The organism is Pseudomonas sp. GW821-FHT07G06 (assembly GCF_058986625.1).
In genome coordinates, this window is record NZ_JBYSVW010000007.1 from 56,483 (window position 1) to 114,153 (window position 57,671).

The following is a 57,671-nucleotide window of genomic DNA, read 5'->3' on the forward strand; positions in this document are numbered from 1 at the left end:
CACGAATGCTGTCGGCGCTCACCGTGGCTTCGCCAAGGACGCTGACGATGGCCGCATGGGCTTGCGGTCCGACTCGCCAGACGTGCAAGTCCGTGATGGTGGCATCCCCCGGTTTCTCGACCCGTTCGCGGATTTCCTCGGCAACGTGCGCATCGGTCTGATCGAGCAGCACACCTGCGGTGGTCCCCATCAAAGTCCAGGCCCAACGCGCGATGACGATGGCGCCGACGATGCCCATCACCGGGTCCAGCCATACCCAGCCCAGATACCGGCCGGCGAGCAGTGCAACAATGGCCAGAACCGAAGTCAGCGCGTCTGCGATGACGTGGACGTAGGCGGATTTCAGGTTGTTGTCGTTGCTGTGATGGGCATGGGCATGGCCGTGATCATGATCGTGCCCATGACTGTGCCCATGACCGTGATCGTAGCCCAGCAGCAGGGCACTGACGACGTTGACGATCAGACCGGCAATCGCGATGAGCGTGGCGGTGCCGAACTGAACCTCCGTGGGCTGCAAGAGGCGCATGACAGACTCAACGCCAATACCCAGGGCGACCATGCCGAGGATCAGCGCCGAGGCGAACCCGCCCAGGTCGCCAACCTTTCCGGTACCGAAACTGTAGCGCTGGCTGTAGGCATGGCGTTTTGCGTATCCGTAAGCGGCCGCTGCGATGCCCAATGCGCCAGCATGGGTTGCCATGTGAAAACCATCGGCCAGTAGCGCCATCGAGCCCGTGATGTACCCGGCGGTGATCTCGCCAACCATCATCACAACGGTCAATGCCACAACCCAAAGCGTACGCCTGGCATTTTCGTCGTGCGCCGGGCCAAGGAACACGTGGTCGTGCCTGTAGTTGATGGAGGGGCTGCTCATGATGTCTACCTGGATGCGTTCACTTGGAGTAACGGCGAATGGCTTCAAGCAACTCTTCGACGCCCTTGTTGCGCTCTGCTTCGCTCAGGGCAGGGTTCGCGACATGCTCGCGCGCGTGGTCCTCGATGATTTCTTCCATCAAACCGTTGATGGCGCCGCGAGTGGCGGCCACAAGATGCAGTGTCCTGGCGCAATCGAGATCCGATTCCAATGCGCGCTCAACGGCCTGGATTTGTCCGGCGATACGTTTTACGCGCTTGAGAAGATCGTCTTTGTTTGCTGCGATATGGCCCATTGGATGGATACCCCCCCTACCTATGCTTTGCGCATGATAGGCATACCCCCTATACCTATGCAAACAATAAGCAACCTGTGGCGAGGGAGCTTGCTCCCGCTGGACTGCGCAGCAGTCCCTTGCTCTTTAGGGAATGGGGGGGCGCTTCGCGCCCCAGCGGGAGCAAGCTCCCTCGCCACAGATACGCCGCTTTACGGCTGTAGACTTGACTTTGGCGACCCGGCAGGCGTCAGGCTGCCATATGGGTTGCAGCCCATTCCTTTTTGCAACTGGCTTTCATCGCTTCCATTTGCTCGCCGAGGTCGTCGAGCCTGGATTTTCCCAATAGTTTTTTCGCCTGAGGAAACATTTCGGTTTCCTCCTCTTCAATGTGGTGCTCCAGCAGCTCTTTGACGACCTTCACCCGCCCGGCAAATTCCGGTGTGCCCGGATCAGTCTGTTTCAGATCCGGTAATACCAGCGAGTCGACGGTGCGATGTTCTTCCTTCGCTTCGAAGTACAAGACGTCCTGCTCTTTGGTCCCTGCCTCCTTGAAGGCTGGGTAGAGGATTTCTTCTTCCAGTTTTGTATGGATGGAAATCTCCATCTCCAGCTTGTCCAGGAGGTCGGTGCGTTTCTTGATTGCTTTATCAGTCGACTCGCTCAGTTGAGCAAGAATGGCTTTCACGGTTTGATGATCGGCTTTCAGAAGGTCAATCGCGTTCATGTTGGCTGCCTCAGCTAGCGTGGAATTGAGCCTCAACGGGGTGTGGCATTGAGGCGTCCCGGTAGCTATCGCATTTCCTGTGCCAAGGGCATCGGCCAGTCAATACGCCGGTAAACAAGGACTTGCGGTCCGTGCTCATCAGCTGGGGCGTGCAGTCTGCAAGAAAGGGCGATTTGAGCATTGCAGATAGCAGAGGCGATTCAGGGTCCTACCCGGCAACCGAAGAGGCCGCCGGGTGAACGCTTTGAAGTGTCGAGCGGTATCAAGCCCGAAGCCTTTCATCGGCGGTTGCTGAAGGTTGCAGCAGCGAAAACAGGTTCTTGGGATCCTGCAGCTCTGGTACCAGCTGAATATCGCTGCCAATGTTGAGCGTTTTTGCAACATCCAGCACATAGCGCAAGGCGGAGTAGTCCTCAATGGCGAAGCCGACCGAGTCGAACAGGGTGACTTGCTCGGCATGCTGGCGACCTTGAGTCTGACCATCGATGACCTTCCAGAACTCGATGACCGGAGAGTCGGCGGGCATCTGCTGAATTTCCCCTTCAATGCGGCTTTGCGGTTCGTACTCAACCATGACCCGCGCACGCTCCACGATGTCCCGGTGCAGTTCAGTCTTGCCGGGGCAGTCGCCGCCCACGGCGTTGAGGTGCATCCCGGGCTCGATCATCTCAGGCGTTAATATGGTTGCGTAGGCCTTGTCGGCCGTGACCGTGGTCACGATATCGGCACCACGCACCGCTTCTGCGACGGTTTTGGCAATGCTCACCTGAATGGCAGGGTAGGCCCGCAGGTTGGCGACCAGCTTCGCCGTTGCCGCTGGATCGATGTCGTAGAGACTGATTTCAGTAATGCCGAGCAATGTATGGAACGCCAGGGCCTGGAATTCACTCTGTGAGCCGTTGCCGATCAGCGCCATTCGGCGACTGTCCGGTCGGGCGAGGTAGCGGGCCGCGAGCGCAGAAGTGGCAGCGGTGCGAATAGCGGTCGTCAGCGTCATTTCACTCAGTAACACAGGCTTGCCGGTGTCGACGTCTCCCAGTGCACCGAACGCCATGACCGTCAGCATGCCATTGTGGGTGTTCTTCGGGTGTCCGTTGACATACTTGAAGGCGTAGAGCGCCGCATCAGACACGGGCATCAGCTCGATGACGCCCTCGGGTGAGTGGTTTGCCAGGCGCGCACACTTTTCGAAATCCGGCCAGCGTACGTAGTCTTGACGGATGTATTCGGCCATTTCGATCAGGCAGCGAGGCAAGCCTTTTTCCTGGACGAGACGGCTCAGATCATTGACGTCAATGTAACGGGTCATATTGGGTTCCTTTGGGCGTTTTTTTTGTGTGCCGGTCTGGACTACCTGTGGGTGGTCCATGTAGTTGCAACGGACTTATTGTCGAGGCAATGGCGAGAAGATTTCGGCCAATACCGACCCTGGATACAGCCAGAGAAGTCGAAAAACAGCGCGCGCACAGCGGAATCGGTCAGGCACCCTTTACGACTCATCGTTATGCAGATGAAGCCCGCCTCAAAGGCAATCGCATTGACTGTGGCGCTCCCATCAAGCGGAGAAACAGTCACTGGCAGCAGACGACAGAATCGGCTGTGAAACCCCTTCGTTCAGCACAGGCACGCTGTTTGAACAGGGGGTTACGACACCAGCACCCTCCCGGCAATTGGCATTCTGGCGGTCCGTTTCAAGCACTTGTCGTTCACCGCTTGAGATGGCGTGCAACTCCGACGACTGGCTGCTTCCAGTCGATAACAACAACAAAAACGGCTGCGGTGAAGACCGCATCGACTCTCTGCCCCTGTCAAAAAGTGTGGTCCGACGCAGGCGCCGGATCGCGATAAATCCAAATAATCCGGGACTCAAGAACATGAACATCAAATGGCTGACTTTGCCGGCACTCGCGTTGCTGTGCTGCACCACGGGCGCCAGTGCCAAGGAATGGAAGGAGCTGCGATTTGGCGTCAACCCAAGCTACCCACCCTTTGAATCCACCACGGCCGATGGCGGTGTACAGGGATTCGGCGTGGATCTGGGCAATGCAATCTGTACCGAGCTGAAGCTCACCTGCGTGTGGGTCAGCAATGATTTCGACGGGCTGATTCCGGGGCTCAAGGCCGGCAAGTTCGATGCCATCGAATCTTCGATGACCGTGACCGACGCACGCAAAAAACAGATCGACTTTACCGATCGCCTGTACGCCGGACCGACCGCCATCGTTACCCGCAAGGATTCCGGGCTGCTGCCGACCGCCGAGTCGCTGCGCGGCAAAACCATCGGCTACATGCAGGGCACGATTCAGGAAACCTACGCCAAGGCCAAACTCGCGCCGGGTGGGGTGAAACTGCGGGCCTATCAGAATCAGGATCAGGTCTATGCCGACCTGGTATTTGGCCGTCTCGATGCGTCGATCCAGGACAAGCTGCAAGCGCAGATGAGTTTCCTGACTTCGCCACAAGGGGCGGACTTCCACAACAGTGAAGGCATCAGCGACCCGTTGGTACCGTCGGAAATCGCCATTGGTGTGCGCAAGGACAACGAAGAGCTCAAAGGCATGCTCAATGCCGCCATCAAGGCCCTGCACGACAAGGGCATCTACGCGCAGATCCAGCAGAAACACTTCGGTGACCTGGACCTCTACAACAACTGATCCTCGCGCCCCGGTCGCTGTGTTGCAGCGACCGGGGCGCATCAAGACAGGTGAATGGCGTGAATTCCTTCCTGAATATTCCGGGGCTCGATCTTTCGGCCCTGCAAGGCTATGGCCCTTTGTTGCTGCACGGCACCTGGGTCACCCTCAAACTGTCGGCGCTCGCACTTGTGGTGAGCATGGCGCTGGGACTGCTCGGCGCGGCGGCCAAGCTGTCGCCGCTGAAGCTGTTGAATCTGCCGGCGACCTTTTACACGACACTGATCCGTGGCGTGCCCGACCTGGTATTGATGCTGCTGATTTTCTACAGCCTGCAAGGCTGGCTCAGCGCCCTGACCGAAGCCATGGACTGGCCCTACATGGAAATCGACCCCTTCGTGGCTGGCATCATCACCCTGGGTTTTATCTATGGGGCGTACTTCACCGAGACCTTTCGCGGGGCAATTCTCAGTGTGCCGCGTGGGCAGCAGGAAGCCGCCGCGTGCTTTGGCCTGAACCGTTGGCAGCGTTTTCGTTTCGTGGTGTTCCCGCAAATGATGCGTTTCGCCTTGCCGAGCCTTGGCAACAACTGGCTGGTGCTGCTCAAGGCCACGGCGCTGGTATCGATCATCGGTTTGTCGGACCTGGTCAAAGTCGCGCAGGAAGCCGGCAAAAGTACGTTCAACATGCTTGATTTTCTGCTGTTGGCCGCCGCGCTTTACCTGCTGATCACCAGCGCTTCGAACTACGTATTGCGCGTGCTGGAACGGCGCTACAACCAGGGTGTACGGGGGATCGCGCGATGATCGAGTTGATTGCCGAATACTGGAAACCCTTTCTGTTCAGCGACGGCGAAACCCTCACCGGGTTGGCCATGACCCTGTGGCTGCTGGTGGCGAGTATCGCCATGGGCTTTTTCCTGTCGTTGCCCCTGGCGATCTTGCGCGTCTCGCGCTGGGGCGTCTTGCGTTGGCCGGTTCAGCTGTTTACCTACATTTTTCGCGGCACGCCGTTGTATATCCAGTTGCTGATTTGCTACAGCGGCATCTACGGCATCGCCGTGGTCCGTTCGCAGCCATTGCTCGAAGCGTTTTTCCGCGATGCCATGAACTGCACCTTGCTGGCGTTCACCCTCAACACCTGCGCCTACACCGTGGAAATTTTCGCCGGAGCGATCCGCAGCATTCCCTACGGTGAAATCGAAGCGGCACACGCCTATGGCCTCAGTGGCTGGCGCCTGTATCTGCAGCTGATCCTGCCTTCGGCGCTGCGCCGCGCGCTGCCGTACTACAGCAACGAAGTGATCCTGATGTTGCACGCGACTTCGGTGGCGTTCACCGCGACGATTCCGGACATCCTGAAAATCGCCCGGGACGCCAACGCCGCGACATTCATGACCTTTCAGGCCTTCGGTATCGCCGGTCTGTTGTACCTCGTGCTGTCGTTCGGGCTGGTCGGTGCGTTCCGCCTGGCTGAGAAACGCTGGCTGAGCTTCCTCGGTCCGGCCCACTGACTTCCATTCTTTATCCAGAGCGGCGCCGACAGGTGTGCCGCTCCAGGAGTATTCGCATGTACAAACTCACGGTTGAAAATCTGTATAAACGTTTTGGTGACAACGAAGTACTCAAGGGCGTCTCGTTGAACGCAAGGGCAGGGGACGTGGTGAGCATGATCGGCGCCAGCGGCTCGGGTAAAAGCACCATGCTGCGCTGCATCAACTTTCTGGAACGGGCGGACGAAGGTGCCATTGCACTGGATGGCGAGCGAGTCCTCACCCGCCAGGGTGTCAGTGGCATGCGTGTCGCCAATCCAAAACAGTTGCAGCGTTTGCGCACGCGACTGGCGATGGTGTTCCAGCATTTCAACCTGTGGAGTCACCTGACCGTGCTGGAGAACATCGTGCTGGCGCCGTGTCGCGTCCTGGGCATGAGTCGCAAGGCCGCGGAGGAGAGCGCTCGGGCGTATCTGGACAAGGTCGGCCTGCCGCAACGGGTGGCCGATCAGTACCCGGCGTTTCTGTCGGGCGGGCAGCAACAACGGGTGGCGATCGCCCGGGCCCTGGCGGTGGAACCGGAAATCCTGTTGTTCGACGAGCCAACCTCGGCGCTCGATCCGGAACTGGTGGGTGAAGTGTTGAAGGTGATTCAGGCGCTGGCCGAAGAGGGCCGGACCATGTTGATGGTGACCCACGAAATGGGCTTTGCCCGGCAGGTATCGAGCCAGGTGTTGTTCTTGCATCAGGGGCGGGTCGAGGAGCAGGGGGATGCTACGATACTCGACCGGCCAAACAGTGAACGTTTGCAGCAATTTCTATCGGGTCGTTTGAAGTGAGGCAAGGCGTACATGGCGGATATCCGCGATCTGTCGATCGTGCTTGATCGTATCGATCAGGCAATCATTGAAGTGTTGCGTCACGAAGGGCGCATCACCTATCAAAAGCTGTCCGAGCGCGTGCACCTGACCCCCAGGCCATGTCTGGAACGAGTGCGCAAGCTGGAGCAGCTTGGGGTCATTCGCGGCTATGGTGCGATTCTCGATGAGAAGAAACTGACGCCGGGCTTGTCGCTGCTGGTGCTGGTGGCGTTGTCGAACCAGAGCGGACGCGCGGCGCAAAAGGCCTTCGAAGCCAAAGTCCGCGCCTGCCCGCAGGTGCTGGAGTGTCGCCTGATCAGCGGCGCGTTCGACTACAGCCTGCGCATGCGCTGCCGGGACATGGAACATTACCGGGTGTTGACCGAAGTCTGGTTCGACGACCCGGATTTGCACATCGACAAACTGGTCAGCCACCCGGAGCTGGCGATGGTCAAGACCACCATGGAATAAGATCAAAAGATCGCAGCCTTCGGCAGCTCCTACAGAACGGCGGTGAACACGGTCCATGTAGGAGCTGCCGAAGGCTGCGATCTTTTGCTTTCCGGTCCTCACCAAATCCGCTGAAAAGGGCAGATTCTTCAAAAGCCGTAATCAACCGGTTTTCCCCCCGCTTTTACACATCGACAAACGGGTCAGGCAGATCAAAAGATCGCAGCCTTCGGCAGCTCCTACAGAACGTTCACCGGTAAAACGGCGCTGAACACGACCCATGTAGGAGCTGCCGCAGGCTGCGATCTTTTGCTTTTCGGCCCTCACCAAATCGGCTGAAGAGGGCGTTTTCTTCAGCCGTTTCCATCAGCGCAACAGCCGTAATCAACCGGGTTTTTCCCGCTTTGAAACAGACAATGAGCCTCTCTCGTCCCTCATTGAGCCTGTGCCCATGCAAACCACCAATACGGTTTTAATGATTCGTCCGACACGTTTCTCCTTCAATCACGACACGGCGGCGAACAACCGCTTCCAGCGTCCGGCAACCGTTGCTGAAGACGTACAACTCAAGGCCCTTGCCGAGTTCGACGGCTATGTCGACACGTTGCGCCAGCACGGCGTCGAAGTCCTGGTGCACAACGATCGCGAAGCGCCGCATACCCCGGACTCGATCTTCCCCAACAACTGGTGGAGCAGCCACCCGGATGGCACCTTGGTCCTGTATCCGATGCAGGGCCACAACCGGCGTCTGGAGCGGGACAAGGGTGTACTCGACGGCTTGCTGGGCGAATACCGGGTCGAGCAAGTGCTGGACCTGTCCAGCCTTGAAGAGCAGGAGATTTTCCTGGAAGGCACCGGCAGCATGGTCCTGGATCGGCAACAGCGGATCTGCTACGCCGGGTATTCCACACGCACCCACGCCCGGGCGCTGGATCAGTTGGTCACCCAATTGGGTTATGAACTCTGCGCGTTCAACGCGGTGGACCGCCAAGGCGTGGCGATTTATCACACCAATGTGATGATGAGTGTCGGCACTCGTCTGGCGGTGGTTTGCCTGGAGTCCGTACCCCATCAGGGCGAACGCGAGGCGCTGCGTAACCGACTCGAAACCAGCGGCAAACAGGTCATCGCCTTGAACTTGGCGCAGCTGGAGTCCTTTGCCGGCAACATGCTGGAGGTACACAGCGCAGCAGGCGAGCCACTGCTGGTGATGTCGCGCACCGCCTGGCAATCCCTGGACGCCGATCAGCGTCGCTTGATCGAAACTCACACCACGCCGTTACCGGTGAACATCGACACCATCGAGCGCATCGGTGGCGGCAGCGCGCGCTGCATGCTGGCCGAGGTGTTCCTGCCAAGGCAAATGTCCACCCGGCAACAGCTGCGATGATCGTCCGCCCGGCGACGACCGCCGGGCGAGAGGGGAAGGCGCGTTAGCCGGGGAACTGATCGCCAAACATGGGGTGGCCGCCGGCGGAACCTTCGCGCGTCGCCTCGTCCTGGATCACATCCCAGTGTTCGACCATCACTCCGTCCTCGAGGCGCAGGATATCGACAACGACCCAGTTCGCCGGTTGACCGAGTCCGGTGAAGCGACCGTGCAACATGACGAAGTCGCCTTCAGCGACTGCCAGCTGGCATTCATAACGCATATCGGGCGATCCTGCGGCGACCAGCTCGAACAACCCCTCGCGACCCGGAGGCACATGGGCACTGTGCTGGATATAGGAGGGTGACCAGAAGCGCTCGGCTGCTGCCAGATCCTTGCGATTGAACAGGGTTGCGAAGCCTTCGAGGACGATGGCCCTGTTCTCGGCGGGGGTACGTGAAGTCATGGTCTGATCCTGCTTGCAATGTGAAAGGTCGGCGGCCGCAGGGCCGCCCAATATCGCCTTGTGGTCTCAACCGAAGGCCGGTCCGTTTGCGATCATGTCGTTGAAGCCGTTGACCCAGGCATGCTCGTTCGGGCCAGGATTGGCGCGCATGGCATCGGCCGGAGCGACGAGGATTTCGTCCGCAGCGCTTTCGAACTGTTTCATCGCTTCGGTAATGAACTGGTCGAGGGGAATGGCGCGTTCCTCCTCGCTGCTGTTGAGCAACTCGGTGCGCACCCACGGTGGCGCGATCTCGACCAGTTGGACGCCGTGTTCGCGCAGCAGGTAGCGCTGTGACAAGGTGTAGGAGTGCAACGCTGCCTTGGTTGCCGAATAGACTGCCGTCACGGCCATTGGCACGAAGCCGAGCACCGAGGAGACGTTGACGATCACCGCATCCGGTTTGGCCTTCAGATGCTCGACCAGCGCCGAGGTCATGCGGATCGGCCCCAGCAGGTTTGTGGTGACGGTCAAGCGCGCAAGCTCATCGTCCACCGGACCTTCGGCATGATCGAACAGCATGATGCCGGCATTGTTGATCAACACGTTGAGCTCAGGGTAATGGGCGATGAGGTGCTGCGCGGCTGCCTGGATGCTGGCCGTGTCGTTGATGTCGAGCTCGATGGCTGCCATGCCGGGGTTGGCGTCGAGCGTCTGCTGCAGTCGCTCCTTGCGCCGTCCGGAGATGATCACTTTATTGCCGAGCTTGTGGAAGGCTTCGGCCAGGCCTTGACCGATGCCGGAGCCGCCGCCAGTGATGAAGATCGTGTTGCCAGTCATGCGCATGAGGGATTTCCTTGAACGAAAAAGTCAGGGCGTCCGCCACGCTGCCAGGCCGATCAGCTCGACCGCTGCGTCGCGGGGTATGGCGCTAAACTGGCAGCTTCGGCGGGATCGGAGTAGACGCTGTGGCTGGCTATCTTCTATGCGTCGGGTGCATAAGCACCGCCGGCATCTTCAAGCAGGTTGGCGACAAGATGTTCGATCAGGGCGCGGCCGGCCCTGCGGGTACGCGAGCCGTGGGGGAAGTAGGCATGCACCGGTACGGATTCGGTTTCCCAATCGGTGAGCAGGGTGACCAGTTCACCGCTTTCAAGCTCCCGCCGACAGGCCCAGGCCGTTGTCGATGTAATCCCTAAACCAGCGGTTGCCGCCGCGACAGCACCTTCGTTTTCATCGGTCGAGAAGTGCGCCTCGAGCTGAATCGTCCTGGTCTCGCCGTCGCGTTTGAACATCCACCCGCTGGGAACCGTCGAGGCTGGACCGGCGATGATTCGATGGGATTGCAGGTCCTCAGGCGTAGTCGGCGCCCCCCGGCGGCGCGCAAGTAGGACGGTGAGGCGAGAATGAATCTGGAGATCGTCATGATCTGACGGCTCGTAGCAGTGGAATCCACCAGCCGTCCCAACCTGATTGCTACATCGATATTTTCGCGCACCAGATCCTGCCAATGATCGGCGAGCAGCACCTGGATATGCAGGTTGGGGTGTATCGCTGCGAACGGCGCTATACGCGGAATGATTTCCCGTACGCCGATGCTTGTTGGCATGCTGATCCGCACCACGCCACGCAGCTCCTGGCCGCCGCGAACGCTTTGCTCTGCTTCTTCCACCGCGACGAGGATGGGTTCCAGGCGCGAGAGAAAATCCGCCCCGGCCTCAGTCGGTACGACGGCACGTGTCGATCTCGCCAGCAGCAGGGTGCCAAGATCGGCTTCGAGCTCGGCCACAATCCTGGAGACCTGGGATTGAGAAAGGCCCACTTCGCGTGCCGCGGCCGAAAAGCTGCCCAGTCGCGCCACCCTTGTGAAAAGCCTGTAGGAGAAAAGGTCCTTCATGCGTTGGCACCTTCCATCAGCCAGCATGCACCTTGAGTCCGCTGGAAGAAGCTACGCTGAAACGGGGCAGTCAGCTGGAGCATCGCTGCTGGGGTGATTGATTTTTTTTCGGGGAGGTAGCCGGGGCATGGTGACCCCGGTTACCCGTGGCGAAAATGATCACGCAACTTCAGTGTGGAAAGGATAGTCCGTGTAACCCGCTTCCGTGCCACCGAAGAACGACTCGCGGTCGTACGGGTTCAGTGGCCAGCCGTTGCGCAGGCGCTCCGGCAAGTCAGGGTTGGCGATGAAGTGGCGGCCGAACGCGACCAGGTCTGCATCGCCGGCCTCGAGGATCGCGTTGGCCGACTCACCGGAGAAGCCGCCCGCCGCGATCAGGGTGCCCTTGTAGTGCTGGCGGATGAGTTGGGACGCCACCGGATTCTGGTCGCGGCGCTCATCTTCGACGAGACCCAGGATGCGTGGCTCGATCAGGTGTAGATAGGCGAGGTCGAGCTTGTTCAGTTCGCGCGCGACATAGGTGAACAGACCAATGGGGTCGCTGTCGGACATATCGCCGAAATTGCCGCTCGGCCCCAGACGCACCGCCACCCGATTACTGCCCCAGACGGAGATCACCGCTTCTACCGCTTCCAGCAGGAACCGGCTGCGGTTCTCGAAAGAGCCACCGTAGATATCCGTACGTTTGTTGCTGCCGTCCTGGAGGAATTGATCAAACAGGTAGCCGTTGGCCGAGTGAATCTCCACGCCGTCGAATCCGGCTGCGATACCGCGTTCGGCCGCGGCGCGGAAGCTGTCCACCAGCCCGTGGATGTCAGCGATGGTCAGTTCGCGCGCCGGGCTGGCGGGGGTCCAGCCAGTCTCGGTGAAGGCGAGGCCGCCGTGGTCAACGACGGAGGGGGCCACTGGCTGGCCGCCGTCCGGCTGCAAGAGGCTATTGGACTGGCGCCCCGCATGATAGAGCTGCAGAAAGATTGTACCGCCCTTGGCATGCACGGCGTCAGTCACGAGCTTCCAGCCTGCGATTTGGCTATCGTCATACAAACCGGGAGCACCAAGGTAGCCATTACCATTGGCGGCGGCGATAGTGGCTTCGCCGATCAGCAGGCCACCGGCGGTGGTACGTTGGGCGTAGTACTCGGCCATCAGCGGGCCAGGGATGTCGCCCGGCTCGGCACGCATACGGGTCAGTGGCGCCAGAACGACGCGATGGGAAATCTGGTGTGGGCCTATCTGGATGCTGGTGTGCAGTTTGGACATGACGTCGTTACCTGTCAGTGGTGGGATGGGCGCAATGTAGGCGTAAAATTCGCGGAGAAAAATATCCCGCGAGGCCGAACATTTCGGATGTTTTTTCCGTAATCCCGCCCTGTGGGTGGGGTTCTACCGGAGCAGGCAGGAAAGGTGATGGAAAGTCTGAATGGCATCTCGACGTTCGTGCTGGTTGCCGAAACGCGCAGCTTTACCGAGTCCGCCCGGCAGTTGGGGGTGTCCTCCTCGACCGTGGGCAAAACCATCGCCCGGATGGAGGAGCGCTTGCATGTGCGGCTGTTTCATCGCAGTACACGCAGCATCACGCTGACGGCCGAGGGCACGCTGTTCCTTGAGCGCTGCCGCCGCATCCTCAGTGAGGTCACCGCTGCCGAGTCCGAGCTGTCAGGCCTGGCTGGCAGTCCACGTGGACGGCTTCGGGTGGGCACGCCTCTACTCGGCGACCTGATGATGCCGGCCTTTGACGGGTTCATGGAGCGGTATCCGGAAGTCGAACTGGATATCGATTTTTGCGACCGCATGGTCGATGTGATCGAGGAGGGGTTCGACGCGGTGATTCGCACCGGCGAGCAAACCGATTCTCGCTTGACCTCGCGCCGCCTGGGTTCCTGCGCACATGTGCTGGTGGCGTCGCCGACGTATCTCAAGCAGCATGGCGTACCCACTTATCCGCGTGAACTGGAACGCCATTCATGCCTGCAGCACAAATTCCCCGCAACCGGAAAGCTGGAACGTTGGCCGCTGCGGCTCGAACCCTCCGAGGCTGAACTGGTGCTGCCCGCCACGATGACGTCGAACACCATCGAGCCTCTTGCTTACGCCGCCATTCAGGGCAGGGGGGTTGCCTTTCTGCCGACGTTCCTGGTGCGCGAAGCGCTGGAAAGCGGCCAGCTGGTCACTGTGCTGGACGATTACATCGACCGCGAGGTCGTCTTCTGGATGCTGTGGCCAGCCAGCCGTTATGCCTCGCCCAAGTTGCGCGTGTTCATTGACTACATGAGCGCGCACTTGCGCATCTGATCGCTTACGCCAGCAGTTTCAGGCGCACGCCATCGCGGTTGGAGATTTCGATGGCATCGATCAATTCGTGCATGCGCAGGGCATCCGCCATGGTCGGTGCAACGTGGGTACCGTCGCGAACATCCCTGGCGTAGGCGGCATACAAATTGGCCAGTTCCTGCTGGCTGCCGCCCAGGTCATTCTCCGGCAGCCAGTTGTAGCTCGACGGCACAGTGAGCGTGTGCATGGGTTGCGAGTCGCCCTGGGCCGCTTCAATGGTATTGAAGTGGTCGCCAAAACTGGTGGTGTTCCAGATCTTGAGATCGCCTTGGGTGCCGGTCAGGTCCAGCTGCATGCCATAGTTGTTGCGTTTCCCTGCTTCGATATGGACCGTCAGCACAGCTCCGTTGGAGAAGGTACCGTTGACCAGAATCTGATCGGCCGTTGTGTGTTTCAGTACTTCACCTGTCTCGATCAGCGTCACTTCGGGGAACTGGTTGACGGTCAGTGCGCTGATGCATTCCGGATGGCCCAGCATGCTGAACACTGCATCGAAATAGTGACCGCCATAAATGGAAAGCAGGCTGGAAAAGTTCTCCGGCGGGATGGTGAAGTGCAGGGCGGCCATGCGTTGGCGCTGGAAGTATTCGACGCTGACATGCAGCCGTACTGAACGAAGTTCCCCGATGTAGCCATCCTTTAACAGGTCGCGTACGTAGCGATAGTCCGGATTCAGTCGTCGCTGCAATCCGACGATGTGCCGAACGCCAGCCTTCTCGGCAAGCGCCATCAGTTCCTGCGACACGGCCTTGCTGGGAGTCAGCGGCCATTCGCAGTACACATCTTTGCCAGCTGCGATGGCTGCCCGTACGGTGGCCTCGTGCTGTGGAGCCGTGTTAAGCACGATCACCAGATCCACTTCCGGATGGTTGACCAGTGCCTCCACGGAATCGAGTGCAAAGCGGATGCCGTGGCGATCGGCCAACTCGGCGGCTTTATCCGGATTGCGACTGTGGACTGCCGTCAGCTCATAGTCGGGAAGCAACTGGAGGGCAGGCAAGTGACCGTACTCGGCCCAATTACCGACGCCAATGAGACCCACTCGAATTTTGGATGACATGGTCATGGAAGCTCCTGAAACTGGCTTGAAGGGAAAGGTTGCGGCGGCCGACCGCCCCGGGTTGTTTGTCGGGCGGGATAAAAAGCCCGGTCACGGAGTGTAGGAAGAGATGCAGTCGGGAAAAATGCGCTGGAGATCCGAACACTTCTGACGCTGGTGTCCGGAATACTCTGCATCAGGGCGACTGTGCGCTTCACCCGCGAATCGCTCTTTCGACTCGAGACGGGTTTCAACTACGGACAGGCTGCGCCGTACCTTTCCAACGTTTTTCACCGGGCGGTGACTCGTGAGTTCGTCAAACTGTCCCACCATCAACAGCAATCGATAATGCCCCGAAATTTTCGGCACCTGGCTCGGGTGGGGCATTCATCGCAAGCGGCAAAAACAACTCCAACATGGCCATACAACATGCACCCGTTACGACAAAGCCTGCACAACGAACTGCACGCGCGCCCGTCACTGTATTTCGATGAGCCGGCCCATGTGTTTCATCTGGCCTTCCTCGGCAGCGATCAGGCGTGCAATGCATTCCTTGAACAATGCTGCCCTGGCACCCTCGACCTGAATGCCGCCCAAGGCATTACCCAACTCGATGGCCATGCACTGAAATGGGAGCGCCATGCCGAGTTTTTCACCCTGACACTGGTGGTCACGTCATCCGGTGATGACCTGTCCTGGACAACACTGCCCGAGGTGCTGGCGTCAAAGGTCGAAGTGCATTTGCCGGCCCTGATCAACTCAGTGCAGATTGTCGTGCGTGGTGAAACCGGCCTGGACCTGTCCCGGTACGGCTTCAAGGATCCGAGCGGTTCGTGCGTGGGCGGTGGCGATGCCATGGTCTGGAGTGATTTTCGCCTGAGCGAGGAGGGCAACAACCACATGTTGTTCGTCAACCGGCGCCTGAATGCCTACCGCCAGGGCCGGATGATACGCCGCCTACTGGAAATCGAGACCTACAGGATGATGGCCTCGTTATCCTTGACCATGGCCAAAGACTTGAGCGCGCAGCTCGATGTTTTCGACAAGACCCTGGTCACCCTTTCCGAACGCAACGCCGACCCGCACGGCAGCAATGCGAAAGCCCTGCTGGCGGATATTTCCAACCTGTCTGCGCAAGTGGTGAGCAGCGCTGCGAAAACCCGGCACCGCTTCAGTGCCACGCAAGCCTATGCGCAATTGGTGTTCGAACGTCTGGGTGAGCTGCGAGAAACTCACGTCGGTGATTGCCAACGCCTGGGCGTATTTATCGAGCGCCGCTTCAAACCTACCGTCAGGTACTGCACCGCCACCGAACAGCGCCTGGAGCACCTGGCCGAAAGCGTGGCCAACCTGGGCGATCTGTTACAAGCACGGGTTCAGGTCGAAATGGAGGAACAGAACTCGGAAATCCTGAAAAGCCTGAATGCCCGCGCCGATGCCCAGATCAAGATCCAGCGCGCAGTGGAGGGGCTGTCGATTATTGCCATTACCTACTACCTGCTCAGCTTGCTCAAGCTGGGTTACTCAGGGGTGCACCTGCTTGGCGTTGAGGTCTCCCCGCGAGAGGCCATGCTGGTCATGGCGCCGCTCGCGATCGGTATTCTTGCGTTGATTGTGCTGCGTATCAGGAAGGTTAAAGAGCATTGAGGTGGTGGCCTGCAATGTCCATGAACCGTTGGTCTTGCTCAAGCAACTCGATCAGCCCTTTCGAGCACACGGCCTTGCCGGTGGTGCAATCCAGCCCCTTCGAATCTCTCGACCATCCGAGTGCCTCGATCCACCGCTGGTGCACATCTACGTCAAAGACGGAGTGAGGTACAAGAAGGGCTGCAACAAGCTCGAGGCCGAAGCCATCGTTGAAGAAATCCAGGCACTTATCAAGGACGACAAGCATGCGAGTCGCTCGATTGGTGTGGTGACGCTGCTAGGGGGCATGGAACAAGCAAAATTCATCTTTCGTAGATGACCTGGAGCACGATACGTCCTGCCGGGCATTGAGCGAATCCGTCATCGGAGTCGGTAAAGAGCTTCCTTGCAGGTAGTGGCTGAAGGCATTGAGTACGTCATTCAGCGTAACACTCTCAAGGACCAAGGATACGAGGTTGGACAAGGCAACTTCTTCTCGCCTCCGCTAACGAGCGAAGCGTTCATCCAAGTCTTTGATCAGTCTAATGAAACAAGGTAAGCCCGGCATCGTCTTCTGCCCCGTGACGATACTTTGAGTGAATTGCGGTCCGCATAATCAAGAAGTTTTGCTCAGATGGGGTTAGGAGCATGGCATGCAGCAAACGCCGGAAGGACTCATGTAGAAACACTCGCTTCAAACGGCGAGCGTGAAGTTATGGATATACGTGAAATTTTTCCGACTCCGGATGGGCAGCGCTTTAGGTCATCCTGTTGTGTGTCCACTCCTGGCCGTTCGGTGCTTGCCAGGATGGCCTGCAATCGACGCTTTGCAGACGATTTGAGATATCCAGTATGACGGTTCATGAACGTCAATCGCTTGGCTGCGATTAGTCCTAAAATTTTTAGTGTTCAAGCGCCCGTTCGCCTGAATGTTTTCGAAGTCAATGTGCTAAATCGATGCATTGCATTTTTGTGTGCGGCATCTAATCTGATGGTTGCATTTTGACATCGCCTAGAAAAGGAGCTTCTAATGAGATGGTTTCCTCTGCTTCTAATGATCTTGGCCCTGAGCCCTGGCATGGTTCATGCGGATGATGGTGTGATTACGGACGTGGATGTCGAGCGCGGGGAAAGAGGTTCCGTATTGGTTGTAATGTTGCATGGTTATACTTTGAATAGGGAAAGCTTACGCTCGGTGCAGAGTACAATAAAATCGGCAGAAGGATTTCAAAGGGCCGACTTTTTAATACCAAATCTCCCATTTGATACATTTTCGATGGCGTCCCCGACAAGTATAGTTTCAGAGGTCGTACTTGCAATCGATAAAGCCTGGAACGATCGAGCAAAGGGTGGAAACCCATATAGTCGAATTGTTTTGGTCGGTCATAGTATCGGAGGGCTGTATGCCAGGCTGGTTTATGTCGCGGCATCTGGAGAGAATGCGGGTGCGCCATTCAATAGTGACCTGAGGGGAAAGTTGGGAGCGCAAGAGCGTCCATGGGTGCGTCAGGTGGAACGCATAGTACTCTTGGCCGGAATAAACCGGGGTTGGACGATCTCCCACCACATGTCTGTCTCTCGAGCTGTTTTTATGAAAGTGGGGTCGGGTATAGGTCATGTGCTGGGTTGGGCGTATGGCCGGCCACCGGTTATTTTCACGATACGACGAGGCTCTTCATTAATAACAGATTTAAGATTGCAATGGCTTGAAATGAGAGCTCAAGCGCGAGTAAAAAAAACGGGAGGGGCTACAGTTGTCCAGCTTTTAGGTACTGTGGATGATCTGGTATCGCCGGAAGATAACTTGGATCTTGAGGTCGGCAAGGACTTTGTTTATATAGAGGTGCCGCGATCAGGGCATCGCTCGGTAATAGCGATGGATCAAAAAAACGATGAAGATGGAGGGGCTGTTTTTCGGCAGCGCGCGCTGCTCGAAGCTCTAGGGAACCTTTCCGGGCGAGCGCGAGCAGTGTCCCCTGTAGAGACATCCATGCAAGAGCGAGATGAGGTTACAGATGTAGTTTTCATCATTCATGGAATCCGCGATGAGGGGTATTGGGCAGAAAAGATCGCATATAGAGTAAAGTTGGCAGGGCAGTCTCGAGGGCAGGTTGTAGCTGCAGTAACTTCGAATTACGGATACTTCCCCATGTTGTCTTTTTTGACTCCTGGGGCGCGACAGGAAAAGGTAGAGTGGTTAATGGATCGTTATACCGAGGCTCGCGCAAGATATCCGAATGCTAAAAGGTTTCATTATATTGGGCACAGTCATGGAACTTATCTTCTTGCGAAAGCCTTGCAGGACTATCCTTCAGTACGTTTTGATAACGTCGTATTTGCCGGCAGTGTCGTGCGCCAAGAATATGAATGGAACAAATTGGTTCCGGAGCGCGTAAAATCGGTACACAATTTTGTTGCTACAAGTGACTGGGTAGTTGCATTCTTCCCCAAGGCATTACAGAGCCTTGATATCCAGGATCTTGGAAGTGCGGGGCATGATGGTTTCACAACGGCAACGGAACTAGGCCCAATCCAGGAATTACCAGGAGCCTACATTATTGGAGGGCACAGTGCTGCCCTTCAAGAGGCGCTTTGGGACGGCATGGCAGTTTACACAATGACAGGTAAATTCCAACTGCCGCAAGGGGCTGAAATAGTGGAAAAAGAGCAGTCGTGGTGGGTCGTCTGGCCTGGTAAAGTAGCACCAGTACTATGGTTGATAATTGCGTCTGTTGTCTTGCTGGGATTCAGAGTTATTCTCAAAATGCGGATTAGGGAATGGAAAAAAACGCTGGTCATAGTTGTGTATTTTATGGTGTTGTGGACTATTCTTACAGAAGTTTGATGCGGGTAATTTTAAGTCTAAGGAATATTTATGGCGAGGAGCATGTATGGCGGCTTAACTATGGTCTACTCTTGACCGGGTACTGCCTGTCACGAGGGGGTGACCCAAAGCTGGAGCTGGCGACAAGCAGAAATCGTCCAGAAGCCGACAAGACGAATATCCTTTCGTGTCCTCTTTGACATGGCCAGTCGGCGTCTAAATGGTAGTGCAACACTAAACGGAAGTAACATTCATCATGGCGTCATTAACGCTAACCAATCAATTTACCGCGCGCCACTGGGCTACCCATCCGCCGTGACAGCCTCCATCTTGAGCCTCCCATTTATCGCGAGTCTGCTCCATGCCGTATCCGAGAGCTCACATGCGACGGATAGATTATGACACGGTGAATGATCATGAAGATCCTGCTAATTCTTGGCGTCTGCCTGCTGACCGCCTGTACTGGCAACACCCCGATTCGCGACGACAAAGTGACGACCTGCAAAATTATCGAATCTTGCAGTAACAGCTACTACGAGCAACATCCTAATTACGAGATTGGCTTCGTCGAGTACAGCGAGCGGGGCAACGATTTTGCCCCTGCGAGAACACAACAGCTGCTCGATCGTCTGAGGCAGTATTCCTCCAGTGGCAAACTCGCCATGGTGGTCTTTATCCACGGCTGGAAGCACAACGCCGAGCAGGATGATCCAAACGTCAAGAGTTTCACCAAAGCGCTCGCCAACTTATCCGAATCTGGAGTACTGGGTGATCGCAAGTTGGTCGGCCTCTATGTTGGCTGGCGTGGCTTGTCCCTGCACGGACTCGGGAGCGAGAACATTACCTATTGGGACCGAAAGTCGGTGGCGGAGGAAGTCGGCCGCGGTGGCGTCACCGAATTGCTCACGCAGTTGGAGCAAGTCGACCGTAACCAGGAAGCGAATTATCTAGTAATCGTCGGCCACAGCTTCGGTGGCGCAATCACGTTGAGTGCTCTGCATGATCAGTTACTCGAACGACTCCAAAACCAACAGGCTGGACATCCGGTAAAGGCATTCGGCGACGCTGTGATCATGCTAAATCCAGCGATTGAAGCGAACATGGGGCTGCTACTGAAGGAGAACAGCCTAAAGGTTGGCAGCTCTGGGGTGCGTGCACAGCCACTGCTATACGTCATCAGTTCGGAGGGAGACGAAGCCACCCATTTCGCTTTTCCGGCAGGGCAATGGTTGGGGGTCAATTTGACCTGGAGCCAGGTCGACCTCAAGAGAATCTATAACGGCAAGGCATTTTCGATCAGGGAAGAACAGATGGACACTACAGCCATCGGCAACTACTCCCTGTTTCATACCGCACGGATCAAAGATCCTGATCTCAAGGTGGCACATACCCAACCAACTGGCCTGGACTCCTCGACGGTCGTCAACAAGGTGATGTCCTCCCCCAAGGTACTGGAGGACACGAAGTTCGGCGATTGGGAGCTGGTAAGCTACTGCGCGCCTGATGGCAGCAATGGCGACCCCGAAGTACCGCTCATGCCCTGCTATAGCAATGAACCGGTTAACTTTATCTATACAGCAGACTCTTTCATCGATAACCACAACGACATCTTCAACCCTGCGGTGATCGCGTTCATGTCCACGGCAGTAAGTAAGGCCATTTACGAGCGCACGAACGGAAGGTCTCGCTTCGATGAATGCCTGGATGAATCCAGGGCCCACTTCAGCTTTAGCCTTTGTTACAACCACCACTACATGAAGGCAAAGAGGGCAGAGCAAAAATTGAAGGAACAGATAGAGGCTGACTCCAGCGCGACGCTTCCAACCGCGAGAAAGGAGACTTGACGCCAGCGTGCCGGTTGGGACGGATGACTGACACCAACCGGTGTACTCCCATTAAATAACCGATTGCGGAAAAATACCCATGCCCATCATCAACCTCATCGAAGGCCGTACCGACGAACAGAAGGCGCGACTGATCCACGAAGACGCCGATGTCTGCCACCGGGCCATCGATGTTCGGGAAACCGTGAAGAACATTCTCAGCGATATACGCAAATAGCATTATGGCGTTGCCGGCGTTTCCAAACTCAAATCGGAAAGCTAATAGATGCACCCAACAATGCCTCCGGCCAGTATGGTCATGACAAATTGACCCAAAGGTGGCATCAGGAATACTAAAGACGTGTGGAGATTGTCTGTGCAGTGCGGGGGCTCGATCCGCTGAGCGAGTACTCCTTAAAAAGGCGTGGCACTTCCGTGGGTTGAATGGCTGCTTCTAGCTTAGAGTGTGTGAAAAATGCAGCTTTATGAGTGTTTGACGCTGTCTGCACACTCCCTGTGACCTACTTTGGATCAGTCCAATATGCACCGGCTTGTTGGGACACTTCGGATGCAGAGGGCTTGGCAGCATCTAGGTCTTGTGGGCAACTTAACTCCTGCTTGACAAGCTCTTGCGGTTCATCCGACGTTGCAAACTGGACTATGCTCGAGGAAAACTGGACCTTCTTTTCGGCATCGCAGGTTTTGCACGCATTGAATGCTCTTCGCCAGTCTCCTCTGGCGATGTGGTACATGGCTTCGGCGCGTGCAATGGTGACGATCTCCGGTGAGATGTCTCGCTCGACTGGTGTGATAGCCTCTGCACCATTTGCCAAAACTACCGCGTCGTCCGACTTCCCGGCGAGTTGCAAACAGGTAGCAATTTCGAAGTAGGTTGTTCTTGCAACAAGCTGACCCATGCTATATGACGCGAACAGCTTGCGGACGTCTGCAGCATATCCGTGGCGAAGAAGCCAAAACAAACGCCGCTCCATTCCCATCGGGAAATGACCTTGTTCAAGTCGAGGGAGAACGGTCTCCTTGGCCAACCTGGGGTCGAATCGAGCTACCCAGTCGGCCATGGTCAATGTGAACCATGTTGCAGGTACATTGACGCCTGCACTACCCAAGTCGGATTGGCCATTCCCGCACAAATCCTTGTCGCCGTTAATGATGGAAGTCCATTCGTCAAGGGCAGGTCTGGCCAACGCTTCTTTAGGTGCGAGTTGAAAGACTCTCGAAAGCCGAACTTCGTCGTTGATGTCTGGGCTTCCACGATCGTTCATGGGAAGGCAGAGGTGACTTCTCAACGCCGAAAGGGCAATCTCAAACTCTGTCGACGAGATCGGAGCTGATACGGCAACCGGAGATAGAACAGACAGCGTTCCACCATGTCCCCAGAATCGATTGGCAGCTTTGGCTCGTTCCGCCCTGTTGGCGGGAGGAGAGGAGTTGCAGTCTCCGATGCCGAGATTGTCGCGGCACGATGAGTGACGGAAAACGGACGGCAGATCCTCCGGTAGTGGCAAAAGGTACGCCGGTAAGGAATTTCCGCGCTGCGACAGTTCGCGAGCAACTTGGTTTGCAATGACCCAGGCGCAGGGCGCGCTTTCGCCGCAAGCAGCCTGTAGCGCAGCGTATGAATCCTCGTTAAGCGCTCCCTCGATCACAAGGCCACGTGTCGCTTCGATCAGCGGTGCCAGCGAGGTGATCTGATCATTGTGCCTGATAACGAATTGCGCTTTGTAGTTCCTCAACAGCCACACGATTTGTTTTCCGTTGGCGACGCGTAGGAGAGGCACCAGGCCGTTGCTCTGAAAGATCTGAGCGAGCTGCAGTGGTGATTCTTCCATTGCAATGCGCATCAATAGCGGGATTTGGTCCGCTTGAGCGATGCTTCGCAGATAAGCTAGGCTCGTTGGTGATGCCTCGTCGGGATCTGTTCCCACCAAAGCGTGGAGGATGTTCACGGTGTTGACGGCCGCGCGCAACTGATGGGCTGGCGTGGTCGGCTCGAGCGCTATCGTGTGTATTGATTTCAGCGACAAGGTTGCCAGCGACATCAGACAGATCATCACGGCGGAGCTAAGCGCGATGGCATGGCCCACCTTATTACTGGGCATGACAGGTATGCTTTCGCTAGCAACTTGAACGGAATCATCCGTGAATCTCGACGAGTACCATTCCATGAAAGTTGCCTTGTTCGCATGCCCTGAGGATTCGGCGGGGCGGTACTTTGAAGCGTTTTGAACGTGGTGTTTGATCAGCTCGACGCAGCTCTTACTCTGAAAATAGCTAGTGTGCACCAGCTCCTTGAATGTGAACGCCCCTGCAGCTGCACACTGGAGGTCTTCGAAGCCAGTGACAGGATCGCGTCCTGCAAGCAGCAGTTCGCGTACACGCTTCCCAAGTGAAGCCGCCGCGCAATCGGCGTTGGAAATGATTTCGTTGTCGGCTTCTGCGTGGAGAGGCTTGTGGGCAAGCGCCAGGTTTGGGCAGTTAAGGACGGTCCGCAACTCGAGGTGATTCAGGCTGCTACCTTGTACCTTTCTCGACAGAATGTTGTTCACTAACTGATTGATCGCCGTCGCGATCGGTCTCCTGTGAGATTTGCCACGACTTGAATGATCGACGGCGTTGTTGCTCAAAAACTGGATCGCGAATGATCCACTTGCAGTCAGGCCGATGATGGCTTCGTCTTGTCTGGACCAGATACCAAGATACTTCGCGGCTTCAGTCGCTTCCATCATGCTCGTCGGATCGCTCGTTTGGGTCACGGCGAACCGAATGAAAGGCACGAGCGCTCGAATCGACCAGATGGAAAGAAGGGCGGGGATACTAACGACGAAAAACCACCCGAGAAGGTAAAACGGTTCATCGCGAAAAGCGTAACGAAGGTTGACGCCGTTAAGCGAAGCGATCGCGAAGGCTAAGGCTCCCACAGACGAGATGGCAGAGACCGTCGCGAAGTACAGCGATGTACGTCGCGGGCTGTACTGCATGAAGGGGGAGCCTACCGACACCCAAGAACGAAGCGCGCGCCTTGCTGCTCTCTGGTCTAGGATGGCCAGTTGCATTAGTGCGTGCCAGATGACCGAACCACCGTGGCTATGCCCTATCAGATGGAATCCAGTTCCTGCCTTGTCCAGCTGGCACAATCGGCGGCACAAGGCCTGTCCGGCGGTTCGTCGCGCGGCTTCGTCATTCGCGCCGGACCAAATGAATGCTTCTACGTCGTAGCCAGCACCCTCAGCCCACTTCCAAAGTTCTCCGAGGTTCTGCCACCACGCCGCCCCCTCTGCGGATGGAGCTGTCGCTCCCGTTCCATGCACAAGAATCACCCGTTCCTTCGCCATGGTCACCTCGGTTTCTTTTCGCAAACATCGCTTGTGCAATATAGGCTGTCAGCGCGATGGCTGTGAGCAGTCGCGACCATTGGGGCGGCGCCCGTGAAGCTTGGAGGCCCCCCAGCGACTAGGCAGCATAGAGGGTTAGAAAGCGCGCACCGGCGGCGCTAGACGCCTGTGTTGGCTCTGTTGGGCGGCGCCTCGACTCAAGTCCGAAGCAGCCGCTTGAAACGTCGATATCTCAACGAAGGTAAATGGCCGCAATTGGCCGATCTTTGCTTGTTGCGAGGGGCCGTAAATAGACGTACTGGTCGAGTGCGGTCCTGGACCGATCCTTCTTTTACTCTGAGCCATCAATCTATCGGGATACCCTTCGGACTCAGACCTCGCGCGGAGCTCCATGCTGGTGAGGGGCCACGGGTTTTGCATGCGCGCATGGTGACACCTTGACTTTTCTTTGTCTTGCCCACTGTTTCGTCCTGTCACAGATGCAGCACGCCAATGTTGCCATCGAGCACCCTGCTTACACAGGGTGGGAGGTTCCAAAAGGACAATGCTCTTACCACTGGACACTGTCGGTAAAGCAGGTGAACCAAGCTAGGTGCGCAGTGCGTTTTTGTCAGCTCGGGAACCCCATGCGTTCGGAGCATGGGTGCAAGCCGTGAGCATCAGCAAAACGAGTAATAGGGGCCTGCGCACGTTTAGAATTCCCCGATGTCGCCGTATTGGCGCGCCCGACGTTGGTTCATCTGAAAAATGGCCTCGAGAACAGGTCGAGGGTCTGGGTCAAATGGGTATCGTCACGCAGTGTGGGAGTAGTCTCAGGTACGAACCAGTTGGCCAGACTGAACGATCTGAGCATGTCGATGTAGCGGGTTACTGCATCCAGCTCCAAGGGGTAGTTGCTGAGCAGTGCATCTTCCTGGAACGCTCTAGCTAAAAGGCGCTGGCGGTCATGGGGCAAATTGAGTGCGGTCATCACCTTGGAAGCAATATCGGCATAGCCGAAACCGCTTGGGTGCATGCCGTCCACGCTCAGGTAACCGCCTGCCTTCAGTCGGGACCGCTGGGGTGAAGAAAAGTCCAGCTTGCCATCCAGGTAACGGTTGTCGACGAATTGCTCGGAGTTCGCCTGTATGCGTAGGTTCGAATCCAGGTAATTCTTGTAGTCGATCTGGTCCAGCTGCTTGTAGCTGTCGATAAAGTGCAGTCGGTCTTTGGTGTTAGTAGCGGCCGCCGCCTCGAGGAAGATCTGCTGGATGCGCTGGTTAACCTCCGCGACCTTCCGGTCGGCGCTGGCTACCAGTGTGCCGGCAAGCCTGGCGGAGCCGGGCAGCAACCGGGGAAAATAAGCCTCGGCATAACCCTCTTTGCGGTCGCTGGACATCGGTAGCAGGGCCGCGACTCCACTGACTTTCGGCAGTAGCATGACCACAATCTGACGTGTCGCCGCGGGTAATTTCGCGATGCGCTGCGCCACTACTTTCCATTGTTCGAAGTAATCGCGTCCTTCTCGGTCCTCCCCTTGAGTGATGTCAAGTCCGGGGTTTCCTTTGAAGCCGAACTCGAACAGTCCGTGATTGTGACCTGATTGAATCAGGAGAATTTCCGGTTTCCGGGCCTCGACCCATTTCAGTGGGGAAAAATCATTGAATTCGGGGTGGTTTTGCGGGTTCAGGACGTACTTGCCGTTGATGGCGACGTGCAGATCGGAAATGTTGTCGAGGTGCTCCAGAATATTGCCGCCGGCGCGCTCACTGATGTCGATTTCATAGAGACTGGCGGTACAACTATACAAGTCGTGAACCTCGCTACCGGCAATGGCAAGGTTGTCAAAGGACTGGCTTCTTGATTGCGGCGCTTGCGTGCGCCACTGGTTGAGGTTGTTTTTCAGTCGCGCGGGCAGGCCGGCTGCCAGAGCCAGCGTCTTGGGAGATAGCAGAACGGGATCCAGGCGCCTGAGTTCTTCCTCAAGGTCGAACAATACCGGTCGTGGGTGATCGGGGGATACGAAGTTCCAGCCCTGTTCGGCAGCGATTCTGGCTGGCCAGGATTGCGCACAGTACTCTGCCTTCACGGTCAGGCTTCTGCAGCCTTGGGGAAGCGAGTCGCCGATCGCCATCAGTTTCGGATTGAGTCTGAATATCGTCATGGTGCCAGCCTCGGATGGGGAGATGAGGCACATCCCCACACGGGAAATGCCCGGTCGCTACACAACTTAAGCCATCATTGAACCTGCCTCAGACTTTCCCTTGAGCGCAGGTTTGATCGAACCCTCCGTTGTCCTGAAGATGTTGAATTTCGATGGGCTTTCCGCTGGCGACAGTGATGCTCATGACGTTCGAGTGTGCGCCATAGAAAGTATTTTTCCTGATCGTGGACTTGTACTGAAGTCCCTTCCCGGTCACTGTCTTGGGCGACTCGTAGTAGAACTCCAGAGGAAGACTGGGTGTGAATTGGTTGATAGGGCTGGACATCAGTTCGTGGATTACGGTCTTGTTTCCTGCGCTATCAGATATTTCCATGTCGGCGCAGTATGAGGAGTGTATGTCGCCAGTCAGGAACACAACATCGCTAATGCCATTCTTCAGAATGTGTTCCAGGATTTTTTCTCGTTGAGCCTGAAAGGCCGGATCACACCATTTGTCCTGCTCCGGGTTCTTCACCGCTCCCACGAAGTGCACTCTGGTAACAATGAACTTGGTGTTGTTCTTGTACTGATTCATCCAGGCGAGCAGGCTTTTAAGTTGCTTGTCGTCGATCATCTGCTGCAGCCCGGATATACGCGAAGTGCGTGTATCCAGCGCGAAGAACTGAACGATGCCATAGCTGACAGCGTAGTAGTACTGATCGGGGGTGCCCAGTGTGACCGGGTTGTGCGAATGTTGGAATTCCCAATAGGCTTTAAGCGCTATGCTCGGTAAGGTACTCCCGACTCCCCCGTAACCATTTTCGTAATTATTAATGATCTCGTGGTCATCCAAAATCATGTAATGCGGCAACTCGGTCAGTACTTTCTTGGCCGGGATACAGTCATCCCAAGCGTCCAAATATTTGTCCCGGTAGTGTTCCAGACTGGCCTCAGGCTTGAGTGGAATATCGGCATATATCTGGTCGCCGGCGTGGATCATGAAGCGCGCGCCTGGTTTTTTGCCGCGACTCTGGAGATAGTTGTCCAAGACTGGTCTGGTCGCTCCAGGATGCCGAGTGGGTGCAGGTTGCCGGAACCGAGCAAAAAGGTGAGCGGCTGGTTGTTGGTTTTCGGGAACGTATTGAATCTGCCTGTGGTATAGGCTTCCCTCACATGCGCATCCGCCGGGTCTTGGCGTTTTTTTCCAAAGGAAACCTTGACCGTGTAATCAGTGTCGGTAGCCAATGCTTTGAACTCACGAACAGCGGTAAAGAACTTGGACTCTTGGGTGATTAGAGGGAGTTCAGCCAAGCTCTTGTTGTTGGCAGGATTGATTAACTGAACGAAAGCCACCGGCCATCGAGCTGACGCTCTGATCCACATCTTGGCGGAAGTGTCCGTTGTGTACCCCAGAATAGGTCTTGGCATTCGAATTTACCTTTTGTAGGCGGTCCCTAGGCTTGCCAAGTCGCTACCGTCTAGCCTGATAGGCGCTGAGGATGCTACGAATCGAACAGCTTGTTCTGGTGAGCAAATGGTTTCGTTACATTGTCAAAAGCGCGCGTGAGTGGATTGTAGATTCCCAATTGGACTGTGCCAGTTTTCAACGAAATGTCCTGATTAATGTCCACTGTTGGCCGCTGGGGGCATGTAACGATAGCAGCGAGCACCTTGCCTTTCCGTTCGACGCGTGTGGGGTGTTCATATATCCGATTCTCTAGAACCGATGCTTGATTACGGCAAACCAGTAATGAAACGGATCTACTATGTGGCCATTTTCATCCAGTGACAGTGTCTTCATTGTTACCGAGTCCAAGACATTCGCCCCAATGACGTCTATCTCACCGTCCCGCTTGGCAACCACTAGGTCTGAATGGCTCGAGTAGGAAGACGTTCTGTCGTAGTAGGTTGCAGCTTTTTTTGCCGTTATTCCTTCGCCTCTCGCATAGGCGACCAGATCACCCACTTCGGGGGAAAAGCCTTTCTCTCCAGCGCGGTAGCCCCAAAATGGAGAGGCGCTGTCATTTTCTTTACGCGCGGCGACGAACTTTCGAATGAAGGTGGAGTGGCTTTGCGAGAAGGGAAACTGGTCCTTCTTAAATCCTCCCATTGACATGAAAGCGCACATTCCGACGGCCGACCAAAAGTAGTCGTCATTCTGGATAGCCCAATGAGTCGGATTGCCGCCACCAATGGAGCAATAGCTGTCAATTACATACTGAGCGAAATCGTATTCATCATCCGTGTGTCCAATTTTCTTTTGGCCTTGAGAGACATTCCAGGTTGAGTTTCCCCAGTGATCCCACTCCTTTATCGCAGCAGCGACAATAGATTGGACGGTGACAGACATGGCGTTGCCCTCTAATTGAGCGAAGGATTAGTCAGGAGGCTTACTGGCAGCAATGACACCACTGCGCTGCTCAGTAGCTACAACGGTAGTCCAGAATTCAGATAAAGCAGCGAGGTGCCTACGCACTAGGTGCTTAGGTTGAATCCAAACAAGTTTTTGTTTAACTCCAGTGACTGAGTACGACCCGGTCAGTACAGGCAAAAACCAGCCAGGAGCAACAGCTTATTTGTGAGGTTAAAAAACTGGCAAATAGCCAGCCTTGGATCTACTTTGAATGATGGGTGGCTCTGAAACTTTAGGAAAACCAATCCTCCTAGAGAGCAAATCCTTCGCTTTGGAAGATACTCTGGGTATCAAAGTCATCTCACTCGGGATCTGTTCAGCAGTCGCTAGCCAATCTCGCCTGGTCTGCAACCTCAGGAGATCTGCCGTCACAACTGGCGATTAACTTTAAGCAGCGGCGCACGCCAGCTCCGGTGTCGAGACACCAGTCCTTCGACAATCTCGCCATCGTAGCAGCTGAAATCAGCCTCTGGTTTCCAACTAGCAAAGGGTGCGGTTTCGTAGTGATGGCCTCGTTGCAGGGGCTAGGCTCGCAACTGTTTTATGGACTCTCTGGTGAACGGGCATACGATGGAAAACGATTGCGTTGATGGTGCTCAGAGCGGGAGCGCGAAAAACGATGCGTTAGCGGAGAATCAGTATCAGGCAGAGCGAGATCGCATTCTCTTTCGCAGGCAACAATTAAAGATCGATCTGGGTATAGCGGAAGCTCGCGATACACCAAGCTCGATATGGGGGCTTGCCTTGTCTGGCGGTGGCATCCGCAGCGCTACCTTTGGCCTGGGCGTTCTGCAGGCTATGGCCAGAGCGAAGGTGCCCGAAATTCGTACAAAAAAAGCGGGTGAAGGCACCGCTGAATATCTGCTTCCGCATTTTGACTACCTCTCTACGGTCAGTGGCGGAGGGTACATCGGTGCCTTCTATTGCAGCCTGTTTCAAGGTGGGCGGTTACGGCCGTATCTTGGTCCCCCAGGTCATACCAACGACTCTATCCAGAAACCCAGCGCAAAACCCTCTGAAACGGTAGTTCAGGCTGCTGCGGTGAATGCATTCGAGGTCTTGCGGTTCGAGCCGCCAGGAAGAATCCATAGCAGTGTGCGGTATGACCATACGGGCGGCCGAGATGTAGGCGATGCCCCAACTGCTTGGTTACGTGAGAACGGACGTTATCTAACCCCATCGGGATCGGGCGACCTGTTCTATGGAATCGCATTGGCAGTACGCAACTGGCTGTCTGTTCACTTCGTTATTGGCATGCCAATTCTATTCGTACTGGCCGTGTTGAATGTTTTGCTGATGGCTATCAGAATCTATCTGCCTGAAACAATCGGAGGTTTGCAATTACCCGAACTAGTAATGACGCTTTGGCTGCTGCCTGTGTTGATGCTCCTGTTATGGGTGATGCCCTTGGGGCTTGCCTTCTGGTTGTTTTACTCGACGAAAAGCGTGGAAACGGATTTGTGCCGAGTTGCCAATTGGGCTTTCGGTATTTGTGCGTTTGTAGTGCTTATTTTAGGTGTCGTGGTATGGGGACTTCGCGATTCCTTACCCCCCAATCTATTGCGGACATTCGTCCTGGCAATACCCGTAATGATAGTGGCCATGATGTTTGGTTCGAGGGTGTCTCAGCGGCCCGCCATTGGGCGCAGGACCGTGCGCGCTTTTAGGATCAATGTCACAAAAAGTCTGGCTACATCAATTAACTGGATGTTAGGTGTAGGCTTTCTGGTAGCCGCATTTGAGTCTTCGCGTGCGCTTTACCAATGGTTTGTTTCCACGTCACCCTGGCTATCATTGACTCCTACTGCTGTTTTGGCTGGCATTGTCTGGCTCACTCGGACGGTTCCCCGATTGTTCGGTGAGCGCTCGGAAAGAACGTCGTTGTTAAATCTTCCTCTGCCCTATCTGGCGATGTTTCTCGGTACAGCGATGCTTGGCTTGACCGTCTTGTCTTGGGGTATTCTGTTGCACTGGATGCTGGCAGTCGAATGCTGTTGGATATGCTCTGCAGCTGATCTAAGGGGGGCCTTGATTCTGCTTGGTGCGGTGGCACCACTTGTCGTCCTCACCGGTGTTTTCATCGGCTTCCTCAATCTTTCCTCCTTACAGGCTTTGTATTCAGCACGTCTCACTCGCGCTTACCTGGGAGCCTCCAATGGTTTCCGTTTCGAGTGGTCAGAGAACTTGAAAGAGCGCGAAGAAAAACTAAGCGTCAGCGAAGCTTTACCGGGAGATGACTTGTCGCTGGAGGACTATTTCGGCCGTGATTCTTTGGCACCGCTGCACTTGATCAATGTCACAGTGAATCTCACCGCCGACATGACTGGGCAACTCGTTCAACGCGACCGCAAAGGGTTGCCGTTGTGTATTGCCCCCGGTTCCTACAGTCAAGCCGCGCCAGACGCTAAAAATTCGTTCTCCTACAGTTTCATCATGGACGGAGTTCCCCGTAGTCGTGAAAAGAAAACCGGGAAGTTCAGTGAAGTCGACCAACCTTTGACGCTCGGCCACTGGATCGCCACATCGGGAGCGGCATTCTCTACCGGACTAGGGCGGACAACATCGCTGGGCACCTCCCTAGTATGTGGTCTCGCCAACGTCAGGCTTGGAACCTGGTGGCCAGCCAACTTTATGGATGGTGACAAGCCTGAAGATCAAAAAAATACCCCGAGGGACCCCTTGCTCGCGAGGTATTTACCTACCCCGTACTACCTGTTCAAAGAGTTTACTGCAAAATTTCATGGCCTCCGTGGCGACTATCAGTATCTTTCTGACGGCGGACACTTTGAGAACACGGGTGTTTATGAGCTACTTCGACCAGGGAGGTGCCTGGATCTGATAGTGCTCTGCGATTGCGGGGCTGACCCTGAGTATCGCTTCGAAGACCTGGCTAATCTGATCAGGTTAGCTCGACTGGACCTCAAGCTCGAAATTGAAGCTGACACAGGCTATCTTCAAGAAGACAGCCCGTTCCGATCGTTAAAAAATGTTCTCGGTGTTTATGAGGAATTTCTTACTGGTACCGTAAATGAACAAGTGAGAAAAGGCTCAAAATTGGCAGATGACCAGTGCGGCCTGCTTTTCAACGTATTCAATCGCGATGTGGATTCCGGCCCACGGAGACTGGTCAGTGTATTGTTGGTTATCAAACCAAACATGATCACCCGTTTGAGTGACGATGTTCAGTTTTATTCCGTCACTCACCCTTCGTTTCCGAATGAGCCAACAATTGATCAGTTTTTCAATGAGTCTCAGTTTGAAAGCTATCGACAACTGGGGCTGAACACTGGGCAGCTTCTTTTCGGTTCGGGACGTCCGCAAATAAGAGGAAGCGATGATGAGATGCAGGAAAGTTATGATGCGACTCTTTGGGCTTATCTTGACGAACGGTTTAAAAAAATTGGCAAGAACATCAATCACTAATTCAGAGAGGCATGCTGCTTTTATTGTTCGATTGCCGGTTAGGGATGAAGTTCTCATGAGGGGTCGTTCCGACACGTCATACCGGGAGTTGTGGCGCTGTGAACGAACGGTACCGAACTGTTTGGAGGGCGATATGAAGTAATAGACGTCCGGGCTTTCGCAGGACTGGAACACGCCGACCTTGGGGCCAATGTAATGGGGGGCATCGGAAGAGAACGTGTGGTTTCGCTTGACCTCTACGCACGAGTGCGACCCCCGTGCCACGCGTTACATAGATGGCGTTGTATTTCCACTCGAACAGATTGTTCGCCTCGAGTGCTGTCCGCGTCCAATCACAGCCTTACTCAGCGATCGCCATTGCCGCAATGGCAGCGGCGGGTACCACGTGCTTGTGCTCGGCTTCAATCGCGAGTGCGGATATCAACTTGATGTATTGAGTTTTCTCTGCTGCGGTGGGGTATCTTGGCTGAGGGTCAAAATAGTCTCAAGGTAGGGCAGAGGCGGTACCAGCAACTAGGCCCAGCACGAGAACAAAATAGTTGGCTGCAGGCGTCTGAACATACAGAGTTCAGGCAAATTGCTATCAGGGAAAAGGAATTGCAGTCGTCCAGAGCTGGGCATCAATCCATCGCCGGTGCTATACCCAATGCACCGTCTTCTGCTTACCGTTCATAGAACCTCATCAACGTGGCGCGCACGTAGCTGGAGGGCTCAGAGATGCCTATTACTCGACGTGGAGCACTCATTGGCAGTATGGATATTCCATTGTCCGGTGCTGTGGTTCAGAAACTCCTGAAAGGGGGGAAGTGGAGCGAAACAGCGGATGACAATCTTGTTGGGGAAGTGATCTCGGCAGACGTGGTCAAAGAGTTGGTGCACGCATACCGCGATAACCCTAACGACCGGACAGCACAGGTGGGGTTGGGCCTGCTCGCGTTAACTCTGGGGGTTGCGGAGTGGGGCGTGAGCAAGGGGGAGGACGAGCTCCCGGAGGATCCTGCTGGCACAAAATGGAAAAGCGACACAGGCCCGGACTCCGGAAAGCACCTGATGAGTTACGGCATTGGCGGCGTGGGTGTGTGCCACGCCGATGTCGGCGATCTGTTCGACTTTATTCGATTTACTGCAAAATTGGATATCGTACCCTCAGAGCATAAAGAGGCCCTGCTTCGCCTGGCCGACCCCACAATCTATAAAAAAACAGGTACTTACGACCAGCTACGCGCAGCGGGATTGAGTCGGCACAAGGCAGCTGGACGGGCACGACATTGCCGGACCGCATAGCTGCCGTGGTCCAACGCCTTGCAGATAAACACTTTCCGCTCGATCAAGACCAGTCGTTAGGCTTGCTACGCATACTCGACGCGCTGATTGATCTTGGCGACCGGAGAAGTGCTGCTTTGGAGCAAAGCGAAGCGTTTAGGGAGGTTCGCAAAGTGTGCTGACTCGCGACGTTTCTCAGCTGTCTTTTACCAAGCCGGGTGGCGTCGCAATGTGATAAAAGCGTGTTCGCAGAGCACGCGTTTCGGAACATCAGGGCCTTGTATAGATCTGCTCTAAAATCCGGAAACGCGCGAGCCCGTTTTTGGCGCTCGAGAATGGCCGGAACATTGATGATCAGATGAAACTCTCCTGCCTAGTACCCGAATTACTGTTTCGGGTTCCGTCGTTTTAAAGAATCCAGTGATACCACAACCTTAATCAGCCTCTGGGAAAGGCGGGATTTGCTGGCCCTGCGGATCGGCCGCGGCGTCCCAGCTCCACCATCCTGTGGGAGTGTACTTGGCATCGTACTGCACCGTTTTCGTGGCCTTACTCTGAAGATATTCGAAGGTGCTCATGCCGAAAACTTCCAACGGAAAGTCGTTTTTTTGGTCAAGCAACCAAAAATCAGGCTTGGAAACGAATTCATCGGCGTCGAAGCGTAGTGGCTTTTCAAACTCACGGCCTTGTTCGCTCAGCATTGTTTCAATGGTCGCTTCGTAGCTGGAATCCAACGGAATCCAGCGCTCACTGACGTGCATCAGCCCCAGCTCTAAAACATCTGCTTGGGACACATGATCGCCTGCCCGAACATTCAACTGAGCAACGGCTATGACCCTTCCACCCGCTCGCCAGACGGAGAGTTCGCGCGCAAAACTCTTTGCCACGTACTCTTGGCGGTTTTGCGAGAGGTACATTATCGGCATGCCGAAGGGTGCAGAGAGCGGCAGTCTGGATAGCTGCTGGTGCTTGGCTTCGTCATAGTGCGCTAATGGTGCCACCACGACTAAACGGTAACCCAGCTTGATTGCCCTGTTGACCTTCTCAGTATTGCTGTGCTCGGCGGGGGAGCCCTTGATGGCGGATGTCAGTAAGACCTGATTGAGGCGTATCCGGTTACTGGTGATACGGCTAGCTGTGACCTGGATACGCCAAGCTACTCTTGCAGCATCGCGCCGGTTTTCAAACCAGGGGAACCAGGTATTCAGACCCGACTCGGTCCAGAGTAGATGCAGCAAGCCCAATATTTTGATAGCCGGTTGTTTATCCCCCGGCGCTCTGGGAGGCACTGGGGATGCAGACGTCGTTTCTTTTGTTTCTTGTTGAACGCGCAAGCCTCGAGCCAACTTGATTCGTAGATCATCCCCATCAACCTCAACGACCACGCCAGACTCGTAACACTGTCTCCCAGAACGTTCAGGGGATTGTGCGTGAAAGCGGCAAGTGTGGCGGTGCTGCGGACCAGTATTGCCGTAGCGGGCGAGATGAAACTGATCGGCCCTCGCCTTAATTGCGAGCTTCCGTTCTCCATCGGTACCGCATAGGCAGACCGCGTGTTCCTTTCCATAAACGGACTCAAGTACAGAGCGCCATCCTTCACCTTTCTGGAATTCGGCAGAGTACTCACGCCCTTTGATCCTGAGGCTGTAAATTTCATCCATCACACGGGCCCTTAATCAGTCAGCAGATTTATGGCGACGATAAAATGGATGCCGGGAATATTCGAGTTTATTTTTCAGTCTGTTGGACGCCTGCGAACGCGGATGAGCGCCGGTCAAGGGAAGCTCTTGTGCCGTTAAACGAAAAATAGCCAGACCAGCGCTGACTGGTTGGCGCAATCTCAAAAAATGTGATTAGCAGAAAATTCAATCGCAAGGAGCAGAATTTTTTAGTTTGCCATGCGTTTAAGGATGCCATTGGACGTCGGCGCGGATTCAGAGCCCCCTGGCAACGGGGGCAACGGGGGCAACGGGGGCAACGGGGATCGTCAGTTTTTTCGCTCCATCAGCGCAAGGCCCGAGAGCGCCAGACCATCATTTTTTCGACCTGCATATCCTTCATGGTATGAGGAATGCCACCCACCCCATACCCGGACAGGCTCGCCCCAGCGAACGGCATCCAGTCGACGCGGAAGGTGGTGCTTTCGTTGATCATCACCGCCGTGGCGTTCAGCTCCTGATAGCACTGCATGGCGGTGTCCAGGTCCTGGGTAAAGACGGCGGCCTGGAAGGCGTAGGGCAGGGCATTGGCAAGCTGGATTCTGATGCATCGGTACAACTGGATTCGACCGCACCAGTTCAACGATGGGCTGCCCCCGGCTCAGGCCGAGAAAAAACTTAACGTCGTGTCCGGGATTAGTTGACCACTACAGTTCTGACCTTTTCGAGTCCGTGTTCGGAGAAAAGCATGCGCTGTCTGTGGTCGGTGTGGGCAGCTTGCCCTTTGGAATCACCCTCGAAATCGAAGCAATATTCGAGATTGCGTGAACTCCCATGCTCAAGCCCCGAGCACAAGCTTTAGGCCTAGCCAGGCTTGGGATGCAGCCTCCAATAACTACGCAAGTCTGGGCGACAACAACTCAACTTTGAGAAATGGTTAGCCCCAGAGCCAGATGGGCGCTTAAAAAGCCCTCGCTGTTCAGTGTAAACCTGGAGATGTCGTCTACATAGGAAGCTTTCACGAAAATTCGCTGACGATTTGCCATTCCAATCGTGATGATTTTGCTCGCGACGCCAATTGAGTCATTCGCAGTAGAGTTACTCGAAGGTATGAAAGATCTCCGTGTACCTGTTTTATGGGGTTGGTAGGGCATGCATACCTACCCTTTGTGTAATAGTGGTATCGACAGCAGCCGGTCATTTCAAGGAAGTCACAATGAGCAAAACAACCAATGAGTTACCTCCGTTAGAAGGCTTTGATCCTCGCGTAATCTATGGAAATGGGGTTGGAATCGAATCGGCAGAATTATTTGTCGGGGTGAGCCCGGATACTGTTGTGGGAAGAGTCGCTGCCTGTGCGTTTATCGCATTCAGGAAACAATCCGGAGAGCTTACCTTCCAAGGTGTGACTGTGGTTGCTCCGCCGAAAAATTCGGGCTTGTGGAACAAAACAGATGACGAGATTCTTGCACTCGTTACAGAAGGCATCAGAGCGCTTTCGGGTGTTGAACTAGAAGCGTCTGAGGTTGAGTTAGTTAGGCAGCGCCTAATTATCTTCCGCAGCGACAGCTTGAATGCTGCGGAGGTTATCCAGGAGATGGGTAGACAAGAGAAGCGTCTGATCATCGTCCCGCACGCTGACGTGTACCGTGATACGGAGGCTGTTGAACCACGATATGAAGGTAAGGGGTCTGCGAAACTTCCCGCAGATCAGTGGGTCCCTCATTTGGTCACCTGGGCTGACAGGTACCTGCAGACAATCAAGGATACTGGGAACTACCTTCTCCTAGTCACTGAGCAGTCGTCCATCATAGGCAAGCGACATCAGGACGACTTGGCAGCTGTAGATGGCCTATATCCGGTTTACTTCGGTCAATCGCGGACGGACCTAGAAGCGGTCTTTACGCAAAGCATACCCAAATGGGTAGCATTGGCTGCCGCGAACCGGGCTGACGAAGCGCTCCGTGAAATCGAGAATCTGGATATAGATGATCCAGGATTCAAGCATCAAATGAAAATTCAGACGCTCGCCAGAACCTCTCGTCATGATGAAACCTTGGCTGCTTTACGTCTCTATGCTGAAAGCGGCTTGGAGATTCCAAGAAAAATTTCAGCCAGTTTTGGACGCATCGCTGCGCGCTCAGGAGACAGGGAATTAGCGCGTGATCTCATCAACAGTGGTCTCGATGTGGTAGTGGATCAAACACTGCTGGAGGTGCTACTAATCGAGGTTGGCAAACTCGGTGACGACGACTTGGAATCGAGGGTCTATCAGAGACTGAAAGCGCTGTTTCCGGAGTCGCTTTCCTTGATTTCATATCGAGAGCATTTACTGATTCGTCTAAGCACATCCCCGGACGACCCTACAGTTCTCGCGTCACTTGCATGCGTGGAACTCTCTGAGTTTGAATCAGAAATCTTGCGTCTACTAAGCGCAGAATCAGTTCATGATCTCGACGCTTTTATCTCCTCTATCGCCGATCAGTCGGCTAGAGACCGTGATTTGGCTTTTCTTTGCTGCGCAGCGTACGCGTCCAAGTGGCTCACTGCATGGGACGCAATCAATTTTGCGATTCGCGTTTCCAATCCGGGCCCACTGGACGAGCGAGCTTGTTGGTTGGTAATCGGCTCAATTAGGCAGATTCTCCTGCGCAAGAATCCGCAGGAGCGCGTCAATGACCTTGAAGAGCCGCTGTCTTATGTTCGGCGATTTATCGCGAAGCACCCGGCGCAGCCAGGCATTCGGGAAGCGTTTGTGCATCTGTTCTCTGTAGATTCGAGCGCGAGCCTTGGTTTGCCATTGGTTATTGCGCAAGCATTGACGTTGATTCAGAAGACTCTTCCGCTTGAGCTTGGGGATACACCAGTTCCTCTGGCAACGGTAGACGCGTTGGATGAATTTCTGGCACGTGCCGATGTCTGGCTTGTGGAAAGGGGGTCATTGGACGTTAGCCATACCTTGATTCCGGCAGAGGTCGTATCGGGAAATGCAGAAGAGCTGTTGAACAGCTTGGCACTCAGTGTCGAGAGGATGTCGAACATAGCCGACACTGACGTCCTAGAAGACGCAGAACATCTATCGTTCATTGCTTGTGCCTTGGCGCGTCATGTTCCGGAGACCGAAGCCGACATTGACGCCTTGCGAACGGTTTCCTCATGCTTTGCCTCTTCTGGACAGACACAACGTGCCCGGGATCGAGCCGAGCAGATACTGGAACTCGCGGGGGCTTCCGAATCCAGGCAACGTGCTGCTTGGGTTGCCTTTTCAGACATCTACCAACGTTCGCACAACTCGGTGGTTGCTCTGGTGGGGATTGCTCTTGCATTCGAGTTTCCAGTGAAGCGGACCCCCGAGCAGTTATGGTGGGAGATCTACGTACTCTTCAGAGCGCTAAGGGATGCAGGAATGTACCCAGTCGCATTGAGCCTGCTCGACAACCTGAGAGCGCTGGCTCCGCTACTGAGCGAGCCGGATGGAAATCTTGAAAGAATTAAGACCATGGAGCTCAATCTGCGAGTCATGTATCGCCGCCCCTATGATCGAGAGACACTTATCCAGTTAGTTTCAGAGGCAGAGGAACATTGCCGATCCATGCTGCAGGATAACCTCCAAACGGAGGTCGTACCCGCGATAGCCGCGTTAGCGCAGTCGATCTCTTTACTGGAGCATCACGGTGGAACTCCAAGCGTTGAGGCGTGCCTGCTTTTGAAAGATGCATTGGCGGGGTTGGATTCGCAGCGATCGCAATACATTGCGGCACTGACAACAAGTAAGCCGTCCATTGGCGAGACTTTGCTTCTTAACAGAAATGCAGCCTCAACGCGCAATGCTGACGATATCCCTCGCGACTTAAAGGCCGCTGAGCTTTCGGTCAGGCGTCTATTGAGGGAGGCAAATGGGGAGTTACCGTCGGACATGGCGGCTGTCGCTATCGAAATGTTGGCCGATCACGGGTTGGATTCATTGGAAGGTGCTCGTGACCTAGATAGTGAATGGCCGCTGGAGTATGCGCAGCAGATTGTCCCCGATGATGGTGCAGTGCTGATGTTGGCACTTGATACTGATGGGATGCTGGCGGCGCTCACGGTCGACAAAGACGGTGCGGTTTTGTCTCGACAGGGGGCTATTGAGACTCCTTTCAAAGAGGCGCTGGATAAGTGGAGTGAGCAATACCCTCAGAAATACGGGTACATCGATCGAGATCACGGAAGCAATGAGTTTTACCTCACCATGGGCGACCTGCCCGTACCGCTGCCTGACTGCCGACGGCTCGTTGTAATTGCTGAGCCGGCGCTACAGCAGGTTCCGATGAATTTGGCGCTGATCAACAATGAGTTTGCTGGTCGTAGCTGTGCTATTGGCTATGTTCCGTCGTTGACGTGGCTTGAGGCCGTTCAGAGACAGCCAAAGAACAACGATCCGCGACGAGTCACCTGGATTTCCGGAGCAACGGGACAAGGGAAAGAGGTACTTGGGCAAATCTTCACTCGGACTGAGGAAACGCTTCAAGCGCACGGGTTCGAGATCGATAGATCGCATAGCCTGCCTGCGAGCCTCAAAGGCGCGAAAATGGCTGTAGTTGCCGCGCATGGTGATGTTTCCTCTGATGGAAAGTATTTCCATAGAGTTTCGGATGAGGGAACGTTGATTATTTCCCCGACGAAGTTAGCTCGTGCCCTAGAAGGTACGGAGCTGGCAATTGTTTTCATCTGTAATGGAGGACGAACTGATAGGCATCCGCTGGACAACACGGCGGTAGGACTACCTAAGTATCTGTTGTCTGCCGGATGTCGGACAGTGATCGCCTCTCCTTGGCCCCTGTCTGCGCTTCCAACCGGACCGTGGCTGGAGTCATTTTTGCGAGGCTGGGATGCTGGTCTTTCGGCGATGGATGCCACCTTCGAAGCAAACCATGCGGTTGACCGAATCTACGGATCAGTACCCCAGTACTCATGGGCTATGACCGTTCATGGAGATGTCTCGTTGAAGAAGGAGTGATCTTGATCATGGTTCTCACCCTTTGAGAAGGTGACATGCCCCCTCCGCTTATTTAGGAGGGGGCTGGTTCAAGCATTGGCTAATGGTTCACCGAAACGTCGGAATCCTGTTTTCTGCGGGCATGCCAATGCCGATGGACAACTAGACCTGCGTTGCATTCCTAATGCGTCTGCAAAAACTTCTGGCGTGGCGGCCATATCCCCCTGGCTAACAGCACACCGCGCATTTCAGAAATTAGCCCTAGCGGACAGCTCCCGATATTTTGATCTCTCTCGGTTACAGCGCTTCTTGTTCAACCGTAAAACCTGCTTTGAGCAAGGTAGTTCCCAAAGCCTCCCATCCAGCCGAATCGGCAAAATGTTTCATTCGGTTCAGGGTCTTCGAGTTAGCGGGCTGCCTTCGATCCAAGGGGACATCACTGGGACTCATCAAGTAGGGCCTTATGGTATGACCAGTCGCGGTCGAAACCTTGGCCAACGTCGCGGCAATCCGAAACCCGCCTTCGTCGACATCTCCCCAGTGAAAGATGGGGGTACCCGGAGCAATACCTGACAAGATTTTTTGGTACATGACTCGCCATGCAGGGGAGGGCATACCAGCGGTGTAGATCAGCAGTTTAGGGTGATCCGCCGAGCTGATCAGGGGCATTTCGACCGCGCGGCCATTGAGGTTGCTTACGATTCCGCCCGAGGGTTGCTGGAGCTTATCGGTGATATTCTGGATGTGGTGTGTATAGAATCCGGACATGTAAGCCTGACTCCAAAGCGGGCCAATTTGCGAGAGCTGGTGGAGTCGGTCGCTCGCGTCTTTGATGGATTGGCAAGGCAAAAGAGTTTGTCGCTGTTGCTAGACATCGATTCCAACGTTAATTGTGACGTATTCGTTGACCCGATGCGCTTTAAACAGGTTCTATCCAATGTTATCGGTAACGCAATCAAGTTTACTGACACTGGGCAAGTGAGAGTATTTGTCCGTGGAAAGCCAGTAGATGATGATCGGTTGCACGTACTCATTGCTGTCGAGGATACCGGGATAGGTATCACAAGCGAAGAGCAGGAGCAGTATCTCGGCAATCAGGCTACGCAATGTTTCGCCCGCACTTGAGGTCCGCCACCAACTCCAAAGGGAGCGCAGGTGAACGATCAAGTCTTTATTCAAATCTCCAGTGTCCGGCTGTGTCACGAAGGTCAGGGCGGTACGTTCATAAACATCCCTGAGCAAAGCGCTCTTGTTTTTCCACCACCGGTAGATCGTAGGCTTGCTCGAACCGGCCCGTTCCACCAACGCATCCTGTTCTCAATTCAGATGAAATCGCTCTCATTTTTAATGAACAGTGAGGATCCTGACATATGAACATCTCTGACATAACCTATGATTTAACATAATATACATTATGCGTACTCACAGGTATTCCACACAGAGCCTCTCCCAGGTACATTTCAACCCCCAGCCACATCCCTCGACCACATCTGTGAGGATCATCTAAAAATTATAAAAACGCATTTAAAAACTATAATCCTCAGCAAATCAACAAGATGGGCTACACCATATTCAGGGTTCGTTAATTTTCCCGGCGGTAGCTTAGCGCCCACTGATTCAGAGCTTCCATCGATTTCATTTGTTGTTTACCACTGGACGCGTCTAAATCAACTGTCTTCGATCCAACGGCAGACAATTGAGCGCCAACATTTAAAAATTAGACAGAGTCGCCAGTCGACATTTAAAAATTATAGTGGACTACAGGTCGCATAACGGCTCTAGCACGGCAGTTTCAGCGGTCACCCATCCACGCGGCGGCCTACGTAAATCCTGGACTTTCACCAAGGCTAGGAAGGCGCAGATTTTTACGTAGCACTAGACCTTAGTAGAAAAAAAAGTTCAGCGGATAGCCGAGGTTTCACTTGCTGGTGAACTACTAATCGCCGAATGGCAAAGGCCTTCTGGAGTACGTGGTCAGGGCAATAAGGCAGATGTGGATATCGAGATTGAGGAGCGTCTGCGCGATCCCCTACTGCAATTGCTCAAATGTGATTTTTGGGGGGGAGGAAACGGGGCATGTATTAACCGGGCACCCGTGGTGCTGGGTAATCGATCCAAACGACGGCACAAGCGATTTTTTAAAAGGCGTCAAAGGCTCATCAATTTCTGTCGGCCTACTACGACATTCGATCCCAGTTCTAGGTGTGGTTTACGCGCCGATAACAGAAGACCGTGGTAAGGACTGCCTCGCTTGGGCTGAGGGTATGCCTTACCTATTGCGTAATGGCCAGCCGGTGGACGTAGATCTTAGCCAAAGAGATTTAGAGGTTGGAGCTTTGGAGGGGCACCAATCGCCTGTATGAAGTTATTTCATCGAAATTGGTCAGAGCTATCAAATTGTTGGCAAGAACTTTGAGTGTGGTTCTTGGGGGCGATGGTCAGCTAAATGCGGTCTGTTTGTAGAGTTTAGTTAAGATCATGACCATAACTCAACTAAACGTCTATTTAGTTGAGCTAAGTTTGGATAGATTTTAATCGCATTGAAGCATTGTGCAACAGCGAAAACCGCCCTCGCCCTTCTTATTCATTACTGAAATACCAAACGCCCGATGCGGTGCATCAGGCGTTTGGTTGTATCGGTGTAACTCTAAACAATTAGCGCAGTGGCAGGTCCTTGGTTTCTGGCATGCGCAAATAGACCACGGCACTGATGGCGCTGATCACCGTCAGGTAGATCCAGAACAAGTGCCCATAGCCCCATCCGGCCATCGCGGCCATAAGATACGGTGCGGTTCCGCCACACAGTGTCACTGATAATGCGTACGGCACGGCTATACCGGGGTGCTCTCGCTAAAAAATTGTCGGCATTGCGTAACCCTTGTAGCTATTCATCCTGATCACGCTCTCGTAAGAGCCAGCAGACGATGCCGAGCACCAGGGTGGCAAATCCTAGTGCGGCAATGGTGAGCGCAGGAGTAGCGGCAGAATCGAGAATAACGAACTTCCGGCTGAGCGCCAGCAAGGCGATCAACAGCACTGTGCGAACCTGAACGATGCTGTTGCGTCGTAGGGCCGGGCGTACAATCGAATGCTTAAACTCCAGGGCTATCAGCACGGTGAAGATTGAACCAAAGAGGGCCTGGAAAACATCGTGATCTAGAGGGTCAATCGCACCACCGATCACCAACGGCACAACCCTGCGACAGAGCTGCAGTAGCGCCATCATGATCACAGACGCGATGATGAGACTGAGCGCAAGAACAACCAATTGTTCGAAACGTTCGTACGCATTCATCAGCGCCCACTGAAGTCTGAAATTTTTCAGCGTCGAGTTGCACTCACGCCCTTCAGAATCAGGCTTTGGCACGATAATCCTCCACACTTGCGTCTTCAGTCTGCCGGGCTCATCCAGGCATTTGAGGATCCAGTAGATCATTGCACGTCGTGATCAACAGGCCCGCTCCCAGGTTACGTGAGTGTGTTGAGGCTAAGTCCCAGTCTCCGCAACAGGTGCCAGATCATCTGGCTGGTCTGGAGGACTACCCTTTTCGGCGGTCTTTGGCGCATCCACCTCCACCTTATTGAAGACCACTTCGCTACGCTCCTTGTCGTAACCCAACTCAACGCTGTCGCCGGCTTGCAGCTTGTCAGCGAGCATTTCCTTCGCAAGCCGCGTTTCGACGGCCTGGCGAATCTGACGTTTCAACTCACGCGCGCCAAACTCAGGCTGATAACCAACATCCGCCAGATGATCAATGAGTGAGTCAGCAATTTTCACTGTGATGTTCTGTGCAGATGCGGTTCGAATGACCCGATCAAGCTGAATACTCACAATCGATCGGATGTTGTCACGGGTAAGGGCATGGAACACGATGATGTCATCAATACGGTTCAGGAATTCGGGACGAAAATGCCCTTTCAGGACTCCCATCAATTCATCACGTAACGCTTTATCCGTAAGGCGTTCATCTTCTGGGCGCTCAAGATTCTCCATGATCACGGGAGAGCCCAGGTTGCTGGTGGCAATGATGATCGTATTGCTGAAATCCACGACACGTCCCTTGCCGTCCGTGAGACGCCCATCGTCGAATACCTGCAGCAATACGTTGTTCACGTCGGGATGCGCCTTCTCGATCTCGTCGAGCAGAATCACACTGTAGGGCTTGCGGCGGACACGCTCTGTCAACTGCCCGCCTTCGTCGTATCCCACGTAACCGGGTGGCGCACCGATCAACCGGGCAACCGCATGACGCTCCATGTACTCCGACATATCAATACGAATGATCGATTGCTCGTCACCGAACACCGTTTCTGCCAACGCTTTGGCAAGTTCGGTTTTGCCGACGCCCGTAGGGCCAAGAAAGAGAAACGTGGCAATCGGTCTGTTGGCCTGGCCAAGGCCGGCTCGAGACAAACGAACGGCATCGCTGACCGCGCGAACAGCATCTTCCTGCCCGACCAGCCGATCACGCAGCGTGTCTTCCATATTCATCAGCTTTTGACGCTCCTCCTGCGTAAGCTCGGTCACAGGAATACCGGTGAGACGGGACAGCACCTCGGCAATCGACTCGAGGGTCACCTCAAGGGTTTCGGAACCTGTCTTGCGCTCCCAGGCTTCTGTTTCCTCTCCCAGTTGCGCTTGTTTTTGACCAATGCGCTCTTCGAAGCCTTTGGATTCATCAAAACGTTTACGGGAGGATGCATAGTCCTGTTCACGTTTGAGTTGGGTGATTTCGGCTTCCAGCTCCTGAATGCCAGCCGGCCTCGAGGAGGAACTGATTCGAACGCGGGCCGCTGCCTGATCGATGAGGTCAATGGCCTTATCCGGCAGATAGCGCGAGGTGATGTAACGATCCGACAGCTCTGCTGCCGCCACAAATGCTTCATCGGCGAATGTGACCTGATGGTGAGCCTCAAGTTTGTCGCGCAGCCCACGCAGGATAATGATGGTCTGTTCGACGGTGGGCTCGGCTATCAGCACAGGCTGAAAACGTCGTTCAAGCGCTGCGTCTTTTTCGATGTGCTTTTGATACTCATTGAGTGTCGTCGCACCGATCAAACTGAGCTCCCCGCGCGCCAATGCGGGTTTCAGCACGTTGGCAATGTCCAGGCCGCCCTCCTCACCACCCTGCCCCGCACCGACGATCGTATGTAACTCATCGATGAACAGAATAAGCTCCGAGCTTTTTGCGGCGACTTCATCAAGCAATTGCTTGGCTCGCTCCTCAAATTCACCACGATATTTGGAGCCTGCAACCATTGAGTTCAGATTGACTTCAACAAGCCGTCTGCCACGCAAGATCTCAGGGACATCGCCCTTCACTATTCGTTGTGCAAGCCCTTCGACGATGGCGGTTTTACCGACGCCAGGTTCGCCGATAAGAACTGGATTGTTCTTTCTGCGCCGCGCCAGCACCTCAATGGTATTTTCGATTTCCTGCGCGCGCCCCAGTACGGGATCGAGTTTGCCCTCACGAGCCAGTGACGTCAGGTCGCGACCGAACTTGTCGAGTGTCGGTGTTCCCGTCGGGGTATCGACTCGCCCATCCTCAGCGCCCTTACCCACTACCTTGACCACCTTCTGCCGCAAGGCTTCAGGCGTTACGCCGTATTTTTTAAGCAATGTCCCGGCAATACTGTCTGGTACAGAGGCAAGCCCGATCAACAGATGCTCCGGGCCAACGTACGAATGTCCTAAATCACGAGACGCCTGGAACGCAGAATTGAACACTTTCTTCAACCGGGGCGAAATGCTCATCCGGTCCACCGGTGACTGGTCCTGCGCCGTGCCTTTCTGAGCATGTTGATCGATGTAGCCTTTGATCTCGTCCGCAGAAAGCTTCAGCTCCTTGAGCAACGCCGTACCCACATCGGTATCCGCCAGCACATACAACAAGTGCTCGGTATCGAGCTCGCTACGGTTGAGCTCATGGGCTTTCTCACCCGCGCGTTGCAGGATTTCCAGCGTCTGGGAACTGAATGCATCGGTTGCATCGACAGATTCACGAGGCACTTGCGCAGAGAGCCTGAGGTCATCGCCCCCCTGATCCTTTGCTCCGCCCATGCTGTCGAAAAAGCGAGACACTCCCCCGCCCAGCAGAGAATCGAATGGATTCAACATGCTTTGATGGCGTAAGAGTTGACGGTAATCGTGGTCGCAAATCGACATTGTCCTGGCTTGGCCATTTTGCGATACGGTCACTCGCGCGACCGCTGGTCTCGCATTACATATTTCACAGAGAGTAGCCATGATGAGTTGTCTCCAAAGGTGGATAACACGAACTCATTCAGATGGATCTACTTCCCTGTAAACGATGCACAAGAAGCTGGGACATGAGATCCGCATTACGCTGAGCTTGATCAGGAAGACGATTATGTTGCGGGGAATGGCAGTCACGACAGACGATGCCATCCAATCAAGATAGTCGGATCTCATCAAAACACGCTATGGGCGACCCAGGATACCGACGAACGACGTCTGATAAATTCGTGCTCAAAAATACCGCCAGTCGTAAACCACCAACTCATCAGCAATTGAGGCTAGGGAATCACCAGTGATCGAGCAACGCTTTGATGTCGGGATTCGCGGGGGCGAATCGATCAGCAATGAGAGGATCGGGCGATTACGGTGAAGGCGGATGGGCAACAGAATTAGCGCGAGGCCTTGCTGTGGAAACCGAAAATGCGTTCAGCGACTACGGCAAGCGACAACAGCGACTATAGTCATTGGTGAGCCAGAGCGAATCCTGCCGTTGCGCTACCCACATGGCCCTCAATCCAAATACCGCGAAAGCACGGCGAACGTCGTCGTGCTTCTTGACGCGGATCGTGAACGTTTCGCTGCCGAAAACACTCAGGCTCAGGCTGAGATCGAGGCATCGTTGCCTTTATAAATCCCTTGATGGTGGATGGAGTTATCCCGCCGGGAAAGTCGTATCCCCCCTGAGTAGATCCCACCCACCTATCTATCAGGGCTCAAGCAATGAACACTTCAGAATTGGATGTTGCAAAAGAAACGAATGACGACCTGGTTCAGGGGCCGCTGTCAGCCGGCACTGTCGCGCCCGGCTTCTCGCTGTACGCGACCCCTGATCAGCAGTTGTCGCTACGCGAGCTAAAGGGAAATCCCGTGATACTGGCGTTTTATCCCGCAGACTGGACTTCTGTTTGTGGCGACCAACTGACCTTATACAACCAGTTGCTACCCACATTCAGAGAATACGGTGCGACGCTACTGGGTATCTCGGTTGACAGCGCTTGGTGTCATCAGGCCTTTTCCAAAGATCGGAATTTTCACTTCAGCCTGCTCGCCGATTTTGAGCCCAAAGGGGCTGTGGCTCGACAGTATGGAGCGTACGACTCCCACCTGGGAGTTTGTAAGCGGGCGCTGTTCGTGATTGACAAGGAGGGAGTGATCGCCTGGAGCTACATCTCACCGATGGCAATCAACCCTGGGGCGGACGGCATTCTGGATGCGCTGGATGCTCTGGCGAGTTCGCCCCAAAGCGCGCCAACCAAAAATTAGCAGGTGATCACATGGCCACTCTCAAAGTCCCGGTAAGTGCCAACGACCATCGCCAAGGAAGTGGGCATGCCAAAGTCACCTTGGTGGAATTTGGCGACTATGAATGTCCCTACTGCGGTTTAGCGTATTGGGTCGTCAAAAAGCTACAGCAGCATTTTCGCGATGATCTGCAGTTTGTGTTCCGTAACTTTCCACTGACCACCGCTCACCCGCATGCGATGGGTGCAGCCGTCACCGCTGAGTATGCCGGGAGTCGAGGATTCTTCTGGGAGGCTCACGACGAATTGTATGAAAATCAAGATCGATTGGGCCTGCCGCTGTTTGGGGCCATCGTTCTAAAACACGGCCTCTCCAGCGAAGAACTCTATGTTGCTATGCAGGACGGCACTTACATACCCAAAATAAAATCCGATTTTAATGGCGGCGTACGGAGCGGCGTGAATGGCACCCCAGCGTTTTACATTGACGGGCTTCGCTATGACGGGGCTCCAGAGTTCACCGAGATGAGTCGGATGATTGAGCTTTCGTTAGTGAGTTGACTAAATCGCTAGATAGTGAAATCGCTTGGCATTACCCACACCGTAGCCGAGGGCGAACGTGCCCCATTGCGCAGCGCACCAGGTGTGCATTCGACAATATTTCAATACGGGAGATTGAAGAATCCACGGTGCTGCCAACGATAAGCATCGCTCATAAAGCAGCGGCACGAAAATATCAGCCCAGCGAACCGAGGACATAAAAAATGGCGATGTTAATTTTTGACAGCTCGGAAGATTCCATAGTCGAGGCGCGTGTCCTGGTCGAGGCGCTGAATGAATGGTTGGCGGAACAGCAGCCCAGTTGCCCGCTAAGGTCCGCCCGTGCGCAATGTTGCTATCGGCCCGATGGCACGCTCGATTCTGTATTGACCGTACTAATAGACGTGGTGGTGGACTAGGTAAGGTGTTGCACTCAGTTTTTGCGACCGCCCCCAAGGTTGACGCCTATACCCGTCCACCCGTTCGCTTATCCGTTAGTTTCCTTCTACATTAAAGAGGTGCACACGGAGCCAGCAGCGAATGAAATCTTTGAAGTATTATGAAAAAAATCGACACGCCACATGGTTAGAGTTGTTTTTTGACCTGATTTTTGTTGTAGCAATTGGCAAGGTTACTCATACTCTCGGACATCTTCATCACGGCCACTTTGAACAGGAGCAATTATGGACATTTTTACTGCTTTTTGTTCCATTATGGTGGATCTGGTCCAGCCACACGATTTACTCAAATAGGTTTGATACAGACAGTAGCCTTCACCGCTTGGCAACATTATTTTTAATGTTGCTGCTCATTGTGCTGTCTGCACGGATTGGGGAAGAATTGGAAGTAAACTATGCGCTTGTTATTGCCTGCTATTTTGGTATACGTGCCATCATCAGCATTATGTATATTTCGTCCATAAATAAATTTGATCACCGTAGCGAATTCTCCTCCAGGCTTGGCTTCGCCCTGTTAGTTAGCGCAGTGATTAGTCTTTCATCCATTCTTTTTGACCCACCTATGCGTTACCTTGTCGCTTACATTGGGATTTTTCTCGACATTCTGCTCCCTTTATTTTCTTGGGGTAAGCTAAAGCCATTACCCGCACATACAGAACACTTGGTTGAACGACTAGGTTTACTCACCCTTATCTTATTGGGCGAGTCGGTAATTAGCCTTTCTGGAGGGTTATCTGACATTCAATGGGATCGTTATAATGTGATGGCGGCAATCACCGGATTTATCATGATTTGCAGTATCTGGTGGATCTATTTTGATAGCTTTTACCTACTGAGCAAAAATGAAAGTAGTATGAGTGGACACTCATTAATCTACTCGCACCTTTTTCTATTTATGGGGCTAGCACTTCTCGCAAATTTGATCAGGCATGCGATCCTGAATGACATTGCGATGCGCGATTTCCAGATTACGTCAATCATCGGCATGGCCTTATTTTTCTTAGGCAAGCAATATGGCTACTTCATAGCGGTACCTAAAATAAGGAAATACATACTACAAAACACCTTGATCGTGTTTTCTCTAGGTGGTTTGGTTATATTCCTACCCCGCGTCGAGTACATATTGGTCGGCCTGACAGTAACCATGATCTGTTATGTTGTATTAAACTTCAGGTATCGTTGAATCTTTAAAGTTGGGCCATATCACGGGTGGATCAGCTATCCGCGCGCACCAAAGACTCAGCAGCTGATTGTCGAGGACTGACGCACTGCGGATCGTGCTGAATGTGGTTAGCTGTTCAAACCCTTCGCCCAGTCGCTATACATCCCTACCAACGAGAAGCGGGTGGTCGCCTGGTAAAGCACGGGGGGAAACACCGCGCGGCGGGAGGCCCGCGCCAAGCGGCAAAAACCTAATCAAAGAAGGCCAGGGTGCGAACTTCGATACTCTCGCGCGGCGGGGCTCCCGGCGGCGTATTGGGGTCTTTGAAGGCGGTATGGGGCGTGAAGCGGGCACGGCCGTCGTGACGTGAGTCATACCCCTTGATCAGCAAGACTTCGTCACGGCGCATGTCCGGAAAATAGTACCAGCGCTGTTGCGGATTGTAGGCCAGGTGGTAGATCTCACCGATACGATCCGGATAGACCAAGTCGGTGGCCAGCAGGTCATTGGAGTTGAGTGTCGAGGCGTCCAGCACGGCCAGCGGTGAGCGCTTGACGGGCCCGCTCATCGGGCGCCAGAGGTTAATCTGGGCCACCGACACCAGTGCGGCGGCTTGATCCTGACCCAGCACGTCGCGAATACGCTCAGGCCCCGAGCGGTCGGTGTAGTCATTATGCACACGGCTGGCTGGACCGCGAATATCCCGCCGCTCGGCGTCGCTGCGCCTTGTGTGGTCGAAGATGACGACCCGGCTCGCGCCCGTCAACTCCTTGATCAAGGCCTTGACCTCGTCATAGTAGATGCTTTCCACTGAGGTATCGTCGTAGAGATCCTCGACCACCGTATCCCGCCGATGGAGTTCAAACCCCTGCTTGTCCAGAGACAGGCTGTCTGCCAACGGACGACCGTTGTGTATCGTGACCTCGCGCTCCTCCTGCTCAGCAAAATATTGCGGTTCACTGTTACCGGTCAGAGCCTCGGTATGCACATAGGGCTTCGCATCGTGCTTGACCAGGTAGGTAAGTGTCGTGATGACGCTAGCGGGCGTATCAGTTGTGTGCTTCAAGTAACACCTCCCAGTCTGCTGACCGCTTCAGGCGTGGTGTCACCGTGGCGGAGCTGTAACTTTTACGTAGGCACCTTCCCGCTCAATCGTATGCCTTCGAATGGACACTATCAAATTTAGCCCGAGGTGCATGGCTCCCGACTGGTAAAAAAGGCCCACTGTTACCTCGGCATCGACGAACAGCTTGACCATGACTGGCGCGTCGCACTCCGGGTCTGCGCCGATCATGAGCATCCGATATCCCGGCCCGCCCTTTACATTCGTTTGTCTGCCATGACGGGTTCGGACGTTGGTTGAATCAAACTTCCCGCACCACTATCTAGAAAAGCGGAATGCTATAACTCACAAAAACACGATTCTGATCTACGTTACGAGATGCTTCGCTGTTGGACTTGCCGTTACGCCAGCCGAACCCTACGCCTTTGAGCGCTCCGGATTGAAGGACGTAGTCCAGACTAATGTCTCTTTCCCATTCCTTTTGGTTGTTGCCTGACGTAGTTTTAATATTATCACCGGAGAGGTACATGACAGAGCCTTTCAGGCCAGGGACACCCAGAGCGGCGAAGTCGTAAGCATACTGACCGAAAGCTGTGCGCTCCCCTGCGCGGGTGAAAGTTTGGATAAGGCGGTCTGTATACAAGTACAGGCTTGCTCCACCGGCGCCCTTGTCTACCAGGCTACCCTGGCTGAGTTGAGTGAAGTTGCTGCCATCCGACACACTTTGGTACCCCGCAGTAATCGCGTGGCCACCCAGTGTATAAATCAACGCGGCACTCCAGGTGCGGTTGTCGATCTCTCCACTACCGTCTTTGGTGTAGCCACTCATTCTGTAGCCTGACGTACCGGAGCTATTTGCCCCTGACGAGTCAGTTTTGAAATAGCGCAGGTCGGTTTTTAGGGACTGATTGTCCGAGAGGGCAAGGGTGTGAATTAATCCCATAAAATGCTGCGTATAGTAGTTGTCGAGGCTGGCGTAGTAGTACTGAGCTGTCAGAGCCTTGGTGATGTTCCAATCGCCCCCGGCGAAGTCAAACTGATTGCTTTCCCGCGTACCACCGGCAACGGCCAACCCCGTCTGATCGCTCGAACCACGTCCTGTTGCATGTTCGATACGACCTCCAGTCAAGGTCAGCCCTTTGAACTCGCTCGAGGTGATTTGACCGCCCTCGAAGGTTTGTGGAAGTACGCGCCCATCGTTGGCGACCAGAATTGGGAGTTTCGGAATCAAAGTGCCGTAGCGAAGTTCAGTTTTCGACATTTTGCCTTTTACGGTCAGCCCCAGCCGGCTCCACTCTTCGACGGCACGGTTGTCACCGTCAGAAGGCATCATGCTGCTACCGACATGCCGTCCTTTGCCACTGTCCAAGGTAACTCCCAGCAACCCCAGGCCATCGACACCAAAGCCAACAATTCCATCGGTATAGCCCGATTTGAAGTCCAGCATGAAACCCTGCGCCCATTCTTCGGTTTTGGAAGGTGCGGCAACGCCATCGCGGTTGTCGTTATTGAAGTAGAAGTTTCTCATTCCCAAGGTGGCTTTGCTGTCACTCAGGAAGTCCGCATGCACCTGGGCACTCAGGGTAATACTAAGAAACACCGAACTTGCAGTTATTGTTTTTCCACTCATTTATATAGCGCTCCATTTGTTATTTTAAAGTAATAGAAGCAACGCAAGATTTTCAGGTGCGCGTTTTTTATTATTCTTAATATCCTGCTGAAAACGAGAAATCGACGATGCCTCGCCCCTCCTGCATCAAGTTAATATTGTTAATGCAAGTTCCAAAGTCGCTCATCGCACCTGTTTCTGTTATGCAGCGCGATAGCGTTAGAGCGGATTGTGTGAGAAAGGCGCAGGGAGTGCCTTGCCTGGGGAAATGGAGTTCTGCGTTGCGGTCTGAAAATTTATCTTATCGTCTGAATTTCAGGACTGGGGCCGGACACAATTGTCGGTCGAGTATCCAAAGGCTCAGCGGGCTGACCTGACGACTGTCCTCTCTAGCAACCCGCGGCGCGGCGATCACGACGTCCAAGGCCCAGACTGCGGTGTAATCATCTGCAACAGGTACCGAGACGGACGACGAACATGGCGGTTCCCCGCAATGCCGCCTACGCTTGTTGGATGGTCCCCATGCTTTTGCTCAGGCGATGTATCGGGCCGGAACGATCTAATTTATTTTGACCGTCCGTTCATCGCCAATCCGGGCCTGCCCGCGCGTTTTGCCAGCAACTGTCCCTCACCCGGTCGACCCGATCAGCATGTACGGCGCAACGGGCAAAGATTGCACCCACTACCCCACCTGTCGTTCCCAAGCGACCGATGCCGCAGCACCTCTGGAAACAGGGGCGCTGTTCACGTTCTCCCCATTGAGGAAGATGAGTATGTATCGGCCGAGCACGACTCCTTATCAGGAGCATCGAGGGTTCAGCCGAACCTTCACTCCGGGTCATTTGAGCCTGGGATTGTTCTTTCCTTTGGAGGCCTTCGATGGGGACACTCCGAGTATGCTCAACCAGGTCGCATTGGCCAAACGAGCAGAGGCGCTGGGCTTCTGCGCGCTCTGGTTTCGCGATGTGCCTCTTCGGGACCCTAATTTCGGTGATGTCGGCCAAGTCTTCGACCCCTGGGTATACCTGGGCTATATGGCCGCTCATACGTCGGAGATAGCGCTTGGCACCGCATCCATTGCCATCCCGTTACACCATCCTCTGCACACGGCCAAGGCATCAGCCAGCGTCGATCAGTTGAGCGCAGGTCGCTTGATTCTGGGTGTAGCTTCCGGCGATCGCCCTGTGGAGTTTTCGGCTTTTGGCGTTGATCCCGAAAGGCGCGCAGAAATCTTTCGGGAGCATTACGAGGTGATTCGCAAAGCCCACAGCACCAGCTTCGAGCCCATTCGCTGGAGCGATGGTGAGATGCAGGGCGCAGACCTCATTCCGAAACCCACGACCCAAGTTATTCCAATGCTCGTGACCGGGAATAGTCGCCAGTCACTGGATTGGATCGCGCGCGAAAGCACCGGATGGATCAACTATCCACGCCAACCGAAAATGCAGCGACTGATCGTGGAAGATTGGCGGCTGGAGGTCATGAAGCAATGTGGTTCAGTCTATAAGCCCTTCACTCAGTCGCTTTACATCGACCTCGATGAGAACCCGTCCACGCCGCCCACTCGCATTCATTTGGGGTTCAAACTTGGACACTACCATCTCCGGTTTTTGCTGGAGTCGCTTGAGGAAATCGGAGTGGACCACGTTATCCTGAATCTCAAATACGGAAAGCGCCCTGCTGCGCAAGTCATTGAGGAGCTGGGCACTCACATCGTTCCGCAATTCGGAGTACAGCCGCGTCCTGAAGCGAATTGATCCGCCGGCCGCCTCCACGCCGGCCGAGGTGGTGCGGTTCAACTGGTTGAATCATCAGGCCGATACCTGCTCAAGGAATATCAGTTGCAACGGCTCTTCGAGCAGGTCATCTGCCGTGGCGGCAAAGCGCTGAAAGTAAGGCATCGAAAAATGCGCATCCAGCGCCGTCTGATCCCTGAAAGCCTCGCGCATGTAGAACGTGTCCTGCTCGTCGCGCAGCTTGAACAACACATAATCGAGATTGCCCGGCTCTGCTCGGGTCGGCTCTACCAACGCCAGCAGTTCTTGTTTCAATGCCAGCTCTTTGCCTGCCTTGGCCTTTAGCACGGCAATCGATACCAACACGTTACTGGACGAATTCATCGTCAACGCTCCAACATTAAAAAATGGCAAGTGATGCCGCAGGCGGTTCAGCGGGCCCGCAAGCGACCCGCCTTAAGTGAAATCAGAAACCTTCGAGAACGATCTTGCCCCGGGCCTTGCCGCTCTCGACTAGCGCATGGGCACGACGCATGTTTGCCGCATTGATTGCACCGAAGTGCTCGCCCACAGTGGTTTGCAGAACACCTTGGTCAATCAGAGCGCTGACCCGATTGAGCAGGTGATGCTGGTTGATCATGTCCGGGGTTTCGTACAGCGAGCGGGTGAACATCAGCTCCCAATGCAACGACAGCGACTTGCGCTTGAGCGGCATCACGTCGAGGCTGTCGGGATCGTCAATCACACCCAGACGCCCTTGCGGCTTGAGAACGTCGATCAGTTGTGCAAAGTGCTGTTCGGTGTGAGTCAGGCTGGCGACATAGTCGATCTCCGGCACGCCGAGCGCTTGCAACTGTGCGAGCAGTGGCTGGCTATGATCAATCACGTGATGCGCGCCCAACTGCCGCACCCAATCAGCGGTTTCCTGGCGTGAGGCAGTTCCGATGACGGTAAGGCGGGTCAGCTGTCGTGCCAGTTGCACCAGCATCGAACCGACGCCCCCAGCCGCTCCGGTGATCAACAGGTACTTGCCCTCCCCCGAAGCCTCGACGACACCGAGCCGGTCAAACAACAATTCCCAGGCAGTGATCGAGGTCAACGGCAACGCTGCCGCATCGGCGGCACTCAATGACCGAGGCTTGTGCCCGACGATCCGCTCATCGACCAGATGGAATTCGCTGTAGCTGCCGGTGCGGGCAATCGAGCCGGCATAGAACACTTCATCGCCCGGCTGAAACAACGTCACTTCAGAGCCGATCTCGCGGACAATGCCTGTGGCATCCCAGCCGAGGATTTTCGGTTCTTTTGTGAAAGTTCCGGCGCGCACCTTGGTATCGACCGGATTCACTGACACCGCGCGAACTTCGACCAGCAGATCCCGTGGACCAGGCGTGGGCACCGGGAGGCTGATGTCGATCAATGCGTGTGGATTGTCGATGGGCAAAGCGTGTTCGGTAAAGGTGATGGCTTTCATAAACACTCGCTGTCTGAAGGGTGATGCACTCGTTTGCAGCCATCTTCGACTTCCCAAGTACAAAGAAAAACAAGCAGAATGCGCCAACACTTTCACTGCAGGAGTGAAAATGATCCGCATCGATGATCTCGGTTTATTCATCCGCAGCGCCGCGCTGGGCAGTTTCACCGCAGCGGCGCTGGAGGCTGATCTATTGCCTGGTCAGGTCGCCGCCGCCATCAAACGTCTGGAGCGCGAGCTGGACGTACGCCTGTTCGCCCGCACCACTCGCAGCCTGCGATTGACTGCCGAAGGCGAGCAATATCTGCCCACCGCCCACTCAGTGCTTGAGACCCTGCAGCAAGGCAAGGAAAATTTGCGTGGTAAGAACGCCACGCTGCGGGGCGTCCTGCAGGTGACAGCACCCTCCGATCTGGGGCGCAACATACTGCTGCCGTGGCTGACGCTGTTCCGCCGTCAGCATCCAGAATTGACGTTGCGTTTTTTCCTGTCAGACCAGATGGCCAATCTGTTTCGCGACCCGGTGGACGTGGCGATTCGATACGGCCCGAATGAAGACGCCAACTACGTGGCACTGCCGCTTGCACCGTGGAACCAGCGGGTGCTCGTTGCCTCGCCAGAGTATGTGCAACGCTGCGGTTCTCCCCAAACGCCGGATGACTTGAGCAAGCATCACTGCCTGCTCTATCTGCAAAATGGCCGGGTCTACGACAAGTGGAACCTGGGCGGGCAAACCGTGCAGGTTTCAGGGCCACTGTTCAGCGATGACGCCGATGTCGTGCGACGCTGGTCGTTGGACGGTGAAGGTATCGCCTACAAATCCTGGCTGGATGTCAGTGCCGATATCGCCACTGGGCGCCTGATTGTGCTGCTGCCGGATTTTCCTGGCGAAGCTTCGCCGTTGAGTCTGGTGTGCCCGCATCGCAAGCAGATCAGCCCTGCGGTTTCCCAGCTTTATACGTGGTTGAGTGGTCAGTTTTCTGCGCTGAAGCGCAGTTGAACCGAATGACGACAATTGATGTAGCGCTGGGCACCGGCATCGTTTGAAAGGGTGACAAAAAATTCAATAGCTTCTCCCTGTCCGTACCGTAAAGGGCCGGCTAACAGTCCTTTCCTTTATAGCAAGTGCATAGGTATGACCTAAATCTTTGGCCAGTTACTTCGGCCACAAAATTTACCTTAAATACAAGTGTTTTAATAGGCCAGCATAACAACCCATCTGATACTATTTTTTTTCGCTCACCTGAGCCTTTTTCGTCAACCAGCATTCTATAAAGTGCAAGCCCGATGTTCTTTAAAACAACAAAAAAGAAGCCAACTTATTTTGGCGCTTGGGCACACTGACGCGCTCAAGAATCCAGACCATCCCAGGATAAACAATAGAACCATGCTTTATCAGAAAGAAATGGGATAAATAACTATTCATTTGATTTGGAGATGGTGCCGTGCGAAAGCTTGGCTTGGGTTTCCTGGTAACGGGCGTTGTAGGGCAACTATCAGCATTATTATGGACGTACACATCCATAGGACCACTTTGTGAAAACAATGTCGACAATTCATACATCCAGAAAAACGTGACAAAGCTAAAACAGCTCATCGATGACACCGCTAATGAAGTTGTAACAAACCTCACTACGAAATATTCCGACGGGCTCACGCCCCTTGCGGAAAACGAATCCCCCATACCCGACTCAACGGAGGCTCACGCCGCACAGTTTTTGATCGAAAATCCAGACGAATCGCCAGTTTTTTCGCTGCCTTCACTGCCCACACAAGCACGCAATTGGACAATTATCCTTAGCGGCCTGATTGCTTCTACCGGCCTGCTTCTGGTGCTCTTCGCCCGCAAAAAAACCTCTGATCCGCAATGGCACGTCTTTCGCTCCGTGCCTGGGTCGCTAATCACGCTGGAAAGCCCGTGCTTAACGTGTGGTAGCTATATTCTCCACGCTAAAAAAGAAGCTTCAATCACGCCTTCATCCGGCTTGTGGGTGATCGAAATAGCGTTGAACACACCCAGCCGTCATCGCGCCACAAATGCCATTAAGCAACTGGAATTACCGGTAGCGCGTAAAGAAAACAACTTTGTCGTCATCGGCCCGTATAGACAAAAACAAGACGCAGCTCGAGTCGTGAAAGAGTTGAGTGAAAGTCATGGCGTTCGAGGATGGATGATGGCAGGAAATTGACATAGTCCGATTTAGCGCTGGGCCGACCTCGTACAACCCGCCACATTTTTCATGCCACAAGAG

General features: G+C 54.7%; 44 protein-coding genes and 3 pseudogenes (1 of these 47 cut by a window edge). 23 read left to right on the forward strand and 24 right to left on the reverse strand.

The genetic code is table 11. The features are described from left to right. The 4 genes from dmeF to ocd form a co-directional block, all read right to left on the reverse strand. Window positions 1-874: the 5' portion of a CDF family Co(II)/Ni(II) efflux transporter DmeF gene (gene dmeF / locus AC3WJW_RS13660; protein ID WP_493726350.1), read on the reverse strand. The gene continues 59 nt to the left of window position 1, outside the view; only the first 874 of its 933 coding nucleotides appear in the window; the start codon lies at window positions 872-874; its stop codon lies off the left edge, out of view. 19 nt (window positions 875-893) lie between these two features. Continuing rightward, on the reverse strand, window positions 894-1,169 hold the full coding sequence (locus tag AC3WJW_RS13665) for a metal/formaldehyde-sensitive transcriptional repressor (protein WP_007974809.1): 276 nt from the start codon (window positions 1,167-1,169) through the stop codon (window positions 894-896). A 229-nt stretch (window positions 1,170-1,398) separates the two neighbouring features. After that, window positions 1,399-1,875, reverse strand: coding sequence for a PA2171 family ribosome-binding persister protein (locus AC3WJW_RS13670; RefSeq protein ID WP_493726351.1), 477 nt, complete (start codon window positions 1,873-1,875; stop codon window positions 1,399-1,401). Between the two features lie 262 nt (window positions 1,876-2,137). Beyond that, a complete protein-coding gene (ocd, locus tag AC3WJW_RS13675) occupies window positions 2,138-3,184 on the reverse strand; it encodes an ornithine cyclodeaminase (protein ID WP_493726352.1) in 1,047 nt (348 codons plus the stop codon). Between the two features lie 565 nt (window positions 3,185-3,749). Between ocd and AC3WJW_RS13680 the strand changes: the two genes are divergently transcribed. From AC3WJW_RS13680 to ctlX, 6 genes are all read left to right on the forward strand, one after another. Continuing rightward, window positions 3,750-4,529: a transporter substrate-binding domain-containing protein gene (locus AC3WJW_RS13680; protein ID WP_493726353.1), complete on the forward strand. Its 780-nt coding sequence runs from the start codon at window positions 3,750-3,752 to the stop codon at window positions 4,527-4,529. Between the two features lie 59 nt (window positions 4,530-4,588). Continuing rightward, entirely contained in the window at window positions 4,589-5,314 is a 726-nt protein-coding gene (locus AC3WJW_RS13685) for an ABC transporter permease (protein ID WP_493726354.1), read from the forward strand. Further along, window positions 5,311-6,021: an ABC transporter permease gene (locus tag AC3WJW_RS13690; RefSeq protein ID WP_102700408.1), complete on the forward strand. Its 711-nt coding sequence runs from the start codon at window positions 5,311-5,313 to the stop codon at window positions 6,019-6,021. The genes AC3WJW_RS13685 and AC3WJW_RS13690 overlap by 4 nt, the downstream gene beginning before the upstream one ends. A gap of 56 nt (window positions 6,022-6,077) precedes the next feature. Then, window positions 6,078-6,839 carry an ABC transporter ATP-binding protein gene (locus AC3WJW_RS13695; RefSeq protein WP_493726355.1) on the forward strand — a complete coding sequence of 254 codons (762 nt, stop codon included), beginning with the start codon at window positions 6,078-6,080 and terminating at the stop codon, window positions 6,837-6,839. Window positions 6,840-6,851: 12 nt separating this feature from the next. Continuing rightward, the gene (locus AC3WJW_RS13700; protein WP_007974731.1) at window positions 6,852-7,331 is read left to right on the forward strand and encodes an Lrp/AsnC family transcriptional regulator; all 480 of its coding nucleotides are present in this window, start codon (window positions 6,852-6,854) and stop codon (window positions 7,329-7,331) included. Window positions 7,332-7,761: 430 nt separating this feature from the next. After that, window positions 7,762-8,700 (forward strand): citrulline utilization hydrolase CtlX, encoded by a 939-nt coding sequence (ctlX, locus tag AC3WJW_RS13705; RefSeq protein WP_493726356.1) that lies wholly within the window; start codon window positions 7,762-7,764, stop codon window positions 8,698-8,700. Window positions 8,701-8,743: 43 nt separating this feature from the next. On the opposite strand, the gene AC3WJW_RS13710 is transcribed toward ctlX, so the two are convergent. The 4 genes and pseudogenes from AC3WJW_RS13710 to AC3WJW_RS13725 form a co-directional block, all read right to left on the reverse strand. Then, window positions 8,744-9,145 carry a nuclear transport factor 2 family protein gene (locus AC3WJW_RS13710; RefSeq protein ID WP_429395925.1) on the reverse strand — a complete coding sequence of 134 codons (402 nt, stop codon included), beginning with the start codon at window positions 9,143-9,145 and terminating at the stop codon, window positions 8,744-8,746. A 66-nt stretch (window positions 9,146-9,211) separates the two neighbouring features. Then, window positions 9,212-9,970, reverse strand: a complete 759-nt coding sequence (locus tag AC3WJW_RS13715; RefSeq protein ID WP_493726357.1) for an SDR family oxidoreductase — start codon at window positions 9,968-9,970, stop codon at window positions 9,212-9,214. A gap of 137 nt (window positions 9,971-10,107) precedes the next feature. Next, a pseudogene (locus AC3WJW_RS13720) lies at window positions 10,108-11,048 on the reverse strand (LysR family transcriptional regulator). Window positions 11,049-11,180: 132 nt separating this feature from the next. Continuing rightward, entirely contained in the window at window positions 11,181-12,281 is a 1,101-nt protein-coding gene (locus tag AC3WJW_RS13725) for an alkene reductase (protein ID WP_493726358.1), read from the reverse strand. Between the two features lie 147 nt (window positions 12,282-12,428). Between AC3WJW_RS13725 and AC3WJW_RS13730 the strand changes: the two genes are divergently transcribed. After that, window positions 12,429-13,313, forward strand: coding sequence for a LysR family transcriptional regulator (locus AC3WJW_RS13730; protein WP_493726359.1), 885 nt, complete (start codon window positions 12,429-12,431; stop codon window positions 13,311-13,313). Window positions 13,314-13,317: 4 nt separating this feature from the next. On the opposite strand, the gene AC3WJW_RS13735 is transcribed toward AC3WJW_RS13730, so the two are convergent. Next, window positions 13,318-14,418 carry a Gfo/Idh/MocA family protein gene (locus AC3WJW_RS13735; protein ID WP_493726360.1) on the reverse strand — a complete coding sequence of 367 codons (1,101 nt, stop codon included), beginning with the start codon at window positions 14,416-14,418 and terminating at the stop codon, window positions 13,318-13,320. 402 nt (window positions 14,419-14,820) lie between these two features. Here AC3WJW_RS13735 and AC3WJW_RS13740 point away from each other — a divergent pair, with 402 nt between their 5' ends. The 5 genes from AC3WJW_RS13740 (at window position 14,821) to AC3WJW_RS13760 (ending at window position 20,902) form a co-directional block, all read left to right on the forward strand. Further along, on the forward strand, window positions 14,821-16,038 hold the full coding sequence (locus tag AC3WJW_RS13740) for a DUF3422 domain-containing protein (protein WP_493726361.1): 1,218 nt from the start codon (window positions 14,821-14,823) through the stop codon (window positions 16,036-16,038). Between the two features lie 34 nt (window positions 16,039-16,072). Further along, a complete protein-coding gene (locus tag AC3WJW_RS13745; RefSeq protein ID WP_493726362.1) occupies window positions 16,073-16,357 on the forward strand; it encodes a hypothetical protein in 285 nt (94 codons plus the stop codon). 690 nt (window positions 16,358-17,047) lie between these two features. Beyond that, on the forward strand, window positions 17,048-18,862 hold the full coding sequence (locus AC3WJW_RS13750) for an alpha/beta fold hydrolase (RefSeq protein WP_493726363.1): 1,815 nt from the start codon (window positions 17,048-17,050) through the stop codon (window positions 18,860-18,862). A 395-nt stretch (window positions 18,863-19,257) separates the two neighbouring features. After that, window positions 19,258-20,685: an alpha/beta hydrolase family protein gene (locus AC3WJW_RS13755; protein ID WP_493726364.1), complete on the forward strand. Its 1,428-nt coding sequence runs from the start codon at window positions 19,258-19,260 to the stop codon at window positions 20,683-20,685. Between the two features lie 79 nt (window positions 20,686-20,764). Then, entirely contained in the window at window positions 20,765-20,902 is a 138-nt protein-coding gene (locus AC3WJW_RS13760) for a tautomerase family protein (RefSeq protein ID WP_493726365.1), read from the forward strand. 283 nt (window positions 20,903-21,185) lie between these two features. Here AC3WJW_RS13760 and AC3WJW_RS13765 read toward each other — a convergent pair whose 3' ends face one another. The 5 genes from AC3WJW_RS13765 to AC3WJW_RS13785 all read right to left on the reverse strand — a co-directional run bounded on the left by AC3WJW_RS13765 (window position 21,186) and on the right by AC3WJW_RS13785 (window position 28,489). Then, window positions 21,186-24,017: an esterase/lipase family protein gene (locus tag AC3WJW_RS13765; protein ID WP_493726366.1), complete on the reverse strand. Its 2,832-nt coding sequence runs from the start codon at window positions 24,015-24,017 to the stop codon at window positions 21,186-21,188. Between the two features lie 736 nt (window positions 24,018-24,753). Then, window positions 24,754-26,160, reverse strand: a complete 1,407-nt coding sequence (locus AC3WJW_RS13770) for a hypothetical protein (protein ID WP_493726367.1) — start codon at window positions 26,158-26,160, stop codon at window positions 24,754-24,756. Between the two features lie 88 nt (window positions 26,161-26,248). Beyond that, window positions 26,249-27,187: an alkaline phosphatase D family protein gene (locus tag AC3WJW_RS13775; protein WP_493726368.1), complete on the reverse strand. Its 939-nt coding sequence runs from the start codon at window positions 27,185-27,187 to the stop codon at window positions 26,249-26,251. Next, window positions 27,136-27,567: a hypothetical protein gene (locus AC3WJW_RS13780; RefSeq protein WP_493726369.1), complete on the reverse strand. Its 432-nt coding sequence runs from the start codon at window positions 27,565-27,567 to the stop codon at window positions 27,136-27,138. The genes AC3WJW_RS13775 and AC3WJW_RS13780 overlap by 52 nt, the downstream gene beginning before the upstream one ends. 289 nt (window positions 27,568-27,856) lie before the next feature. Next, window positions 27,857-28,489: a DUF2272 domain-containing protein gene (locus AC3WJW_RS13785; RefSeq protein ID WP_493726370.1), complete on the reverse strand. Its 633-nt coding sequence runs from the start codon at window positions 28,487-28,489 to the stop codon at window positions 27,857-27,859. A gap of 618 nt (window positions 28,490-29,107) precedes the next feature. Here AC3WJW_RS13785 and AC3WJW_RS13790 point away from each other — a divergent pair. Beyond that, window positions 29,108-31,975: a patatin-like phospholipase family protein gene (locus AC3WJW_RS13790; RefSeq protein WP_493726371.1), complete on the forward strand. Its 2,868-nt coding sequence runs from the start codon at window positions 29,108-29,110 to the stop codon at window positions 31,973-31,975. 753 nt (window positions 31,976-32,728) lie between these two features. Beyond that, window positions 32,729-33,259 (forward strand): hypothetical protein, encoded by a 531-nt coding sequence (locus tag AC3WJW_RS13795; RefSeq protein ID WP_493726372.1) that lies wholly within the window; start codon window positions 32,729-32,731, stop codon window positions 33,257-33,259. Window positions 33,260-33,672: 413 nt separating this feature from the next. On the opposite strand, the gene AC3WJW_RS13800 is transcribed toward AC3WJW_RS13795, so the two are convergent. Then, the gene (locus AC3WJW_RS13800) at window positions 33,673-34,899 is read right to left on the reverse strand and encodes a DUF1173 family protein (protein WP_493726373.1); all 1,227 of its coding nucleotides are present in this window, start codon (window positions 34,897-34,899) and stop codon (window positions 33,673-33,675) included. Window positions 34,900-35,242: 343 nt separating this feature from the next. Further along, a complete protein-coding gene (locus AC3WJW_RS13805) occupies window positions 35,243-35,539 on the reverse strand; it encodes an aldehyde dehydrogenase family protein (protein WP_493726374.1) in 297 nt (98 codons plus the stop codon). Window positions 35,540-36,112: 573 nt separating this feature from the next. Here AC3WJW_RS13805 and AC3WJW_RS13810 point away from each other — a divergent pair. Next, window positions 36,113-39,895: a CHAT domain-containing protein gene (locus tag AC3WJW_RS13810; protein ID WP_493726375.1), complete on the forward strand. Its 3,783-nt coding sequence runs from the start codon at window positions 36,113-36,115 to the stop codon at window positions 39,893-39,895. A 276-nt stretch (window positions 39,896-40,171) separates the two neighbouring features. On the opposite strand, the gene AC3WJW_RS13815 is transcribed toward AC3WJW_RS13810, so the two are convergent. After that, window positions 40,172-40,543, reverse strand: a complete 372-nt coding sequence (locus tag AC3WJW_RS13815) for a Wadjet anti-phage system protein JetD domain-containing protein (RefSeq protein WP_493726376.1) — start codon at window positions 40,541-40,543, stop codon at window positions 40,172-40,174. Between AC3WJW_RS13815 and AC3WJW_RS13820 the strand changes: the two are divergent. Both AC3WJW_RS13820 and AC3WJW_RS13825 read left to right on the forward strand, forming a co-directional pair. Further along, window positions 40,520-40,957 (forward strand): annotated as a pseudogene (locus AC3WJW_RS13820) (sensor histidine kinase); the annotation flags it as partial. The gene AC3WJW_RS13815 and the pseudogene AC3WJW_RS13820 overlap by 24 nt on opposite strands. Before the next feature lie 823 nt (window positions 40,958-41,780). Beyond that, a pseudogene (locus AC3WJW_RS13825) lies at window positions 41,781-42,198 on the forward strand (inositol monophosphatase family protein); the annotation flags it as partial. A 331-nt stretch (window positions 42,199-42,529) separates the two neighbouring features. On the opposite strand, the gene AC3WJW_RS13830 reads toward AC3WJW_RS13825, so the two are convergent. From AC3WJW_RS13830 to AC3WJW_RS13840, 3 genes are all read right to left on the reverse strand, one after another. Then, window positions 42,530-42,703 carry an MFS transporter gene (locus tag AC3WJW_RS13830; protein ID WP_141249758.1) on the reverse strand — a complete coding sequence of 58 codons (174 nt, stop codon included), beginning with the start codon at window positions 42,701-42,703 and terminating at the stop codon, window positions 42,530-42,532. A 55-nt stretch (window positions 42,704-42,758) separates the two neighbouring features. Beyond that, complete coding sequence (locus tag AC3WJW_RS13835; RefSeq protein ID WP_493726512.1) at window positions 42,759-43,169, reverse strand: phosphate-starvation-inducible PsiE family protein; 411 nt, start codon at window positions 43,167-43,169, stop codon at window positions 42,759-42,761. Window positions 43,170-43,361: 192 nt separating this feature from the next. Further along, a complete protein-coding gene (locus AC3WJW_RS13840) occupies window positions 43,362-46,127 on the reverse strand; it encodes an ATP-dependent Clp protease ATP-binding subunit (protein ID WP_443200782.1) in 2,766 nt (921 codons plus the stop codon). Between the two features lie 729 nt (window positions 46,128-46,856). On the opposite strand from AC3WJW_RS13840, the gene AC3WJW_RS13845 reads away from it, so the two are divergent. The 3 genes from AC3WJW_RS13845 to AC3WJW_RS13855 all read left to right on the forward strand — a co-directional run bounded on the left by AC3WJW_RS13845 (window position 46,857) and on the right by AC3WJW_RS13855 (window position 49,558). Then, window positions 46,857-47,399, forward strand: coding sequence for a redoxin domain-containing protein (locus AC3WJW_RS13845; RefSeq protein WP_095966124.1), 543 nt, complete (start codon window positions 46,857-46,859; stop codon window positions 47,397-47,399). 11 nt (window positions 47,400-47,410) lie between these two features. Further along, window positions 47,411-47,938: a DsbA family protein gene (locus AC3WJW_RS13850; protein WP_493726377.1), complete on the forward strand. Its 528-nt coding sequence runs from the start codon at window positions 47,411-47,413 to the stop codon at window positions 47,936-47,938. Between the two features lie 519 nt (window positions 47,939-48,457). Continuing rightward, window positions 48,458-49,558: a low temperature requirement protein A gene (locus AC3WJW_RS13855; protein ID WP_493726378.1), complete on the forward strand. Its 1,101-nt coding sequence runs from the start codon at window positions 48,458-48,460 to the stop codon at window positions 49,556-49,558. A gap of 229 nt (window positions 49,559-49,787) precedes the next feature. Here AC3WJW_RS13855 and AC3WJW_RS13860 read toward each other — a convergent pair whose 3' ends face one another. Further along, a complete protein-coding gene (locus AC3WJW_RS13860) occupies window positions 49,788-50,603 on the reverse strand; it encodes a CmcJ/NvfI family oxidoreductase (protein WP_493726379.1) in 816 nt (271 codons plus the stop codon). A gap of 319 nt (window positions 50,604-50,922) precedes the next feature. Next, window positions 50,923-52,230: an OprD family porin gene (locus AC3WJW_RS13865; protein WP_008061000.1), complete on the reverse strand. Its 1,308-nt coding sequence runs from the start codon at window positions 52,228-52,230 to the stop codon at window positions 50,923-50,925. Between the two features lie 752 nt (window positions 52,231-52,982). Here AC3WJW_RS13865 and AC3WJW_RS13870 point away from each other — a divergent pair. After that, complete coding sequence (locus AC3WJW_RS13870; protein WP_008060999.1) at window positions 52,983-53,966, forward strand: LLM class oxidoreductase; 984 nt, start codon at window positions 52,983-52,985, stop codon at window positions 53,964-53,966. Between the two features lie 54 nt (window positions 53,967-54,020). On the opposite strand, the gene AC3WJW_RS13875 is transcribed toward AC3WJW_RS13870, so the two are convergent. Both AC3WJW_RS13875 and AC3WJW_RS13880 read right to left on the reverse strand, forming a co-directional pair. After that, window positions 54,021-54,329 carry a putative quinol monooxygenase gene (locus AC3WJW_RS13875; protein WP_008155402.1) on the reverse strand — a complete coding sequence of 103 codons (309 nt, stop codon included), beginning with the start codon at window positions 54,327-54,329 and terminating at the stop codon, window positions 54,021-54,023. An 82-nt stretch (window positions 54,330-54,411) separates the two neighbouring features. Beyond that, complete coding sequence (locus AC3WJW_RS13880) at window positions 54,412-55,419, reverse strand: zinc-binding alcohol dehydrogenase family protein (RefSeq protein WP_008060997.1); 1,008 nt, start codon at window positions 55,417-55,419, stop codon at window positions 54,412-54,414. Window positions 55,420-55,528: 109 nt separating this feature from the next. On the opposite strand from AC3WJW_RS13880, the gene AC3WJW_RS13885 reads away from it, so the two are divergent. Next, entirely contained in the window at window positions 55,529-56,419 is an 891-nt protein-coding gene (locus tag AC3WJW_RS13885) for a LysR family transcriptional regulator (RefSeq protein ID WP_493726380.1), read from the forward strand. A gap of 445 nt (window positions 56,420-56,864) precedes the next feature. Next, window positions 56,865-57,608, forward strand: coding sequence for an SPOR domain-containing protein (locus tag AC3WJW_RS13890; RefSeq protein WP_493726381.1), 744 nt, complete (start codon window positions 56,865-56,867; stop codon window positions 57,606-57,608). Window positions 57,609-57,671 lie beyond the last annotated feature (63 nt).

Bases quoted from the DNA above. Each gene is read 5' to 3' on its own strand.
- AC3WJW_RS13735 (WP_493726360.1), bottom strand. From the start codon at position 14,418: ATGACCATGTCATCCAAAATTCGAGTGGGTCTCATTGGCGTCGGTAAT.
- AC3WJW_RS13835 (WP_493726512.1), bottom strand. From the start codon at position 43,169: ATGAATGCGTACGAACGTTTCGAACAATTGGTTGTTCTTGCGCTCAGT.
- AC3WJW_RS13875 (WP_008155402.1), bottom strand. From the start codon at position 54,329: ATGAATTCGTCCAGTAACGTGTTGGTATCGATTGCCGTGCTAAAGGCC.
- AC3WJW_RS13780 (WP_493726369.1), bottom strand. From the start codon at position 27,567: ATGCCAAGACCTATTCTGGGGTACACAACGGACACTTCCGCCAAGATG.
- AC3WJW_RS13690 (WP_102700408.1), top strand. From the start codon at position 5,311: ATGATCGAGTTGATTGCCGAATACTGGAAACCCTTTCTGTTCAGCGAC.
- AC3WJW_RS13870 (WP_008060999.1), top strand. From the start codon at position 52,983: ATGTATCGGCCGAGCACGACTCCTTATCAGGAGCATCGAGGGTTCAGC.
- AC3WJW_RS13680 (WP_493726353.1), top strand. From the start codon at position 3,750: ATGAACATCAAATGGCTGACTTTGCCGGCACTCGCGTTGCTGTGCTGC.
- AC3WJW_RS13795 (WP_493726372.1), top strand. From the start codon at position 32,729: ATGGATATTCCATTGTCCGGTGCTGTGGTTCAGAAACTCCTGAAAGGG.
- AC3WJW_RS13865 (WP_008061000.1), bottom strand. From the start codon at position 52,230: ATGAGTGGAAAAACAATAACTGCAAGTTCGGTGTTTCTTAGTATTACC.
- ocd (WP_493726352.1), bottom strand. From the start codon at position 3,184: ATGACCCGTTACATTGACGTCAATGATCTGAGCCGTCTCGTCCAGGAA.
- AC3WJW_RS13765 (WP_493726366.1), bottom strand. From the start codon at position 24,017: ATGGCGAAGGAACGGGTGATTCTTGTGCATGGAACGGGAGCGACAGCT.
- AC3WJW_RS13845 (WP_095966124.1), top strand. From the start codon at position 46,857: ATGAACACTTCAGAATTGGATGTTGCAAAAGAAACGAATGACGACCTG.
- AC3WJW_RS13700 (WP_007974731.1), top strand. From the start codon at position 6,852: ATGGCGGATATCCGCGATCTGTCGATCGTGCTTGATCGTATCGATCAG.
- AC3WJW_RS13880 (WP_008060997.1), bottom strand. From the start codon at position 55,419: ATGAAAGCCATCACCTTTACCGAACACGCTTTGCCCATCGACAATCCA.
- AC3WJW_RS13800 (WP_493726373.1), bottom strand. From the start codon at position 34,899: ATGGATGAAATTTACAGCCTCAGGATCAAAGGGCGTGAGTACTCTGCC.
- AC3WJW_RS13730 (WP_493726359.1), top strand. From the start codon at position 12,429: ATGGAAAGTCTGAATGGCATCTCGACGTTCGTGCTGGTTGCCGAAACG.
- AC3WJW_RS13855 (WP_493726378.1), top strand. From the start codon at position 48,458: ATGAAATCTTTGAAGTATTATGAAAAAAATCGACACGCCACATGGTTA.
- AC3WJW_RS13760 (WP_493726365.1), top strand. From the start codon at position 20,765: ATGCCCATCATCAACCTCATCGAAGGCCGTACCGACGAACAGAAGGCG.
- AC3WJW_RS13695 (WP_493726355.1), top strand. From the start codon at position 6,078: ATGTACAAACTCACGGTTGAAAATCTGTATAAACGTTTTGGTGACAAC.
- AC3WJW_RS13725 (WP_493726358.1), bottom strand. From the start codon at position 12,281: ATGTCCAAACTGCACACCAGCATCCAGATAGGCCCACACCAGATTTCC.
- AC3WJW_RS13750 (WP_493726363.1), top strand. From the start codon at position 17,048: ATGAGATGGTTTCCTCTGCTTCTAATGATCTTGGCCCTGAGCCCTGGC.
- AC3WJW_RS13755 (WP_493726364.1), top strand. From the start codon at position 19,258: ATGAAGATCCTGCTAATTCTTGGCGTCTGCCTGCTGACCGCCTGTACT.
- AC3WJW_RS13665 (WP_007974809.1), bottom strand. From the start codon at position 1,169: ATGGGCCATATCGCAGCAAACAAAGACGATCTTCTCAAGCGCGTAAAA.
- AC3WJW_RS13815 (WP_493726376.1), bottom strand. From the start codon at position 40,543: ATGCCCCTGATCAGCTCGGCGGATCACCCTAAACTGCTGATCTACACC.
- AC3WJW_RS13670 (WP_493726351.1), bottom strand. From the start codon at position 1,875: ATGAACGCGATTGACCTTCTGAAAGCCGATCATCAAACCGTGAAAGCC.
- AC3WJW_RS13715 (WP_493726357.1), bottom strand. From the start codon at position 9,970: ATGCGCATGACTGGCAACACGATCTTCATCACTGGCGGCGGCTCCGGC.
- AC3WJW_RS13770 (WP_493726367.1), bottom strand. From the start codon at position 26,160: ATGACGATATTCAGACTCAATCCGAAACTGATGGCGATCGGCGACTCG.
- ctlX (WP_493726356.1), top strand. From the start codon at position 7,762: ATGCAAACCACCAATACGGTTTTAATGATTCGTCCGACACGTTTCTCC.
- AC3WJW_RS13710 (WP_429395925.1), bottom strand. From the start codon at position 9,145: ATGACTTCACGTACCCCCGCCGAGAACAGGGCCATCGTCCTCGAAGGC.
- AC3WJW_RS13885 (WP_493726380.1), top strand. From the start codon at position 55,529: ATGATCCGCATCGATGATCTCGGTTTATTCATCCGCAGCGCCGCGCTG.
- AC3WJW_RS13740 (WP_493726361.1), top strand. From the start codon at position 14,821: ATGCACCCGTTACGACAAAGCCTGCACAACGAACTGCACGCGCGCCCG.
- AC3WJW_RS13810 (WP_493726375.1), top strand. From the start codon at position 36,113: ATGAGCAAAACAACCAATGAGTTACCTCCGTTAGAAGGCTTTGATCCT.
- AC3WJW_RS13785 (WP_493726370.1), bottom strand. From the start codon at position 28,489: ATGTCTGTCACCGTCCAATCTATTGTCGCTGCTGCGATAAAGGAGTGG.
- AC3WJW_RS13850 (WP_493726377.1), top strand. From the start codon at position 47,411: ATGGCCACTCTCAAAGTCCCGGTAAGTGCCAACGACCATCGCCAAGGA.